General features: G+C 70.7%; 44 protein-coding genes and 1 pseudogene. 10 read left to right on the top strand and 35 right to left on the bottom strand.

Going from position 1 to position 57,671, the window contains the following annotated elements; translation table 11 throughout:
- Nucleotides 1–184: 184 nt before the first annotated feature.
- From infB to rimP, 4 genes are all read right to left on the bottom strand, one after another.
- Nucleotides 185–3,370 (bottom strand): translation initiation factor IF-2, encoded by a 3,186-nt coding sequence (infB, locus tag ACH4YP_RS45765; protein ID WP_361071254.1) that lies wholly within the window; start codon nt 3,368–3,370, stop codon nt 185–187.
- Nucleotides 3,371–3,532: 162 nt separating this feature from the next.
- Nucleotides 3,533–3,814: a YlxR family protein gene (locus ACH4YP_RS45760; protein WP_398497353.1), complete on the bottom strand. Its 282-nt coding sequence runs from the start codon at nt 3,812–3,814 to the stop codon at nt 3,533–3,535.
- Nucleotides 3,815–4,017: 203 nt separating this feature from the next.
- The gene (gene nusA / locus ACH4YP_RS45755) at nt 4,018–5,013 is read right to left on the bottom strand and encodes a transcription termination factor NusA (RefSeq protein ID WP_361071248.1); all 996 of its coding nucleotides are present in this window, start codon (nt 5,011–5,013) and stop codon (nt 4,018–4,020) included.
- Between the two features lie 2 nt (nt 5,014–5,015).
- Complete coding sequence (gene rimP, locus ACH4YP_RS45750; protein ID WP_361071245.1) at nt 5,016–5,546, bottom strand: ribosome maturation factor RimP; 531 nt, start codon at nt 5,544–5,546, stop codon at nt 5,016–5,018.
- 205 nt (nt 5,547–5,751) lie between these two features.
- Between rimP and ACH4YP_RS45745 the strand changes: the two genes are divergently transcribed.
- Genes ACH4YP_RS45745 through ACH4YP_RS45735 form a run of 3 tightly spaced genes read left to right on the top strand, consistent with a single transcriptional unit; the run spans nt 5,752 to nt 7,715 of the window.
- The gene (locus tag ACH4YP_RS45745; protein WP_398497351.1) at nt 5,752–6,300 is read left to right on the top strand and encodes a hypothetical protein; all 549 of its coding nucleotides are present in this window, start codon (nt 5,752–5,754) and stop codon (nt 6,298–6,300) included.
- Nucleotides 6,297–6,794: a ferritin-like domain-containing protein gene (locus ACH4YP_RS45740; protein ID WP_398497350.1), complete on the top strand. Its 498-nt coding sequence runs from the start codon at nt 6,297–6,299 to the stop codon at nt 6,792–6,794. Before ACH4YP_RS45745 ends, ACH4YP_RS45740 begins: the two co-directional genes overlap by 4 nt.
- Before the next feature lie 27 nt (nt 6,795–6,821).
- Nucleotides 6,822–7,715, top strand: a complete 894-nt coding sequence (locus ACH4YP_RS45735; RefSeq protein WP_398497349.1) for an aminoglycoside phosphotransferase family protein — start codon at nt 6,822–6,824, stop codon at nt 7,713–7,715.
- A 35-nt stretch (nt 7,716–7,750) separates the two neighbouring features.
- Here ACH4YP_RS45735 and ACH4YP_RS45730 read toward each other — a convergent pair whose 3' ends face one another.
- The 15 genes from ACH4YP_RS45730 to ACH4YP_RS45660 all read right to left on the bottom strand — a co-directional run bounded on the left by ACH4YP_RS45730 (nt 7,751) and on the right by ACH4YP_RS45660 (nt 25,673).
- The gene (locus ACH4YP_RS45730; protein ID WP_398497347.1) at nt 7,751–7,960 is read right to left on the bottom strand and encodes a ferredoxin; all 210 of its coding nucleotides are present in this window, start codon (nt 7,958–7,960) and stop codon (nt 7,751–7,753) included.
- A gap of 5 nt (nt 7,961–7,965) precedes the next feature.
- Entirely contained in the window at nt 7,966–9,183 is a 1,218-nt protein-coding gene (locus ACH4YP_RS45725) for an NADH-ubiquinone oxidoreductase-F iron-sulfur binding region domain-containing protein (protein WP_398497345.1), read from the bottom strand.
- A complete protein-coding gene (locus ACH4YP_RS45720; protein WP_398497344.1) occupies nt 9,180–9,761 on the bottom strand; it encodes a ferric reductase-like transmembrane domain-containing protein in 582 nt (193 codons plus the stop codon). The genes ACH4YP_RS45725 and ACH4YP_RS45720 overlap by 4 nt, the downstream gene beginning before the upstream one ends.
- Nucleotides 9,758–10,903 carry an FAD:protein FMN transferase gene (locus ACH4YP_RS45715; protein ID WP_398497342.1) on the bottom strand — a complete coding sequence of 382 codons (1,146 nt, stop codon included), beginning with the start codon at nt 10,901–10,903 and terminating at the stop codon, nt 9,758–9,760. The genes ACH4YP_RS45720 and ACH4YP_RS45715 overlap by 4 nt, the downstream gene beginning before the upstream one ends.
- Complete coding sequence (locus ACH4YP_RS45710) at nt 10,903–11,217, bottom strand: hypothetical protein (RefSeq protein WP_361071221.1); 315 nt, start codon at nt 11,215–11,217, stop codon at nt 10,903–10,905. Before ACH4YP_RS45710 ends, ACH4YP_RS45715 begins: the two co-directional genes overlap by 1 nt.
- A 176-nt stretch (nt 11,218–11,393) precedes the next feature.
- Nucleotides 11,394–13,088 (bottom strand): proline--tRNA ligase, encoded by a 1,695-nt coding sequence (locus ACH4YP_RS45705; RefSeq protein ID WP_398497340.1) that lies wholly within the window; start codon nt 13,086–13,088, stop codon nt 11,394–11,396.
- 323 nt (nt 13,089–13,411) lie between these two features.
- Nucleotides 13,412–13,981: a GNAT family N-acetyltransferase gene (locus ACH4YP_RS45700; RefSeq protein ID WP_398497338.1), complete on the bottom strand. Its 570-nt coding sequence runs from the start codon at nt 13,979–13,981 to the stop codon at nt 13,412–13,414.
- Between the two features lie 145 nt (nt 13,982–14,126).
- On the bottom strand, nt 14,127–14,975 hold the full coding sequence (locus ACH4YP_RS45695; protein WP_361071213.1) for a GNAT family N-acetyltransferase: 849 nt from the start codon (nt 14,973–14,975) through the stop codon (nt 14,127–14,129).
- A gap of 343 nt (nt 14,976–15,318) precedes the next feature.
- The gene (ispG, locus tag ACH4YP_RS45690; RefSeq protein WP_055616509.1) at nt 15,319–16,476 is read right to left on the bottom strand and encodes a flavodoxin-dependent (E)-4-hydroxy-3-methylbut-2-enyl-diphosphate synthase; all 1,158 of its coding nucleotides are present in this window, start codon (nt 16,474–16,476) and stop codon (nt 15,319–15,321) included.
- A gap of 165 nt (nt 16,477–16,641) precedes the next feature.
- Nucleotides 16,642–17,946, bottom strand: a complete 1,305-nt coding sequence (locus tag ACH4YP_RS45685) for a site-2 protease family protein (protein ID WP_361062380.1) — start codon at nt 17,944–17,946, stop codon at nt 16,642–16,644.
- Entirely contained in the window at nt 17,943–19,226 is a 1,284-nt protein-coding gene (dxr, locus tag ACH4YP_RS45680) for a 1-deoxy-D-xylulose-5-phosphate reductoisomerase (RefSeq protein ID WP_361062377.1), read from the bottom strand. Before dxr ends, ACH4YP_RS45685 begins: the two co-directional genes overlap by 4 nt.
- A gap of 145 nt (nt 19,227–19,371) precedes the next feature.
- Complete coding sequence (gene secA / locus ACH4YP_RS45675) at nt 19,372–22,098, bottom strand: preprotein translocase subunit SecA (protein ID WP_398497375.1); 2,727 nt, start codon at nt 22,096–22,098, stop codon at nt 19,372–19,374.
- Between the two features lie 159 nt (nt 22,099–22,257).
- Nucleotides 22,258–22,536: a hypothetical protein gene (locus ACH4YP_RS45670; protein WP_361062374.1), complete on the bottom strand. Its 279-nt coding sequence runs from the start codon at nt 22,534–22,536 to the stop codon at nt 22,258–22,260.
- A 102-nt stretch (nt 22,537–22,638) separates the two neighbouring features.
- Nucleotides 22,639–24,585: an acyl-CoA dehydrogenase family protein gene (locus tag ACH4YP_RS45665; RefSeq protein WP_398497335.1), complete on the bottom strand. Its 1,947-nt coding sequence runs from the start codon at nt 24,583–24,585 to the stop codon at nt 22,639–22,641.
- A 329-nt stretch (nt 24,586–24,914) separates the two neighbouring features.
- Nucleotides 24,915–25,673, bottom strand: coding sequence for an alpha/beta hydrolase (locus ACH4YP_RS45660; protein WP_398497333.1), 759 nt, complete (start codon nt 25,671–25,673; stop codon nt 24,915–24,917).
- Nucleotides 25,674–26,114: 441 nt separating this feature from the next.
- Here ACH4YP_RS45660 and ACH4YP_RS45655 point away from each other — a divergent pair, with 441 nt between their 5' ends.
- Both ACH4YP_RS45655 and ACH4YP_RS45650 read left to right on the top strand, forming a co-directional pair.
- Nucleotides 26,115–27,122: a LacI family DNA-binding transcriptional regulator gene (locus ACH4YP_RS45655; RefSeq protein ID WP_398497332.1), complete on the top strand. Its 1,008-nt coding sequence runs from the start codon at nt 26,115–26,117 to the stop codon at nt 27,120–27,122.
- Nucleotides 27,123–27,240: 118 nt separating this feature from the next.
- Nucleotides 27,241–29,337, top strand: coding sequence for a TIM-barrel domain-containing protein (locus ACH4YP_RS45650; protein WP_398497330.1), 2,097 nt, complete (start codon nt 27,241–27,243; stop codon nt 29,335–29,337).
- 34 nt (nt 29,338–29,371) lie between these two features.
- Here the strand turns inward: ACH4YP_RS45650 and ACH4YP_RS45645 are convergent, their stop codons facing one another.
- Complete coding sequence (locus tag ACH4YP_RS45645) at nt 29,372–30,298, bottom strand: LLM class F420-dependent oxidoreductase (protein ID WP_398497373.1); 927 nt, start codon at nt 30,296–30,298, stop codon at nt 29,372–29,374.
- A gap of 8 nt (nt 30,299–30,306) precedes the next feature.
- Complete coding sequence (locus ACH4YP_RS45640; RefSeq protein WP_398497328.1) at nt 30,307–31,092, bottom strand: ABC transporter ATP-binding protein; 786 nt, start codon at nt 31,090–31,092, stop codon at nt 30,307–30,309.
- A 149-nt stretch (nt 31,093–31,241) separates the two neighbouring features.
- Here ACH4YP_RS45640 and ACH4YP_RS45635 point away from each other — a divergent pair, with 149 nt between their 5' ends.
- Entirely contained in the window at nt 31,242–32,279 is a 1,038-nt protein-coding gene (locus ACH4YP_RS45635) for an ABC transporter substrate-binding protein (RefSeq protein ID WP_398497326.1), read from the top strand.
- Between the two features lies 1 nt (nt 32,280).
- Nucleotides 32,281–33,048, top strand: a complete 768-nt coding sequence (locus tag ACH4YP_RS45630) for an ABC transporter permease (protein WP_398497324.1) — start codon at nt 32,281–32,283, stop codon at nt 33,046–33,048.
- 104 nt (nt 33,049–33,152) lie between these two features.
- Here the strand turns inward: ACH4YP_RS45630 and ACH4YP_RS45625 are convergent, their stop codons facing one another.
- The 7 genes from ACH4YP_RS45625 to ACH4YP_RS45595 form a co-directional block, all read right to left on the bottom strand.
- Nucleotides 33,153–33,866, bottom strand: coding sequence for a hypothetical protein (locus tag ACH4YP_RS45625; RefSeq protein ID WP_143640731.1), 714 nt, complete (start codon nt 33,864–33,866; stop codon nt 33,153–33,155).
- Nucleotides 33,867–33,918: 52 nt separating this feature from the next.
- The gene (locus ACH4YP_RS45620; RefSeq protein WP_398497322.1) at nt 33,919–36,153 is read right to left on the bottom strand and encodes a glycosyl hydrolase family 95 catalytic domain-containing protein; all 2,235 of its coding nucleotides are present in this window, start codon (nt 36,151–36,153) and stop codon (nt 33,919–33,921) included.
- Nucleotides 36,150–38,144, bottom strand: a complete 1,995-nt coding sequence (locus tag ACH4YP_RS45615) for a beta-galactosidase (RefSeq protein WP_398497320.1) — start codon at nt 38,142–38,144, stop codon at nt 36,150–36,152. The genes ACH4YP_RS45620 and ACH4YP_RS45615 overlap by 4 nt, the downstream gene beginning before the upstream one ends.
- Entirely contained in the window at nt 38,141–40,369 is a 2,229-nt protein-coding gene (locus ACH4YP_RS45610) for a 1,4-beta-glucanase (RefSeq protein ID WP_398497319.1), read from the bottom strand. Before ACH4YP_RS45610 ends, ACH4YP_RS45615 begins: the two co-directional genes overlap by 4 nt.
- 177 nt (nt 40,370–40,546) lie before the next feature.
- Nucleotides 40,547–41,497, bottom strand: a complete 951-nt coding sequence (locus tag ACH4YP_RS45605) for a carbohydrate ABC transporter permease (protein ID WP_361062343.1) — start codon at nt 41,495–41,497, stop codon at nt 40,547–40,549.
- Entirely contained in the window at nt 41,494–42,588 is a 1,095-nt protein-coding gene (locus ACH4YP_RS45600) for an ABC transporter permease (RefSeq protein ID WP_398497317.1), read from the bottom strand. The genes ACH4YP_RS45605 and ACH4YP_RS45600 overlap by 4 nt, the downstream gene beginning before the upstream one ends.
- 4 nt (nt 42,589–42,592) lie before the next feature.
- Nucleotides 42,593–44,275: a Tat pathway signal sequence domain protein gene (locus ACH4YP_RS45595; RefSeq protein ID WP_398497316.1), complete on the bottom strand. Its 1,683-nt coding sequence runs from the start codon at nt 44,273–44,275 to the stop codon at nt 42,593–42,595.
- 381 nt (nt 44,276–44,656) lie between these two features.
- Here ACH4YP_RS45595 and ACH4YP_RS45590 point away from each other — a divergent pair, with 381 nt between their 5' ends.
- Nucleotides 44,657–47,530 (top strand): glycoside hydrolase family 3 C-terminal domain-containing protein, encoded by a 2,874-nt coding sequence (locus ACH4YP_RS45590; protein ID WP_398497315.1) that lies wholly within the window; start codon nt 44,657–44,659, stop codon nt 47,528–47,530.
- A gap of 87 nt (nt 47,531–47,617) precedes the next feature.
- Here ACH4YP_RS45590 and rpmF read toward each other — a convergent pair whose 3' ends face one another.
- The 4 genes from rpmF to ACH4YP_RS45570 form a co-directional block, all read right to left on the bottom strand.
- Nucleotides 47,618–47,788, bottom strand: coding sequence for a 50S ribosomal protein L32 (gene rpmF / locus ACH4YP_RS45585; protein ID WP_398497313.1), 171 nt, complete (start codon nt 47,786–47,788; stop codon nt 47,618–47,620).
- Nucleotides 47,789–47,850: 62 nt separating this feature from the next.
- The gene (locus ACH4YP_RS45580; protein WP_361062328.1) at nt 47,851–49,296 is read right to left on the bottom strand and encodes an aldehyde dehydrogenase family protein; all 1,446 of its coding nucleotides are present in this window, start codon (nt 49,294–49,296) and stop codon (nt 47,851–47,853) included.
- A gap of 154 nt (nt 49,297–49,450) precedes the next feature.
- A complete protein-coding gene (locus ACH4YP_RS45575; protein ID WP_398497311.1) occupies nt 49,451–51,163 on the bottom strand; it encodes a PucR family transcriptional regulator in 1,713 nt (570 codons plus the stop codon).
- A gap of 209 nt (nt 51,164–51,372) precedes the next feature.
- Nucleotides 51,373–53,511 carry an ATP-binding protein gene (locus tag ACH4YP_RS45570; protein WP_398497371.1) on the bottom strand — a complete coding sequence of 713 codons (2,139 nt, stop codon included), beginning with the start codon at nt 53,509–53,511 and terminating at the stop codon, nt 51,373–51,375.
- Nucleotides 53,512–53,812: 301 nt separating this feature from the next.
- On the opposite strand from ACH4YP_RS45570, the gene gabT reads away from it, so the two are divergent.
- Nucleotides 53,813–55,147, top strand: coding sequence for a 4-aminobutyrate--2-oxoglutarate transaminase (gabT, locus tag ACH4YP_RS45565; protein ID WP_398497309.1), 1,335 nt, complete (start codon nt 53,813–53,815; stop codon nt 55,145–55,147).
- A 612-nt stretch (nt 55,148–55,759) separates the two neighbouring features.
- On the top strand, nt 55,760–56,383 hold the full coding sequence (locus tag ACH4YP_RS45560) for a phosphatase PAP2 family protein (protein ID WP_361062319.1): 624 nt from the start codon (nt 55,760–55,762) through the stop codon (nt 56,381–56,383).
- Here the strand turns inward: ACH4YP_RS45560 and ACH4YP_RS45555 are convergent.
- The 3 genes and pseudogenes from ACH4YP_RS45555 to ACH4YP_RS45545 form a co-directional block, all read right to left on the bottom strand.
- A pseudogene (locus ACH4YP_RS45555) lies at nt 56,378–56,581 on the bottom strand (chitinase); the annotation flags it as partial. The gene ACH4YP_RS45560 and the pseudogene ACH4YP_RS45555 overlap by 6 nt on opposite strands.
- A gap of 125 nt (nt 56,582–56,706) precedes the next feature.
- Nucleotides 56,707–57,159 (bottom strand): hypothetical protein, encoded by a 453-nt coding sequence (locus ACH4YP_RS45550; protein ID WP_361062316.1) that lies wholly within the window; start codon nt 57,157–57,159, stop codon nt 56,707–56,709.
- 137 nt (nt 57,160–57,296) lie between these two features.
- The coding region (locus tag ACH4YP_RS45545) for a zinc ribbon domain-containing protein (protein ID WP_398497307.1) at nt 57,297–57,671 on the bottom strand (375 nt) is incomplete at its 5' end.

Below are 57,671 nucleotides of genomic sequence, written 5' to 3'. Positions count from 1 at the left end.
CTCGTCCTCAAACGCCGGACGGGCTGAAACTCAGCCCCTCCGGCGTTTGAGGAGCGGGGGTTCGGGGGCTGGCCCCCGAGACGGGACGGGAAGGAGCGGCGGGGGCGGAAAACCCCGCGGGGGCCGGTCGACGAGGACATGTCCTCGTCGGCCAACCCCACACGGTTCAAACCCGCCGCAGGCGTTACGACCGCGGCTTCTCGCGCATCTCGTACGTCGCGATGACGTCGTCGATCTTGATGTCGTTGAAGTTTCCGAGGTTGATACCGCCCTCGAAGCCTTCGCGGATCTCGGTGACGTCGTCCTTGAAGCGCCGCAGACCGGAGATGGTGAGGCTCTCCGCGATGACCTTGCCATCGCGCAGCAACCGCGCCTTGGTGTTGCGCTTGACCTCGCCGGAGCGGACCAGCACACCGGCGATGTTGCCCAGCTTGGACGAGCGGAAGACCTCGCGGATCTCCGCCGTACCGAGCTCGACCTCTTCGTACTCCGGCTTGAGCATGCCCTTGAGGGCTGCCTCGATCTCCTCGATGGCCTGGTAGATCACCGAGTAGTAGCGGACGTCGACGCCCTCGCGCTCCGCCATCTGCGCCGCGCGGCCCGCAGCGCGGACGTTGAAGCCGATGACGATCGCGTCGGAGCCGGTCGCCAGGTCGATGTCCGACTCGGTGACCGCACCCACGCCGCGGTGCAGGACGCGGATGTCGACCTCTTCGCCGACGTCGAGCTGGAGCAGCGAGGACTCGAGAGCCTCCACCGAACCGGACGCGTCGCCCTTGATGATGAGGTTGAGTTCCTGCACCAGACCGGCCTTGAGGGCCTCGTCCAGGTTCTCCAGGGAGAACCGGACTCCACGCCGGGCGAAGTTGGCGTTGCGCTCACGCGCCGCGCGCTTCTCGGCGATCTGACGGGCCGTACGGTCCTCGTCGACGACCAGGAAGTTGTCGCCGGCGCCCGGGACGTTGGTGAGACCCAGGACCAGGACGGGGGTCGACGGACCCGCTTCCTCGACGTTGTTGCCGTTGTCGTCGAGCATCGCCCGGACACGGCCGTACGCGTCGCCGACCACCATCGTGTCGCCGATGCGCAGCGTGCCGCGCTGGACCAGGACCGTCGAGACGGCACCGCGGCCACGGTCGAGGTGGGACTCGATCGCAATACCCTGCGCGTCCTGCTCCGGGTTGGCCCGCAGGTCGAGCGAGGCGTCCGCGGTGAGGACCACGGCCTCCAGCAGGCTCTCGATGTTGAGGCCCTGCTTGGCGGAGATGTCGACGAACATCGTGTCGCCGCCGTACTCCTCGGCCACCAGACCGAACTCGGTGAGCTGACCGCGCACCTTGGTCGGGTCGGCACCCTCGACGTCGATCTTGTTGACCGCGACCACGATCGGCACCTCGGCCGCCTTGGCGTGGTTCAGCGCCTCGATCGTCTGGGGCATCACACCGTCGTTGGCCGCCACCACGAGGATCGCGATGTCGGTCGACTTGGCACCACGGGCACGCATGGCGGTGAACGCCTCGTGACCCGGGGTGTCGATGAAGGTGATGCGACGCTCTTCGCCGTTGACCTCGGTCGCGACCTGGTAGGCACCGATGTGCTGGGTGATGCCACCGGCCTCGCCCGCGACGACGTTCGTCTTGCGGATGGTGTCGAGGAGGCGGGTCTTACCGTGGTCGACGTGACCCATGACGGTCACGACCGGCGGACGCGCGACGAGGAACTCCTCGCCACCCTCGTCCTCGCCGAACTCGATGTCGAAGGACTCGAGCAGCTCGCGGTCCTCCTCCTCGGGGCTGACGATCTCGAGGACGAAGTTCATCTCGTCCGCGAGGAGCTTCAGCGTCTCGTCGGAGACGGACTGCGTGGCAGTGACCATCTCGCCGAGGTTCATCATCACGCCGACGAGCGACGCCGGGTTGGCGTTGATCTTCTCGGCGAAGTCGGTGAGGGACGCACCGCGCGACAGACGGACGGACTGTCCGTTGCCACGAGGCAGCATCACACCGCCGACCGACGGGGCCTGCATGGCCTCGTACTCCTGGCGCCTCTGCCGCTTCGACTTGCGGCCACGACGCGCGGGACCGCCGGGACGGCCGAAGGCGCCCTGCGTGCCACCACGGCCACCCGGACCACCGGGACGACCACCGAAGCCGGGACGACCGCCGCCGCCACCGCCGGGACCACCCGGACGACCGGCGAAACCGCCGCCACCGCCACCGGGACCACCGGGACGACCGGCGAAACCGCCACCGCCGCCACCGGGACCGCCCGGACGGCCGGCGAAGCCGCCGCCACCGGGACGACCGCCGCCACCGCCACCGCCGGGACGACCGCCACCGCCGGGACCGCGGCCACCAGGACCACCGCCGCCGGGACGCGGGCTACCGGCAGCGGGACGCTGCGGCATCATGCCGGGGTTCGGACGGTTGCCGCCGGGGCCACCGCCGGGACGCGGAGCGCCACCGGGACCACCCTGCGGGCGAGGCATGCCGCCCGGGCTCGGACGGTTGCCGCCGGGGCCGCCACCGGGACGCGGAGCGCCACCGGGACCACCCTGCGGACGGGGACCACGGTCCTGGCCGGCGCCCTGGGGACGCGAGCCGCCCGGGGCGCCTGCACCGGCACCGGGACCACCGGGGCGCGGGGCGCCGCCCGGACGGGGCGCCTGCGGGCGCGCCATACCGGTGGAGCCACCAGAGGTGAACGGGTTGTTGCCCGGACGGGGACCGGCGGGACGACCACCGGGACGCGTGCCCTGGCCGCCGGGACGCGGGGCGCCCTGACGGTCGCCACGGTCACCGCCGCGCTCGCCGCGGCCCTGACCGGGACCACCCTGACCGCCCTGTGCGGGACCGGCCGGACGGACACCGGGCTTCGGGGCGCCGGGACGGGCACCGCTCGGACGGGCACCCGCGGCCGGAGCCGCGGGGGTCGTCGGAGCGGCGGGAGCCGCCGGGGGTGCCGTGAACTCGGGCGCGGCCGGAGCCGGAGACGCCGGAGCGGGCTTCGGCGCCGGCGCCGGGGGCTTGGGGCCCGGAGTCGGACGCGGACCCGCGGCGGGAGCCGCCGGGGACGCGGGCGTCTCCGCGGCGGCCGGCTTCGGGGCCGGCGGGCGCGGCGCTGCCGGACCCGGACGGGCGCCCTGCGCCGGAGAAGGCACGCCGGGCCTGGCGGGCGCGGCCTTGCGCGGGGCGGGCTTGCCGCCGCCGTTGCCCTGCTGCAGGGCGTCGGTCAGTTTGCGTACTACGGGCGCCTCGATCGTCGAGGACGCCGAACGGACAAATTCACCGAGTTCTTGGAGCTTGGCCATGACGACCTTGCTCTCCACCCCGAACTCCTTGGCGAGTTCGTATACCCGGACCTTAGCCACTTCGCTCCTTTTAGGTCCGGGTTGCGTCCGGACCGTCGCTACTTCATGGGCGTACTCATCGCGTGCTCATCGAGTGCTCATCGCAATCTCGACCTACTTCCAACTCGCGGGGTACCAGGGCCGCACGGGGTTCCGTGCGACACGTTTTACGGTGTTGCCTGCTCAGCAACTGTCTGTCCGCTCGACGTACAGGCGCAACGCCTTTGTTTCGAGCGGACCCGGGGCACGCAGCGCCCTCGTGAACGCCCGGCGGCGGACCGCCAGGTCGAGACAGACGAGGGCGGGGTGTACATACGCACCCCGGCCGGGCAGCGTACCGCGAGGATCGGGGACGCATTCGCCTCCGGCCGCCACGGTGCGCAGCAGATCGATCTTGGCCGCTCGCTCCCGGCACCCCACACAGGTGCGCTCAGGGCATGCGCGGGCATGCGTCCGGCCAGACACTCTTAAGTCTACCTCCCCGCACCGACCTCACCCCTTTGGGGCAAGAACCGAACGGTTGTTGTCGTAATCCAAGCGTCACGCGGCGTGATCTATTCCCGATCCTGCCGCTGACGCCCCCGGACCAGGCCCTCTTTCGGCCCGGTCCCGCCCAGGACCCGTCGCGGATTCGCTCCGGACCCGCCTCGGATCCGTCCGGTCCCGGCTCAGTCCTGCTTCTCGGCGGGCTGCTCGGTGTCCGGACGGATGTCGATGCGCCAGCCGGTCAGGCGGGCGGCGAGCCGGGCGTTCTGCCCTTCCTTGCCGATCGCCAGGGACAGCTGGTAGTCGGGGACCGTCACGCGCGCGGAGCGGGCCGCGAGGTCGACGACCTCGACCTTGGAGACCCGGGCCGGGGACAGCGCGTTCGCCACCATCTCGGCCGGGTCGTCCGACCAGTCGACGATGTCGATCTTCTCGCCGTTCAGCTCGGCCATGACGTTGCGCACTCGGCCGCCCATGGGGCCGATGCAGGCGCCCTTGGCGTTCAGTCCGGACCGGGTGGACCGGACGGCGATCTTCGTGCGGTGGCCGGCCTCGCGGGCGATCGCGGCGATCTCGACGGAGCCGTCGGCGATCTCCGGCACCTCCAGGGCGAAGAGCTTCTTCACCAGGTTGGGGTGCGTGCGCGAGAGGGTCACGGAGGGACCGCGTACGCCCTTCGCCACCCGCACGACGTACGACCGCAGCCGCAAGCCGTGCTGGTACGACTCGCCGGGGACCTGCTCCTGCACCGGCAGGATGGCCTCCAGCCTGCCGATGTCGACGAGCACGTTCTTCGGGTCGCGGCCCTGCTGGACGACACCGGTGACGATGTCGCCCTCGCGGCCCGCGTACTCGCCGAGCGTCGCGTCGTCCTCCGCGTCCCGCAGGCGCTGCAGGATGACCTGCTTGGCGGTGCTGGCGGCGATCCGGCCGAAGTCGGACGGGGTGTCGTCGAACTCGCGCGCCTCCTGCCCCTCCTCCAGGTCCTCGGGGTCCTCCTTCGCCCACACGGTCACATGGCCGGTCTCCCGGTCGAGCTTGACGCGCGCGTGGCGGCGGCTTCCCTCGGTGCGGTGGTAGGCGATGAGGAGGGCCGACTCGATCGCCTCGACCAGCAGGTCGAAGGAGATCTCCTTCTCCCGCACCAAGCCCCGCAGGGCACTCATGTCGATGTCCACGGCTACGCCTCCTCCTCTTCCTTCATGTCTGCGTCGTTCTCGTTGTCGTTCTCGTTGGTCTTGCGGTTGAACTCGACCTGGACGCGCGCCTTGTCGATGTCCGTGAAGGCGATCCTGCGGGCGGTGGCCTTGCGTCCCTTGACGCCGGGCACCTCAAGGTCGATCCCGTCCTCGTCCACCGTCAGGATCCGGGCGACCAGTTCGTCGCCGCTCGTCAGCTGGAATCTCACCAGGCGGTCCGTGGCGCGTACGTAGTGACGGTGTTCCCTGAGCTCGCGCTCGGCACCGGGGGTTCCCACTTCGAGGGTGTACTCGCCCTGGCCCATCGCGTCGGTCTCGTCGAGCTTCGCCGAGAGCGCGCGGCTCACATCGGCGATCGCGTCCAGATCGGCTCCTTCGTCGGAGTCGACCACGACACGCAGCACACGCTTGCGTCCTACCGAGTCCACCTCGATCTCCTCGAGATCGAGTCCCTGCGAGCTGACGAGCGGTTCCAGGAGCTCTCGAAGCCTCTCGCTCTGGGTGGTGCTCATCCGGGTGACTCCTCGGCCGCGTGTGCTGTTGTGGGTAGGTCGTGTGTCAGGTCAAAGGGTATCCGGTCCCAAGGGGTGTTGCCGTCCACCGCGGCCCGCGCGACGGCGGGACGGCGCCGCTGGTGGGTGCGGGGGCGGTACCCGGGTACCGTGATCACGGGCCTGCCGCCCTTCCGTTCGTACGAGCCCTCCGAGGACGTCTGCCGTGCCGTTCACCCTGCCGTCCCGCACCCCCTCGGGGCCGCGCCGAAGGAGCCTGCTCGCCGGGGCCGCCGGCGTCGGCGCCGCGCTGCTCGCGGGCTGCTCCTCCTCCGACTCCTCCTCCGAGACCACGAAGGGGAGCACGCCCGCCGCCGAGCGGGCACGCGCGCGCGGGGCCCTCGACAGCGAGCGGCTCGCGGAGCGGTACGGGGCCGTGCTCGCCGTGCATCCCGCGCTGGCCGAGCGCCTGTCACCGCTGCGGGCGGAGGTCGTACGGCACGCGGAGGCGTTCGGCGGAGGCGGGAAAGCCTCCGAGGGTGCGTCGGCGAGTGCTTCCGCGGATCCGTCCGCTGCGCCTTCCCCCTCCCCTTCCGCCGAGGTGCCGGCCGTGGAGAAGGACGCCCTCGCCGAACTCGCCGCGGCCGAGCGGACGCTGGCGGACCGGCGTACGAAGACGCTCCTCGACGTGCCGGGAGAGCTGGCGCGGCTGCTGGCCTCGGTGGCGGCGGCCGGTGCGGTGCACGCGTTTCTGCTGACGGAGGGCGAGAAGTGAGCGGTTCCGGAACGGCCGGAAGAGCGGAACGGAAGGCCGAGGCGCCGGCGAAGCTGACGGCCGTACAGGCCGCGCTCGCGGCCGAGCATGCCGCCGTGTACGGCTACGGGGTCGTGGGCGGGAAGATCGGCGAGGCCCGGCGCAGCGAGGCCCGGGCGGCGTACGACGCGCACCGGGCCCGGCGGGACGAGCTGGCGCGGGCGGTGCGTGACCTGCGCGGGAAGCCCCGCCCGGCGGCGGCCGCGTACGCGCTGCCGTTCCCGGTGACGGACGCGGAGTCGGCCGTGCGGCTCGCCGCCGAGCTGGAGGACCGGGTGGCCGGGGTGTACTCCGACCTGGTCCGTGCCGCGGAGGGCGACCGGCGCCGGGCTGCCGCCGAGGCGCTGCGGGACGCGGCGGTGCGGGCGGTGCGGTGGCGGGGCGAGAGCGTACCCTTCCCTGGGCTCGCGGAGCGGTCGGCCCGGTCCACCGCGTCGGCGGCACCGCCGTCGTAACGCGTACAGGAAGGAAACGACTCGCGCATGGCTTTCGAACCGCCGCGGCGTCTCGTCAAGGCGCTCGGCGAGGCGGCACCGAGCGGTGACGACTGGCTGGAGAAGCTGCCCGAGGCGGCTCAGCAGGCCGTCGCGCTACGCGAGTTGACCGTGGAGCGCGTTCAGGTGCCCGGTGGGCGCAGCAGTCTGGTGGTCCTGGTGCGGCTGCCGGACGACACCCCCGCCGTCCTGAAACTCGCGCCCGGCCGGGCCCGCCCGGAGAGCGAACGGGCCGCCCTCGCGCACTGGGACGGCCTGGGTGCGGTACGGCTCCTGGAGCCGGCCGGTGCCGAGGGTGTGCTGCTCCTTGAGCGGCTGCATCCCGATGTGTCGGTGCGTTCGCTGGCCGACGCCAAGTCGATGCTGGAGGCCGCCGGGGCTCTGCGTCGCCTGTGGGTCGAGCCACCCGCCGGCCCGGTCTTCGAGACGGTGGCCGAGCGGACCGGGCGGCAGGCCGAGGCGATGCGGGCGGGCGCCGACGCGGAGGCTGCGCCACTGGTCGACGCGGCCCTGGCGGTACGCGACGAACTGCTGGCCTCGGCGCCCGAGGCCCGCCTCCTGCACGGCACCTTCCGGCAGAGCAAGGTGCTGGCCGGCGAGCGCAGCCCCTGGCTGGCCGTGGGGCCCGACCCCGTCGTCGGCGAGTGCGCCTTCGACCTGGCCCGGCTGGTCCGTGACCGGGTCGAGGACCTGATCGCCTCCCCCTCAGGCTCCGCCATCACCCGCCGCCGAGTGAAGCGCCTCGCGGAGTCCCTGGACCTGGACCAGGAGCGGCTGCGGGGCTGGACCCTTTTCCGGGCCGTGGAGTCGGGCGTACGGGCCCGGCGGGTGGGCCGGTCCCAGGACGCGGAGCTGTTGCTGGAGTTCGCGAGCTGGCTGTAGGGGTCGACCGTCCTTCGTGGGTGGCGTGGGTGCCTTCATGCCGCCGCGAGTCTGAGTGCCAGGACCGGGCAGTCCGCCGCCGCTCTGCGGGCGCGTTTCAACGTGCGGGCGGGGACGGGGCGCGCGTCGAGGAGCGGGTAGCCCCACTCGTCGAGGGTGACGTGTTCGGGCAGGAGCTCGGCGCACAGGCCGTGGGCCCGGCAGGACGTCCAGTCGATGTCCAGGTGCTGGGGAAGCTGGTCCATGTCCGTCAGCTCCTGTGGTCGGGGACGGGCAGCAAGGGGGTGCGGTCGGTCGCGGTGCACGAGCCCCGGGCGTGGGCGTCGAGTTCGGCGGCGAAGGTGGTCAGGGCGCTGCGGACCAGACGGACCGTGCCGTCGGGGTGGTGGCAGGCGCCACGGCCCTCGACCAGTCCGGCCCAGCGGGCGACGTCGTCGCGGGCGGTGCCCTGGGGACCGGGGGCGGCCAGGGTGCGGAAGGCGGCGGCGATACGCGGCAGGCCGTTGAGGCAGGGGCCGCACTGACCGGCCGACTCCAGGGCCAGGTACCGCAGGACGCGGGCCGTTTCGGCGGGGCCGCAGTGGTCGGCGGGGAGGGCGGCGAGGACGCCCGCGCCCAAGGTGGCGGCGGACAGGCCGAGTCGAGCCGCCTCGGCGGTCGGGACCCAGGTGCCGTGGTAGCCGCCGAGCAGGATCGCGCCGGTGCCCTCCAGCGGGAGCAGTCGGTGCAGGGGCATGCCGAGGGGTGCTTCCACGACCTGCGGCTCGCGGCCCGGCACATGGACCGTGCACAGGGCGCTGCCCGGTTCCGACGGGGTGCCGGCCGAGCGGAACCAGTCCGCTCCGTGGCGGGCGATCAGTGCGAGGTGCGCGAGCGTCTCGACGTTCTGGACGAGGGTGGGTGCCCTGCGCACGCCCTGTTCGCGCACCGGAGGGTCCTGGTGGCGGGGCAGGGCCGCGTGGCCGGAGAGGTGCTGGGCGAGGGCCGATGACTCGCCCGACAGAAAGCGCCTGGGCACGCGTACGACGCGTACGGGGAAGGGGTCGTCGCGTTCGGCCAGGGCCGTTTCGAGGCGGGTGGCACCGTCCTCCACGGCCAGGTAGGCCTCCCCCGCTCCGGTCGCCCGGGCCGCCAACCGCAGCCCGTCCAGGACCAGATGGGGCGAGAGGCTCAGCAGGGTCTTGTCCTTGGCGCTCGCCGGTTCGCCCTCGGCGCCGTTCGCGACGACGACCGGGGCGCGGCCGGTACGGCGGGCCGCGTCGATGACCGACACGAACTTGCGGTACGTGGGGAACGCGGCGCCTCCCCTGCCGGTGAGCCCGGACTCCGCGAGGGTGCGCAGGAGGGCCGCCGGGTCGGCGTGGGTGAGGGGGCCGTAGCGGGTCTCGTGCGTGGCGCGGTCGGCGGGGGCGCCGCCGGGGGCGAGGAGGCGTGGGGGCATGAGGAGGTCCGTGAACGTGCTGGTCATGGTCGCGCCCCTTCGGCGGTGAGGAGGGTGGCGGGGGTGCGGCGGCCGGCCCGTGCGGCCTGGGTGACGCGGATCGTGAAGGCGGTGAGGACCGCTGCCACGCAGATGACGGTCAGCCAGAGCATCCAGTCGGTGCCCGTGTCCGTACCGATGCCGATGCCGTGGATCAGGGCCATCGGCCAGGACGCGTAGGCCAGCCGGTGGACGGCTCGCCAGGTGCGGTGGCCGAGCCTCTCGCGGAAGAGGCTGGTGACCAGGACGGCGAGCATCAGGTCCAGGGCGACCGTGCCGAGGCCCAGCCAGAGGGGCTGGTAGTCGGAGGCGAACGGGATCAGGACGTCGAGGGTGGTGATGTCGACGTAGCCGTCGATGACCGCTGTGGCGATGTGGATGGCCAGGAAGGCCGTCGCGGAGAGGGAGATGGTGCGGTGGAGGGAGACCGTGCCGAAGCGGGGGAGGCCGGGAAGGCGGGTCCTCAGGCGTACCGCCACACCCAGGAGCACCACGACGGTGAAGAGCACGAGGCATACGGCTCCGGTGGCGCGGTTGGCGTACCAGAGGATGGAGGCGTCGGTCATGGGGTCGTCTCCGTGGTGGCCCCCGCCGCGGATTCCTCGCCCCCGCCGCCCCTTCCCGTCCCAACCCTGGGGGCTGCGCCCCCAGCCCCCCACTCCTCAAACGCCGGACGGGCTGAAATGTCGGCCCTGGCCGCGAAGTCTCCAGCCCCTCCGGCGTTTGAGGAGTGGGGGTTCGGGGGCGAGAACTCGTTCCTGGGCCAGCCCGGTGTCGTCACCACCGTGCCGTCCCGGGCGACCAGTCGTGCCGGGAGGCCCAGACCGGACAGCCAGCGTTCCGCGCCCGTGCCCTTGATGAGGGCCGCCGTGGCGGCCGCGTTCGCGTCGGCGCAGGTGGTGGCGGCGACCGAGACCGTCCGCCAGGGGGAATCCGTCGGAAGGCCGGTGTTCGGGTCCAGGATGTGGTGGAGGGTGTGCGGGCCCGAGCGCCAGGAGCGGGCCGTCGTGCCGGAGGTGGCGAGCCCACCGCCGTGCAGGCCGACCGTCGCGTACGGGCCCTGCTGAGGCGTCTCCTCGACCGGGCCCGTGGCGTCCTGGACACGGATCCGCCAGCCGCCGGCCGGGGGTTCGCCCGCGACCGCCGTGTCGCCGCCGAGGCTCACCAGGACTCCGCAGCCCGCCGCCCGCGCGAGTGTCTCCGCGGCCTTGTCCGCCGCCCAGGCCTTGGCCGTGGCGCCGAGATCGAGGCGGACACCGGCCGGGACGGTGACCGTGCCGGTCGCGCGGTCCAGGCGTATCAGGCGCCGGCCCGGAACCGGCCGCACGGTGAGCTTCACCGGTCGCCCCTCCTCCTGGACGAGCCGGAAGTCGCGGTCGTACCCGATGGCGTTCATCGCCGAACCGACCGTCGGGTCGACGGCTCCGTCCGTCGCCGCGGCGGCCCGCAACGCGACCGCCAGCGCCTCCGCGAGCAGCGGGCTGACCCTCATAGGCCGCCCTTCGGCGCTGTCGAGCGCGACCAGCTCGGAGTCCTCCCGGAACCTGCTGCACGCCGCGTCGACCTCAGCCAGATGCCGGGCGAGGAGGAGGTTGCAGGAGTCCAGCAGGGCCGGGTCGGTCGTGACGAGCCGAACACTCGTACCGAGCGCACGCCAGTTCGCGGCGGCCGTGGGGCGGGCGGCCGTGCCGCTCGGGGTGGCGGTCATCACGACGCCCCCGAGGTGGAGTCGGCGGTCCCGCTGTCGTCGGCGGAAGTCAGGTCGTCGGACGAGCCCTGCAGCGACGAGGACGAGGAGTCCGCCGCCGATGAGTCCGAGGAAGGAGACGAGTCGTCCGACTGGGACGTCGACGACGAGTCCGTGCTTCCGTTCGCCGCCGTCGTCGTCGCGGCCGACTCCATCGTGCCGATGAGCGCGAAGACGCCCGCCGCGGCCGCCAGTGTCACCGCCGCTGCCGCGGCGGCCGTACGCCGTGCGCCTCTGCGGACCGCCGCGGCGGCCCCCCGTTCGCTGCCTGACATGACTGCTCCCCTCCCGAATGACGCTGTGTCACGTCCTACGGTCGGGGAGCAGCCTGAGAGAAAACTGTGTGCCACCCATACGCCCGGCAAGAAGTCTCTGAGAGCCTTCTTAATCGCGCGGGGTCAGTTGCTCGGCGGCATCGGTCGCTCGGGCGGGGTGAGTTGCTCGCGCGGGATCAGTTGCTGAGGCGGGCGATCGCCTCGTCCACCGTCAGTTCCTCGCGCTCGCCGGTGCGGCGGTCCTTCAGTTCGAGGACGCCCTCGGCGGAGCGTCGGCCGGCCACCAGGATCTTCGGTACGCCGATGAGCTCGGCGTCCGTGAACTTCACGCCCGGCGAGACACCCGCCCGGTCGTCCACGAGCACGCGGACGCCCGCCGCGCCCAGCTTCTCCGAGACGTCGAGCGCCAGCTCGGTCTGCAGTGCCTTGCCCGCGGCGACCACGTGGACGTCGGCCGGGGCGATCTCGGCGGGCCAGACCAGGCCCTGCTCGTCGGCGTGCTGCTCGGCGATCGCCGCGACGGCACGCGAGACACCGATGCCGTACGAACCCATGGTGACGCGGACCGGCTTGCCCTGCTGGCCGAGCACGTCGAGCTGGAGGGCGTCGGCGTACTTGCGGCCGAGCTGGAAGACGTGGCCGATCTCGATGGCGCGGTCCAGCGTGAGGCCGGTGCCGCAGGAGGGGCAGGGGTCGCCCTCGCGCACGACGACCGCGTCCACGTACTCGTCGACCTCGAAGTCACGGCCCGCGACGACGTTCTTCGCGTGCACGCCCTCCTTGTTGGCGCCGGTGATCCAGGCGGTGCCGGGGGCGACGCGGGGGTCGGCGAGGTAGCGGACCTTCTCCAGGCCCTGCGGGCCGACGTAACCGCGTACGAGGTCGTCGCGGCCCGTGAAGTCCTCGGCCGTGACAAGTTCGACGGCGGCGGGGGTGAAGTGCGCCTCGACCTTGTCCATGTCGACCTCGCGGTCGCCGGGTACACCGATGGCCACGATCTCGCCGTCCACCTTGACCAGCAGGTTCTTGAGGGTGGCGGAGGCGGGGACCTCCAGGTACGCGGCGAGCGTCTCGATGGTCGGGGTGTCGGGCGTCGAGATCTCTTCGAGAGCGGGGACGGCCGTCCCGTCCACCGGCTTCAGCGCGTACGTGATCGCCTCGGTGTTGGCCGCGTAGTCGCAGTTCGGGCAGTCGGCGAAGGTGTCCTCACCGGCCGCGGCCGGGGCGAGGAACTCCTCGGACTTGGAGCCGCCCATGGCGCCCGCGGTGGCCGCGCAGATGCGGTAGTCCAGGCCGAGACGCGTGAAGATCTTCTGGTACGCCTCGCGGTGCAGGGCGTACGACTTGGCCAGGCCCTCGTCCTCCGTGTCGAAGGAGTACGAGTCCTTCATCAGGAACTCGCGGCCGCGCAGGATGCCGGCGCGCGGGCGGGCCTCGTCGCGGTACTTGTTCTGGATCTGGTAGAGGATCACGGGCAGGTCCTTGTAGGACGAGCACTGGTCCTTGACCAGCAGGGTGAAGATCTCCTCGTGGGTCGGGCCGAGGAGGTAGTCGCCGCCCTTGCGGTCGTTCAGGCGGAACAGCTCGGGGCCGTACTCCTCCCAGCGGCCGGTCGCCTCGTAGGGCTCCTTCGGCAGCAGGGCGGGCAGCGTGACCTCCTGGGCGCCGATGGCGTCCATCTCCTCGCGGACGACCCGCTCCACGTTGTTCAGGACCTTCTTGCCCAGCGGCAGCCAGGACCACAGGCCGGCGGCGGTACGGCGTACGTAGCCGGCGCGGACCAGCAGCTTGTGGCTGAGTACCTCGGCGTCCGCCGGGTCGTCACGCAGTGTCTTGACCATCAAACGGGACATGCGCTGGACCTGGGCCATGGTTCTCGACTCCTGCTGCGTAAGGGTGATGGCTGAGCGGTCTCGGGGAAGTGGGGTGCGTTCCCGCGTCGTCCGGTGCGGTGCATCGGCGTGCTGCCGCATCGCCCTCGTACTGGACGTACTTGGGTGATGCGGCAGTGCGTCGAGGTGCCGTGCCGGGCGGCGTGGGGGCGTGCCCCACTTCCCCGAGACCGCTTAGGAGGTTAGCCGGGGGGCCGCCGTCGCCGGAAATCCGTTTACGGCGCCGGAGGGATCCGTCGGCGGTGCCGGAAAGGTCGGTCGGTGGTGCCGGAGGGGTCGGTCCGTGGCGCGGGGAGGGCGGGTCAGCGGCGGCGGAGCGGGAGCGGGGCGCCCATCACCGCGTACGGCTTCGGGGCGCTGGGGAACAGGACCTGCCTGGCCAGGTCCTCGTACCCGAGCGAGCGGTACAGGCCGCGGGCCGGGCTCTCCGTGTCGATGGCGGAGAGGATCGAGCGGGGCTGGGCGGCGCTGTCCGTGATGGTGGTGATCAGGGCGCGGCCGGCGCCCTGGTTCTGGAAGCCCGGGTGGACGTGCAGTTCGGTGATCACGAAGGAGCCGTCCAGCCATCCGTCGGAACCCTGGCTGCGCAGATAGGGCTCGACGACGGTGGACCACCAGTGCGTCCTGTCGTTCGGCATGCCGTAGACGAAGCCGACGAGGCGTCCGTCCGCGGTGGTCGCGCCGAGCGCGCGGGCGCCGGGGTACGCGAGGTGCCGCAGCACGATCTGTCGTCGTACGGCGATCTCGTCCGAGCCGAGTCCGAACGCCAGGGCCTGGACGGCCAGCGCCTCGTCGATCCTGGCGGCCAGGTCCAGGGGGCCGATGACGATGTCGTCGGGCGTGACGGGGCCCTGACCGGGGAAGCGGAGCATGCCCGGAGACTACCCGGGCGATTCGTCGGAGTGCGCTGGGGACGGCGGGGTTGTCTTGTTGGTGCGGGCCGGAGGTGGCTGGTCGCGCCCACGCGGCAGAGCCGCACATGTCACGGCCCCGCACCCCTGAAGGGGCGCGGCCCCCTCAGAACAGGATGCTCATAAAGGCGCCGACCTCTTGGAAGCCCACTCTGCGGTAGGTGGCCCGGGCGGCTGTGTTGTAGTCGTTGACGTAGAGGCTGACGAGCGGGGCCACGTCCGCGAGGGCGTAGCGGAGGACCGCTGCCATGCCGGGGGCCGCGAAGCCCTGGCCCCGGTATTCGGGGGCCACCCAGACGCCCTGGATCTGGCAGGCCTGGGTGGTGGCCGCGCCGATCTCCGCCTTGAAGACGACCCTGCCGTTGTGGTCGAGGCGGGCGAACGAGCGGCCGGAGCCGACGAGTTCGGCGACCCGGGCCTGGTAGAGGAGTCCGCCGTCGCCCGCGAGCGGGGAGACGCCGACCTCCTCGGTGAACATCGCCACGCACGCCGGCATGATCGTCTCCATCTCGTCCTTGCGGATGCGACGGACGTACGGGTCCGGGGCCATGTCGGCGGGGAGCCGGTCGGTGACCATCAGGGGCTGGTGCGGGCGGACCTCACGGGCCGGGCCCCAGTTCGGTTCCAGGAGGCGCCAGAGCTGGGAGGTGGCGTCGGACGGGCCGACGATGGAGGAGCAGCGGCGGCCTGCCCTGCGGGCGCGGTCCGCGAAGGCGCGTACGGCTCTGGGGGTGGCGCAGATCGGGACCAGGTTGGCGCCCGCGTAGCAGAGGGACGTCAGCATGCCGTCCTCGTACCAGCCCCACATCTCGCCGCCGAGGCGCCAGGGGTCGAGGCCGGCTACCTGTACGCGGGAGGTCACGAAGGCGTTCGCCACCGGCTCGCGGTCGAGGACGGCGAGCGCGGCGTCCAGGTCGCTCGGTTCGAGGACCCTGGTGGTCGTCTGCGTCAACACGTGCGGGGCCTTCACCATCAGGTCTGCTGATCTCCGCACTGTACCTGGCGAAAATGTGCCGCGCCGCCTGATGGGTTCGGGGAGGGTTTCCTCGCCCCCGCCGCCCCTTCCCGTCCCGACCCTGGGGGCTGCGCCCCCAGACCCCCGCTATCGGCCTGAACGGCCTCGTCCTCAAACTCCCCCACTCTCGGCTTCGCTCGAGCGGGGGGACCCCCACGACGGGCTGAATGTGTCGGCCCGGGCCGCGAAGCATTCAGCCCCTCCGGCGTTTGAGGAGCGGGGGTTCGGGGGCCGGCCCCCGAGACGGGACGGGAAGGGGCGGCGGGGGCGAAAAACGCTCGGGTCAGCCCGCCACCGACACCGAAGGTTCGCCGGAGGGGATTCCGTCCGCCTCCATCTGTTCGGCGATCTTCAGCGCCTCCTCGATCAACGTCTCGACGATCTTCGACTCGGGGACGGTCTTGATGACCTCGCCCTTGACGAAGATCTGGCCCTTGCCGTTGCCGGAGGCGACGCCGAGGTCGGCCTCGCGGGCCTCGCCGGGGCCGTTGACGACGCAGCCCATGACGGCGACGCGGAGCGGCACCTCCATGCCCTCGAGGCCGGCGGTGACCTCCTCCGCCAGCTTGTACACGTCGACCTGGGCGCGCCCGCAGGACGGGCAGGAGACGATCTCAAGACGGCGCTGCTTGAGGTTCAGCGACTCCAGGATCTGCATGCCGACCTTGATCTCCTCGACCGGCGGGGCCGAGAGGGAGACGCGGATCGTGTCGCCGATGCCCTCGGCGAGCAGCGCGCCGAAGGCGACCGCGGACTTGATCGTGCCCTGGAAGGCGGGGCCGGCCTCGGTGACACCCAGGTGCAGCGGGTAGTCGCAGGCGGCCGCGAGCTGCCGGTAGGCGTTGACCATGACCACCGGGTCGTTGTGCTTGACCGAGATCTTGATGTCCCGGAAGTCGTGCTCCTCGAAGAGCGAGGCCTCCCAGAGCGCGGACTCGACGAGCGCCTCGGGGGTGGCCTTGCCGTACTTCTGGAGGAGCCGCTTGTCGAGCGAGCCGGCGTTGACCCCGATCCGGATCGGCGTGCCGGTGTCCTTGGCGGCCCGCGCGATCTCCTTGACCTGGTCGTCGAACTGCTTGATGTTGCCGGGGTTCACGCGGACCGCCGCGCAGCCGGCCTTGATCGCGGCGAACACGTACTTCGGCTGGAAATGGATGTCGGCGATCACCGGGAGCTGCGACTTGCGGGCGATGGTCGCGAGCGCGTCGGCGTCGTCCTGCGTGGGGCACGCGACGCGGACGATCTGGCAGCCGGAGGCGGTGAGTTCGGCGATCTGCTGGAGGGTGGCGCCGATGTCGGACGTACGCGTCGTCGTCATCGACTGCACCGAGACGGGTGCGTCTCCGCCCACCGCCACGGTTCCGACCTGGATCTGCCGGCTCTTCCGGCGCTCGGCGAGCTTGGTCGGAACGGACGGCATGCCGAGTGAAATCGCAGTCATCTGCTGTGCAACCCCAAGGTAAGGACGGTCGGTCCCGAAAGCTGACGGGCTCCAGCCATCGAGATTACGGCACCCCCGCAGACGGGAGCACATCCGCTGCACAGGTCCACTCAATGGAGGGCGGCCGGACACAAATCATGTCCGGCCGCCACAAACTCCGTATGACTAGGAGATTCTCACTGGGTTAACCACGTCCGCGATCAGTACCAGGATCGTGAAACAGATGAAGATCCCGGCCACCACGTACGCGACGGGCATGAGCTTCGCCACGTCGAACGGACCGGGGTCCGGCCGCCGCAGCACCTTGGCCAGGTTGCGGCGCAGGGCCTCCCACAGGGCGCCCGCGATGTGCCCGCCATCGAGCGGCAGCAGCGGGAGCATGTTGAACAGGAACAGGGAGAGGTTGAAGCCCGCGACGAGGAACAGCATCATCGCGATCTGGTTCTCCGGCGGGATGTCCAGCGTGAAGACCTCGCCGCCGACCCGGGCCGCACCGACCACGCCCATCGGGGAGTCCGCCTCGCGCGGGCCGTCGCCGAAGGCCGCGTCCCACAGGGCGGGGACCTTGGACGGCAGGGCGATGAGCGACTCGACGCCGTTCTGCATCATGTCGCCCATGCGGTCCACGGACTGCCCGAACGACTGCTGAACGATGCCGGAGGCGGGCGTAAAGCCGAGGAAGCCGGCGTACACGTACTTGCCCTCGACGTAGCCGCCGTCGCCGTCGGTCTTGCTGACCTGGTTGCGGATCAGGTGGGCGCTCAGGTCGAGCTGCTTGCCGTCGCGCTCGACGGTGAGGGTGACGTCCTTGCCGGGGTTGGCGCGGATGTCGGCCTGGAGGGCGGACCAGTCGGTGATCTTCTGGCCGTTGAAGGCCAGGATCTTGTCGCCGCCCTGGAGCCCGGCGGCCTTGGCGGGCGCGGCCGTGTCGCTCTTCTGGCACTCGGAGCGGTTCTCGCTCTGCTCGATGACACAGTCGGAGACCTTGCCGACCGTGGTCGTCTGGGTCTGGATACCGAAGGTCATCATCACGCCGAGGAAGATCGCGACGGCCAGGATCAGGTTCATGAAGGGGCCGGCGAACATCACGATGACGCGCTTCCACGGCTTGCGCGTGTAGAAGAGGCGTTTCTCGTCGCCGGGCAGGAGCTCCTCGAAGGACTGTGCTCTCGCGTCCTCGATCATGCCGCGCCAGGGCGAGGTGGAGCGGGCCTCGATACGGCCGTCGGGGCCGGGCGGGAACATCCCGATCATGCGGATGTAGCCGCCGAGCGGAATCGCCTTGACCCCGTACTCCGTGTCGCCCTTCTTGCGCGACCAGATGGTCGGGCCGAAGCCGACCATGTACTGCGGCACGCGGATGCCGAACAGCTTGGCCGTGGAGAGATGCCCCAGCTCGTGCCAGGCGATCGAGATGAGCAGGCCGATCGCGAAGACGACTATGCCGAGGATCATCATCAGGGTCGTCATGCACGAGCCTCCGCCGTTGTCGTAACTGTCGCTGTAGCCGTAGCTGTGGTCTGGGCTGTCAGTTCACGGGCCCGGGCGCGCGCCCAGGTCTCCGCATCGAGGACGTCCGGGACGGTGAGCGAGGTTCCCGTACGGGGTGTGCCGTGCTCGGCGACGACCTTCGTGACGGTCTCCATGATCCCGAGATACGGCAGGGAGCCCTTCAGGAACGCGTCCACGCACTCCTCGTTGGCCGCATTGAACACCGCCGGGGCCGTGCCCGCGAGCTGCCCGACGTGCCGGGCCAGCCCCACCGACGGAAACGCGTCGGTGTCGAGCGGGAAGAACTCCCAGCTCGACGCCTTCGACCAGTCGAAGGCGGGCGCGGCGTCGGGGACCCGCTGGGGCCAGCCGAGGCCGATGGCGATCGGTCCGCGCATGTCGGGGGGCGTCGCCTGGGCCATTGTCGATCCGTCCGTGAACTCCACCATCGAGTGGACATACGACTGCGGATGCACGACCACCTCAATCCGTTCGAAGGGAATGTCGTAGAGGAGGTGCGCCTCGATGACTTCCAGGCCCTTGTTGACCAGGGTCGCGGAGTTGATCGTGATGACGGGGCCCATGGCCCAGGTGGGGTGCGCGAGGGCGTCCTCGGGGGTGACGTCGGCCAGCTCGGCCTTCGTACGTCCTCTGAAGGGGCCGCCGGACGCGGTGACGACGAGCTTGCGTACGTCGGCCCTGGTGCCGGAGGCGAGCGCCTGGAAGAGGGCGGCGTGCTCGGAGTCGACCGGGATGATCTGGCCCGGCCTGGCCAGCGCCTTCACCAGCGGGCCGCCGACGATGAGCGACTCCTTGTTGGCGAGCGCGAGGGTGCGGCCCGCCTCCAGGGCGGCGAGGGTGGGGGCGAGGCCGATCGAGCCGGTGATGCCGTTCAGGACGGTGTGGCACTCGGAGGCGGCGAGGTGGGTGGCGGCGTCCGCTCCCGCGAGGATCTCGGGGAGGGTCTCCCCCGCTCCGTACCGCGCGGACAGGGCCTCGCGCAGCGCCGGTACGACGTCCTCGCGCGCGACGGCGACGGTCCGGACGCGGAGCCGGTGCGCCTGCTCGGCGAGCAGTCCGACCCTCCCGCCGGCGGCGGAGAGCCCGGTGACCCGGAACCTGTCGGGATTGCGCAGCACGAGATCGATGGCCTGGGTCCCGATCGACCCGGTGGATCCGAGGATCACCACATCCCGGACTCCGTCCACGGGATCGAAGACTAGATGCGGATCGGCGAGGGGGGCTGGACTGTCGGTCATCCCTCCATTGTTGCCGCAATGCCGCTCCAGCAGGACAGCGGACTCCCACCTGTGCCCCGTTAGGGGCGCGGGGAACTGCGCGACCAGCCCCATCCGACCCGCAGCCGCCACCGACCCACGCGGCCCCCACCTCACGCGCCCCCGACTACCCCTTGCGCTTCCGACGGTTCCTGGACCTGGCCGCACGCCTCTGCTGCCTGGGCTTCGCATCGACCACGCTCTCCGCCGGAGGCACCGGTTCGAAGTCCCCTTCGACAACCCCCTCCGCCGTGTCCAGCGTGGGCGCACTGAAGTGCAGGCCGTCGGTACGCCGACCGGACTCCAGCCCCTCCTGGCCACCGGCGGCCCTCCCGGCCGCGTCCAGGTTGAACACGTACCCGACCGACTCCTCCTTGATCGCCTCGGTCATCGCGGTGAACATGTCGTATCCCTCGCGTTCGTACTCGACGATCGGCTCCCGGCCGAGTGTCCACCGCAGGCCGATGCCGTCGCGGAGGTAGTCCATCTCGTACAGGTGCTCGCGCCATTTGCGGTCGAGGACCGAGAGCACGACGAGCCGCTCCAGGTCGCGCAGCGCGTCCGTGCCGAGTTCGGTCTCGCGTTCCTCGTAGCGGGCGTGGACGTCGTCGGTGACGGCCCCGACGAGTTCGTCGGCGGTGAGTTCGGCGCGCTGGCCGGCCGCGTCCTCCAGGTCCTCGATGGTGACCCGGACCGGGTAGAGCTGCCTGAAGGCGCCCCACAGCCGCTCCAGGTTCCACTCCTCGGGGAAGCCCTCGGCGGTCTCCTCGGTGATGTACGCGCGGATGGTGTCGTCCATGAAGTGGAGGATCTGTTCGCTCAGGTTCTCCCCGTCGAGGACGCGGCGGCGTTCGGCGTAGATGAGGGTGCGCTGCCGGTTGAGCACCTCGTCGAACTTCAGGACGTCCTTGCGGGACTCGAAGTGCTGCTGCTCAAGCTGGGACTGGGCGGAGGCGATGGCGCGGGTGACCATCTTGTTCTCGATCGGGACGTCGTCGGGGACGTTCGCCATCGACATCACGCGCTCCACGACCTGGGCCCGGAACAGCCGCATCAGGTCGTCCCCGAGGGAGAGGTAGAAGCGGGAGGCCCCGGGGTCGCCCTGGCGGCCGGAGCGGCCGCGCAGCTGGTTGTCGATGCGGCGGGACTCGTGGCGCTCGGTGCCCAGCACGTAGAGCCCGCCGAGGTCCTTCACCTCGTCGTGCTCGGCCGCGACCGACTCCTTGATCCGGTCGAGGGCCGCCCGGTGTTCGTCGGGGTTCTCCTCGGGGGTGAGGCCGCGCCGGTCGAGGTCGGCGAGGGCCATCGCCTCGGGGTTGCCGCCGAGCATGATGTCGGTGCCGCGGCCGGCCATGTTGGTGGCCACGGTGACCGCGCCCCTGCGGCCGGCCTGCGCCACGATGTGGGCCTCGCGCTCGTGGTTCTTCGCGTTGAGCACCTCGTGGCGTATGCCCCGCTGCTTCAGCCGGGCGGCGAGGGTCTCGGACTTCTCGACGGAGGTGGTCCCGACGAGGACGGGCTGGCCCTTCTCGTGCTTGTCGGCGATGTCGTCGAGGATCGCCGTGTACTTGGCCTCCACGGTCCGGTAGATCTGGTCGGGGTCGTCCGCGCGGGCGTTGGGCTGGTTGGTGGGGATCGGCACCACGTGGAGCTTGTAGATCTGGTGGAACTCGGCGGCCTCCGTCATGGCGGTGCCGGTCATCCCGCCGAGCTTCTCGTACAGGCGGAAGAAGTTCTGGAGGGTGATCGTGGCGAGGGTCTGGTTCTCGTCCTTGACCGTCACCGCCTCCTTGGCCTCGATGGCCTGGTGCAGGCCCTCGTTGTAGCGGCGGCCGGCGAGGATGCGGCCGGTGTGCTCGTCGACGATGAGGACCTCGCCGTTCACGACGACGTAGTCCTTGTCCTTCTTGAAGTGCTCCTTGGCCTTGAGGGCGTTGTTCAGATGCCCGATGAGGGGCGTGTGGTCGGACTCGTAGAGGCTCTCGATGCCGAGCTGGTCCTGGAGGAACTCCACTCCGCTGTCCAGGATCGCGACCGTGCGTTTCTTCGGGTCGTACTCGTAGTCGTGGGTGGCCCGCAGTTCCGCGAGGCGCTCCTTGTCCAGCGGCGAGGTGAAGTTCTCGTCCTGGACGGCGACGCCCCGCATCCGCGTGACCATCCTGGAGAACGCCTCGTACCAGTGCGTGGGCTGGTCGGCCGGGCCGGAGATGATCAGCGGAGTGCGGGCCTCGTCGATGAGGATCGAGTCGGCCTCGTCGACGATCGCGAAGTGGTGGCCCCGCTGCACGAGTTCGTCCTTCGACCAGGCCATGTTGTCGCGCAGGTAGTCGAAGCCGAACTCGGTGTTGGTGCCGTAGGTGATGTCGCAGGCGTACTGCGTGCGCCGCTCGGCCGGGGTCGACTGCGTCTTGATGACACCGACGGTCAGGCCCAGGAAGCGGTAGGCGCGGCCCATCCAGTCGGCGTCGCGCTGGGCGAGGTAGTCGTTGACCGTGACGAGGTGAACTCCCTTGCCGGTAAGGGCGTTCAGGTAGACGGGCAGGGTGGCGACCAGGGTCTTGCCCTCGCCGGTCTGCATCTCGGCGATGTTGCCGAGGTGGAGGGCCGCGCCGCCCATGATCTGTACGTCGAAGTGGCGCATCCCGAGTGTGCGGCGGGCGGCCTCGCGCATGGCGGCGAAGGCCTCCGGCAGCAGGTCGTCGAGGCTCTCACCGGCCTCGTACCGCTCCTGGAACTCCGGGGTGAGCGCCTGGAGTTCCTCGTCGGTGAGCTGCTCGAAGTCCTCCTCCAGGGAGCCCACCTGTTCCGCGATGCGTTGCAGCTTTCGGAGGATTCTTCCCTCGCCCGCCCGCATGATCCTGCCGGTGATGTTGTCGAGACCTAGAGCCGGCACTGGAATTACCCCCACTGAGCGCTCCGCTGGAAATACGTTGCTTCATCCACTGGTCCGTCGTGGCTGGTCGCGCAGTTCTCCGCACCCCTTCGGGGCCCTGCCGAACCACACAAAACTCACTCAGACCGTGTCCACCAGCAGCTGTATGCGGCGATTGGCGCGCTGCGGAATGTGGACGCCTTGTTGGTTCGCTTTGCTCACCTCGCGCAGTACGGGGTCCTTCGCATATCCCACCGCATCGCGGAAAAGCTGCTGGATCACAGGTCTCTCGCCCGGTCGCCCCGCGTCGAGCACTGCTACGAGTTCCGTGTCGTTCAGCTGTTCTCGCGCTTCCCCGCGCGCTCGCGTCAGCTGGACAGAAAATCCCTGACTGTATTCTTCCCCCACACCGTGGCGCATGTTTCATCCCCGTTCGCCATTCTGTTCATTGTTGACGCACAACTTCCGTGCGGCAAGCGGCAGAATGACGACGGGGACGGCAGCGCATTCCTGGGGAAAAGGTCAACGGATGGGACGGTGGACGTTCTCCTTTTCGGACGGGCCGGGTGTCGCGTCGGCGATCCAGGGGCCTTCGCCGGACGGGTCGACGACTCCCTCCTCCAGCCAGGTGTAGGCGCCGCCGAGGACGCCCTTGACGACCTTGCGGTCGAGGTCGTCGGTGTTGGACCACAGCCGGCCGAAGAGCTCCTCGACACGGACCCGGGACTGGCTGCAGAAGGCGTCGGCCAGCTGGTACGCCTCGCGGCCGTGGTCCCCGGTGGTGCGCAGGAGTTCGGCGCGGACGCAGGCCGCGCTCATCGCGAAGAGCTCGGCGCCGATGTCGACGATCCGGCCGAGGAAGCCCTGCTTGGTCTCCATGCGGCCCTGCCAGCGGGACATGGCGTAGAAGGTGGACCGGGCGAGCTTGCGCGCCGACCGCTCCACGTAACGGAGGTGCCCGGAGAGGTCGACATGACCGGCCGGGTGGAAGTCCCCGTACGAGCGCGGGAGTTGGCCGGGGCCCGCGACCAGCTTCGGGAGCCACTTGGCGTAGAAGACTCCGGCGTTGGCGCCCGCCTTCGCCTTGTCCGAGAGGGACTTGTCCGGGTCGATGAGGTCACCGGCGACGGACAGGTGGGCGTCGACCGCCTCGCGGGCGATCAGCAGGTGCATGATCTCGGTCGAGCCCTCGAAGATGCGGTTGATGCGCAGGTCGCGCAGCACCTGCTCGGCGGGGACGGCCCGTTCGCCGCGGGCGGCCAGCGAGTCGGCGGTCTCGAAGCCTCGGCCGCCGCGGATCTGGACCAGCTCGTCGGCCATCAGCCAGGCCATCTCGGAGCCGTAGAGCTTGGCGAGGGCGGCCTCGATGCGGATGTCGTTGCGGTTCTCGTCGGCCATCTGCGACGACAGGTCGAGAACGGCCTCCAGTGCGAAGGTCGTCGCCGCGATGAAGGAGATCTTCGCGCCCACGGCCTCGTGGAAGGCCACCGGCTTGCCCCACTGCTCGCGCACGGACGACCACTCACGGGCGATCTTCAGACACCACTTGCCGGCGCCGACGCACATGGCGGGCAGCGAGAGCCGCCCGGTGTTGAGCGTGGTCAGGGCGATCTTGAGGCCCGCGCCCTCCGGACCGATCCGGTTCGCGGCGGGCACCCGCACCTGGTGGAGGCGGGTGACACCGTTCTCCAGGCCGCGCAGCCCCATGAAGGCGTTGCGGTTCTCGACGGTGACGCCCTCCGAGGCGGTCTCCACGACGAACGCCGTGATGCCGCCCTTGTGGCCCTCGGACTTCGGTACGCGCGCCATCACGACGAGCAGGTCGGCGACGACGCCGTTGGTCGTCCAGAGCTTCACCCCGTCGAGGACGTAGTCGTCGCCGTCCGGCACCGCGGTGGTGGCGAGGCGTGCCGGGTCGGAGCCCACGTCCGGCTCGGTGAGCAGGAAGGCGGAGATGTCGGTACGGGCGCAGCGCGGCAGGAAGATGTCCCGCTGCTCCTGCGTGCCGAAGAGCTTGAGCGGCTGCGGTACGCCGATCGACTGGTGCGCGGAGAGCAGCGCGCCGAGCGCCGGGTTCGCCGAGCCGACCAGGGCGAGCGCCTTGTTGTAGTACACCTGCGTCAGACCGAGGCCGCCGTACTTGGTGTCGATCTTCATGCCGAGGGCGCCGAGCTCCTTGAGCCCGTTGATCGTCTCGTCCGGGATCCGCGCCTCCCGCTCGATGAGGGCCGAGTCGACCTTCGTCTCGCAGAAGTCGCGCAGCTTGGTGAGGAACTCCTCGCCGCGCTGCACGTCCTCGTCGGGCGGCATCGGGTGCGGATGGATCAGGTCCAGCCGGAAGCGGCCGAGGAACAGCTCCTTGGCGAAGCTGGGTTTGCGCCAGTCCTGCTCCCGCGCCGCCTCGGCGACCTGCCGGGCTTCACGTTCGGTGACAGCGGGCTGGTGGGGTGTTGCGGACAAGAGGCTCACCTCGCCGCGAATAGGGATCTTGGTCCGGTACGGTTACCGACCGGTTCTACTCGATCGTATTTACCCGATTCCAGGCGCCCCCACCAGCCCTCGCGCGCCGTTCGGCCCAACCCTTTCCGCCCTCCCCGCTGCGCCGGTCGGCTGACGCCTCCCACTCGGGCCCATGGGTGGACAGCGGGGGCGGAGCCTCCCACCAGGGCCGTGTCCCACATGGTGAGGCGGCCGTGTGTCTGCAGGCCGCCGTCATCGGGGAGGGCCGGGGCCTGTCCTCGATGACGGCGGCCCGGCCGACAGCGCCTACCGGCTGCCGCCCGCCGGTCGGCCCGGTCTCACTTCAGGTGTCGGTCCAGGAACCGGCACCCGTCCTCCAGCTCGAACGACGGGGTGCCGGTGTGCCCGCCCGGATTGGCATGCAGGGTCTTCTCCTTGCTGCCGAAGGCGTCGAACAGGTCCAGGGCCCGCTGCCGGGGGTTCCCCTCGTCGTCCCACTGCAGCAGGAAGAACAGCGGAATGGTGACCCGCCGGGCCTCCTCACGCTGGGCGCGGGGCACGTATCCCCCGGCGAAGAAGCCCGCGGCCGCGATGCGCGGTTCGGCCACCACCAGCCGAATGCCGAGGGCGGCCCATCCCCCGGAGTACCCGACCGGGCCGCCGATCCCCGGCAGATCGAGGAGGGCGTCCAAGGTGGTCCGCCAGTCCGGGACCGCCTTCTCGACCAGCGGGCCGATGAAGGACTCGAAGATCTCGTCGACCGGCTCGCCGGCTCGCATGGCCCGCCGGAGTTCGGCGCGGGTCTGCTCGTCGGCGGCGGAACGGGGGCGGTCACCGCACCCGGCGGCATCGATGCTGGCCACCGCGTAGCCGCGTGCCGCGGTGTACCGGGCCCGGGCCACCAGCCGGGGTTCCGCCTTGGGCAGGCCGTTGTTGTGGGCCATCAGGACCAGCGGAGCCGGTGCGGCCTGTGCGGCCTGTGCGGCCCCAGAGGATCCGGCGGAGCCAGGCGTCCACAGGGTGCCGGGGATCTCGCCGAGGGTGAATTCGCGTTCCAGGACGCCGTCGTCGAGGTGCTGTTCGGAAGTGAACTGCATGGTCGTGCCTTTCGGGAGAGCTCAGAACGGCGCTCCCGGACGACCTATCGCCCGACCGCGACCCCGGAGGGGAGCACCCATGTCGATACAGCGTTCACAGGTACCACCTCCTCGTTCTCCGGCACGGCCTCCAGGAAACTAGCAGTGGTCGCCGCGGTCCGCCAACGGGTTTTATGGAGGCTCCGTGGCCGGATGCCGCCTCACCGCGCAGGACACGGTCCGAGGGGTATGGGGACTGCGCGACAAGCCCTCACCACCCGCACCCGCGCCCACCACCGGAACCCCGCGCCCCAAGAGCCGCCCCGGAAACCGACAGAGTCGAAGCGCTTCGACAACCTATGGACACCCACCCGCCGTCAAGCTACTGTCGAGCCACCCTCACTCGCCCCTTATCCGCAACGCGCACTGTCGAAGCGCTTCACACAATGCTTGGAGAGCTGGATGGTCACCCTCGCCGAGGTCGCCCAGCACGCCGGAGTCTCGGCGAGCACGGTGAGCTATGTCCTCAGCGGCAAGCGGTCCATCTCCGCGGGTACCCGCGAGCGGGTCGAGCAGAGCATCCAGCAGCTCGGGTACCACCCCAACGCGGGAGCCCGGGCGCTGGCAAGCAGCCGGTCCAACATCATCGCGCTGATGGTCCCGCTCCGTACGGACATGTACGTACCCGTGATGATGGAGATCGCCATCGCCGTGGCGACCTCGGCCCGCACCCACGGGTACGACGTGCTGCTGCTGACCGGCGAGGAGGGCCCCGACGCCGTGCGCCGGGTCACCGGCAGCGGGCTCGCCGACGCGATGATCCTGATGGACGTCGAGCTCGACGACGAGCGGCTGCCGCTGCTGCGCGGCACGGAGCAGCCGTCCGTCCTCATCGGTCTGCCCGCCGACACCAGTGGTCTCACCTGCGTCGATCTCGACTTCGGTGCGACGGGCGCGCTGTGCGCCGAGCAGCTGGCGATGCTCGGTCACCGTGACATCGCTGTCATCGGCGAGGCGCCCGCGGTCTACGAACGGCACACGGGCTTCGCCGAGCGCACGCTCGACGGACTCCGGTCCCGGTCACGGGAGTTGGGCCTGCGCGTACTGCACCGCCCGTGCGAGGGCGGCTACGACGCGATGTCGCTGACCCTGTCCCGGATCTTCGACGAACGTCCGGGCACCACGGGCTTCGTCGTGCAGAACGAGTCCGCGGTCGAGCCACTGCTCGCCCTGCTGCGCCGGCAGGGCCGGGCGGTGCCCGAGGACGTGTCGGTGATCGCGATCTGCCCGGACCAGGTCGCCACCCAGGCCTCGGTGCGGCTGACCTCGGTCGCCATCCCCGCGCAGGAGATGGGCCGGCACGCCGTGGAGCGTCTGATCGCCAAGCTCGAAGGACACGGCAAGGACGAAGTCGTGCTTCTCGCACCCGAGTTGACGGTACGGGCGAGCACGGGCCCGGCCGCTTCCTGAACCACCCCGCCCCAACCACCCCGCGCCTCACGGGCGTCGGGGCATCCCAACCTGTCCCGGTCCGCCGGAACCGCGTCACCGGGTCCTGTCGCCACTCCTTCCTTCAGGAGCACCCAACGTGAATCAGCCTGCCGAAATCCAGCCCGGACAGCAGGGTCCGTCCGGTAACCCGGGACAGCCCGGCCGGCCCGGCCATGGGTCCGCGAGCCTCGCCCAGTCCTCCCCCACCGTCGGCACGTTCCGCGAACGCGACGGTGCCCTGGAGTGGAGCGGCCGCCAGGAGACCGTACGCATCGAGCCGTGGGGCCCCGACGCGGTCCGGGTCCGGGCCAGGCTCGGCGGGCCGGTCCTGGAGGGCCTGCCGGGCGCGCTGCTCGACGAGGCGCCCGCGACCGAGGCCTCTGTCAAGATCGAGGACGGGCACGGGCAGTTGACCGTCGGCGCGCTGACCGTCGAGGTCGACGCCGAGGGCCTCGTCCGCTTCCTCCGCTCCGACGACTCCGCGGAACTCCTCACCGAGGAGCGCGCCCACTTCTGGTGGCCGGGACCGCGCCTCTACACCCCTGTCGGCAACGGCCACCACCGGCTGGAGCAGCGCTTCGCCGCGTACGAGGGCGAGAAGCTGTACGGCCTGGGCCAGCACCAGCACGGGCTGCTCGACCAGAAGGGCGCCGTCCTCGACCTGGTCCAGCGCAACGCCGAGGTGACCATCCCGGTGCTCACCTCCAGCCGCGGCTACACCCTGCTGTGGAACAGCCCGGCCATCGGCCGCGTCGAGCTCGCGGGCAACGGCACGCGCTGGGTGGCGGACTCGGCCCGGCAGATCGACTACTGGATCACCGCGGGCCGGCCTGCCGACGCGCAGCGCCGCTACAGCGCGGTGACCGGCCGTACGCCGATGCTGCCCGAGTGGGCGGCCGGCTTCTGGCAGTGCAAGCTGCGCTACCGCACCCAGGACGAACTCCTCGGCGTGGCAAGGGAGTACAAGCGCCGGGGCCTGCCCATCGACGCGATCGTCTGCGACTTCTTCCACTGGACGCACCTGGGCGACTGGAAGTTCGACCTGGCGGAGTGGCCCGACCCGGCGGCGATGCGACAGGAGCTGGAGGAGCTCGGCATCAAGCTCGTCGTGTCGGTCTGGCCGTCCGTCTCCCCGCTCTCCGAGAACCATCAACTCATGGAGCAGCGCGGTTACTTCATCGGCACGCAGTACGGCCCGATGGCGCACGCCGACTGGCCGGACAAGGAGGTCGCCTCCACGGTCCAGGTCGCCTTCTACGACGCGACGAACCCCGAGGCGCGCGATTTCATGTGGTCGCGGATCAAGGAGAACTACCTTGATCCGTACGGCATCACGGCGTTCTGGCTCGACGCCTGCGAGCCGGAGCTGAAGCCGGGCTTCCAGGAGAACCTGCGCTACTGGGCGGGCCCGGGCCTCGAAGTCGGCAACATGTACCCGAGCGACAACGCCCGCACCTTCTACGAGGGCATGATCGCGGCCGGCGAGACCGAGATCGTCACCCTCAACCGCTCGGCGTGGGCGGGCAGTCAGCGCTACGGCGCCGCCCTGTGGTCCGGTGACATCGGCACGGACTTCGCGACCCTGCGCCGCCAGATCGCGGCGGGCCTCAACACGTCGCTGTCCGGCATCCCCTGGTGGAACACCGACATCGGCGGCTTCCACGGCGGCGACCCGGACGACCCGGCGTACCGCGAGGTGATGATCCGCTGGTTCCAGTTCGGCGCGCTCTCCCCGCTGATGCGGCTGCACGGCTTCCGGGACCCGGGCATGCCGCTCGGCCCGGACATGACCGGCGGCCCGAACGAGGTCTGGTCGTACGGCGAGGAGGCCGGCACGATCATGGAGAAGTATCTCCGACTGCGCGAGCGCCTGAAGCCGTACGTCCTCGACGTGATGCGGGCCGCGCACGAGGAGGGGCTGCCGGTGATGCGGCCGCTGTTCCTGGAGTTCCCGGACGACCAGGCGACCTGGTCGGTGGCGGACTCCTATCTCTTCGGCCCGGATCTGCTGGTCGCGCCCGTCCTGACGGCGGGGGCGAGCGTGCGTACCGCCTATCTCCCGGCCGGGGCGCGGTGGACGGACGCCTGGACGGGAACCTCGTACGAGGGCGGTACGAGCGTCACGGTCGACGCACCGCTGGACCGGATCCCGCTCTTCTTGAAGGACGGGGCGGCTCTCCCGATCACCGGGTAACAGCCTTTCCCCTCAAGGACGTTGAGGAGCGATCTCAAGGGAGTTGAGGCGCGACCTCGGCCGCCAGCAGGTCCAGGTGGTCGAGGTCGGAGAGGTCGCGCAGGCGTACGTACACGCGCGAGGCTCCGAGGTCGGCGTACTGGCCGAGCACGTCGACGATCTTCCCCGGCGGGCCGTGCAGCGGTTCCTCCGAGGGGAGGCGGGACGGCTCGTGCAGCAGGGCGAGTCGGGTGCCGATCTCGGATTCGGTGCGGCCGGAGGCGATGCCGAGGCACACCGAGAGGATCAGGGGCGGTCCGCCGATCGCTTCCCTGGCGGACCGCGCGCCCGCGAACAGGCCGGCGCTCTGCTTGGGCGAGGTGAAGGGCAGGTTGAACTCGTCGGCGTACCGGGCGGCCAGCCTCGGTGTGCGGCGGGGGCCCCGGCCGCCCACGATGATCGGCACCCGCGGCCGTTGGACGGGCTTCGGCAGGGCCGGCGAGTCGGTCAGGCGGTAGTGGCGGCCCTCGTACGAGAAGCGTTCGCCGGGCGGGGTGGCCCAGAGGCCGGTGACGATCCGGAGCTGTTCCTCCATCCGCTCGAAGCGCTCGCCCGGTGGCGGGAACGGGATGCCGTACGCGCTGTGGTCGAGGGCGAACCAACCGGCGCCCAGGCCGAGTTCGACCCTTCCGCCACTCATCGCGTCGACCTGCGCGGCGATGACCGCGAGCGGGCCGGGGTGCCGGAAGGTGGCCGAGGTCATGAGGGTGCCGAGCCGGATGTGTGAGGTCTCGCGGGCCAGACCGGCGAGGGTGGTCCAGGCGTCGGTGGGTCCCGGCAGGGCGTCGGTGTAGTGCATCGGGTGGTAGTGGTCGGCGACGAAGAATCCCTCGAAGCCGCACTCCTCCGCATGCCGGGCGGCGCGCGCCAGTTCGTCGTAGGTGGCCCCGTGGTACGGCTCGGTGAACAGGCGCAGCTCCATCTCCCCGCTCACACTCCCGTCCTGTGGCTGGCCAGCAGCAGGTCGTGCAACTCGACTCGGCAGCGGGCGAGTTCGGTGGCGTGGGTGGCGTGGCCCAGGGATCGGGGCCTGGGTACGGGGACGTCGAGGACCGTACGGACCTGGCCGGGGCGTGGGCTGAGCACGACCACCCGGTCGGCGAGCAGGACCGCCTCCTCGGTGGAGTGGGTGACGAGGACGACCGTGGTGGCGTACTCCATGTGCACGCGCTGCAGCACCTCGCACAACTCCTCGCGGGTCAGGGCGTCCAGGGCCGAGAAGGGCTCGTCCATCAGCATCACGCGAGGCCGCTGGATCAGTGAGCGGCACAGGGCCACGCGTTGCTGCATGCCGCCGGACAGCTCGTGCGGCAGGCGTTTGTGGAAGGGGACGTCCAGGCCGACGGTGGACAGCAACTGCCGTGCGGAATCGCGGTGTTCGGGGCGTGGTCGGCCGTGCACCTGGATGGGCAGCAGGACGTTGTCGAGCACGGACCGCCAGGGGAGCAGGGCCGGGCGCTGGAAGAGGATGGCGACGTCCCGGCGCGGTTCCCGCACGAGCTCGTCCGCGATCCGCACCTCGCCCGCGGAGGCCGGGAGCAGTCCGGCGATCACTCTCAGCAAGGTGGACTTGCCGCAGCCGGAGCGGCCCAGGACCGCCACGAACTCACCGTCCCCGACGTCCAGTTCGATGCCTCGTAGGGCCTCCACGGTCCCTCTGCGGCCGTTGAAGGTCTTCGACACGCCGCGCACTCGGATCACGGGCCGTCCCCCCATCACCGGTTCACCTTGAGTGGTAGCGGTAGCGGTACGGCCGAGGATAGGGCGGCGGAATCCGTGATCAACCACCCTGGTCGATGTTTGTTACATGACAACCAGGTCTTCGCTATCGACAACTTCCGGCTCAACAGCTCCACTTGAGAGCCATGAGACGGAATACGCGGCTACCCGCCGCGCTCCTGGCCGTCCTGCTGACGGCGGCACTCTCCACGGCCTGCGGATCCGACGACAACGATGGCAAGGGCGCGTCCTCCTCCGGCGGTTCCTCGCCCGACAAGGTCACCTACATCACCGGCTTCGGCACCTTCGGACGCGAGGCGTACGCCTATGTCGCCCAGGACAAGGGCTACTTCAGCGACGCGGGCGTCTCGGTCACCATCCAGCCGGGGCAGGGCAGCGCGATCAGCCTGGCCGCGCTGGCCGGCGGGCGGGCGCAGTTCGCGCCCGTCGACCTCAGCAGCACGATCATGCAGGTCGGCGGCGGCAAGGTGTCCGGTGTGACGGCGGTCGCGGCCGTCCACCAGACCACGGACGCCGCCGTGATGGCGCTGGCCGACAGCGGCATCACCAAGCCCGCGGACCTGGAAGGCAAGAAGATCGCGGACCCGGCCGGGTCGGTCATCGGGGCCCTCTTCCCGGCGTACGCGAAGCTCGCCGGATTCGACGCCGACAAGGTCGACTTCGTCAACCTCGAACCCCAGCAGCTCGGGGTCAACCTCGCGGCCGGCAAGGTCGACGCGGTCGGCCAGTACCGGGTGGGCCGCCCCAACATCGAGAACGCCGTCAAGGGCAAAGAGGTCGTGGTCCTGCCGTTCGGCAAGTTCCTGACCGAGAGCTACGGCTCGGCCGTCACGACCACCACGAAGATCGCCGAGGAGGACCCCGACCTGGTCAGACGCTTCACATCGGCGCTGCTCAAGGGCATGCGCTACGCGATCGACCACCCGGAGGAAGCGGCTGCGGTGCTGGCGAAGAAGTACCCGACGGTCAACGAGAAGGCCGCCGCCGCGGAGATCGAGCTGCTCGGCGAGGCGGTACGGCCCAAGGAGGACGGGGCGCCGATCGGCACGATGGACCGGGACCGGGTTGCCGGGGCGATCAAGGCGCTGGTGGACGCCGGAGCGGTCAAGTCCGGTGTGACGCCCGAGCAGTTGGTCTCCTTCGATCTGGTGCCGAAGCCCTGAAGTGCTCAGGCGGGTGATGGAGTTCGGCTGGCCCGCGCTCGGGCTGGCCGCCGCGATCGGCACCTGGGCACTCGCCGTGGCCGTGTTCGACGTACCGGAGATCATCCTGCCGTCACCGGCCGACGTGCTGGACGCCTTCCTCCGCGTGCCCGGTTATCTGCTGGGCGAGGCGGTCACCACGCTCGTCGTCATCGTGCTGGGTTTCGCGCTGGCCGTGGCGGCGGGGCTGGTGATCGGGGTGGCGATCGCGGCGTCGCGGATCGTGGAGCTGATGTTCTCGCCGCTCCTGGTGGCGTTCAACGCGGTGCCCAAGGTGGCGCTGGCCCCGCTGCTGGTGGTGTGGATGGGGTTCGGGCAGCAGCCGAAGGTCGTCATGGCACTGCTCGTCTGCTTCTTCCCCGTCGTGCTGTCGGTCGCGGGCGGGCTCACCTCGACACCGGTCGAACTCGTCGAGCTGGCACGGTCGTTGCGCGCCTCTCGCACCCAGACGTTCCTCAGGTTCCGCTTCCCGAGCGCGCTGCCGCAGATCTTCGTCGGACTGAAGGTCGCCATGCCGCTGTCGGCCGTCGGCGCGGTCATCGGCGAGTTCAGCGCGGGCGACGAAGGGCTCGGCTTCGTCGTCGTGCAGTCCGGGGCGAACTCCGACACCGCGCTGGCGTTCGCCGCGATCGCCCTGCTCGGCGTGATGAGCGTGGCGCTGTTCTACGCGCTGGTGCTCGCGGAGCGGACGCTGCTGCCGTGGGTGAGGGAGACGACGTCGCAGCGGTAGGCGTAGCGATGGACGCAGCCCGGGCCGGCCCCGCGTGGGGAGCGCGCCGACCCGGGCGTACGGTCACCCGCCGGTGACGGTGGCGGTCCCGATGACGGCTGGGCTCAACTGCTGGAGACCGTCAGGTTGTTGGTGGTGAAGTCCAGGCCGCCGGACGACGAGGTGATCTCGAAGCCGAACTGCACGTCTCCGATGGTCTCGTTGCCCATCCAGCCCTTGGTGTCCTTGATCCACTTGAGGATCGGCAGGACGTTGACGGTCCCGGAGTTCGAGTCCGAGGTGCGCAGGAACGAGAAGACCTCGTTGGCGCCGTTGTTGCCCTTGTAGACGGTCCAGGTGTGGCCGCCGAGGGTGACGTTGCCCTGGGAGGTGCCGAGCGGACCGACGGCTCCGTTGTAGTTGACCCAGAGCATGATCTCGTAGTCGTAGTCGGTGTCCCAGATGTCGTACGAGGTGTTGTACGCGCCCGAGGACGGGACGGTGACGTTGTAGCTGCTGCTGAGCGAACCGAGCGAGGTGATCGTCTTGTTGACCACCTTCTTCGAGTTCGGGTACGACTTGATGCCGCCGGTGTTGGGGTGGTTGGCCCAGACACCCCAGTTGGTACCGGAGTTGGCCCAGACGCACTGGCTGCCGGCGCCGGAGCCCCAGATGTTGTTGTAGAGCGTGTAGCCGTTGAGGCTGGTGTTGCCCCACTGGTCGCAGGAGTTCCAGACGGCCGCCGAGGCGGGCGCGGAGGCGAGGCCGATGGTGGCGCCGAGCGCGAGCGCGGGGGCCAGGAGTGCTTTGGTGATCCGGGTCAGCGTGCGTGTTGCCATGGTGTCCCTTCCATGGGTGGGGGGATGTGGGGATGGTCGTTCTGCTGTGGATCTACCGCGGCCCCAGGGTGAGGACGCGGTCTTCTCCGGCTCGCAGGTGGAGCGGTCGCGCTCCGGAGGAAGTCCTGAGGTCGACGCGGTGGGTCCGGGTGGGCCGTACCACCGCGCGGGCGCCCGCCGGGCTCCAGCTGAGGTCGACCTCGGCGCCGAACCCCGTGCGTACGCCCCGGAGTTCGCCCTCCGGGAACGCGGCGGGCAGGGCTGGCAGGAGGACCAGCCGGTCGGGGGTCGACTGGATCAGCGTCTCGATGATCACGGCGGGGAGGGTGTGGGCGGCGTCCGCGTTGTAGACGTCGCGGCGGGGATAGTGCGCGCTCATGAGGGAGGCGTGGAAGAAGTCGCCCCCCAGCACCTGGCCGAGCGCGTGCGCGACCCGTTCGCCGTCGCGCAGCCGGGCCGCGACCAGCGCGTGGTGCAGATGCCCGTGCGCGGAGTCGTTCTCGGCGCCCCTCAGTTCCAGCGCCCGGTGCGCGGCGGCCGCGAGCTCCGGGGTGTCGTACGGGTTGATCTCGTCGAGCGGCCACATGCCGTACAGATGGCTGAGGTGCCGGTGGTCGTACGTGTCGTCGAGGCCGGGCCACGCCCACTCGGCGAGCGCTCCGTCGTCGTTGACGCGGTGCGGGGGCAGCCTTTCGGCGAGCGCGCGCCAGCGGTCGGCGTCAGGGCCCTGGTGGTACGCGGCCGCCGTGAGCAGGGCGTGCCGGGCCGCCGAGAGGTCCATGGCGGCGTTGATCGCGCCCCAACTCCCGTTCGCCGGGCGGTTCTCGGGTGAGTAGGAGGGGACGACGACGAGTTGGCCGTGTTCGTCGGTCCGGGTGAGGAAGTCCTCGTAGAACAGGGCGAGTTCGGCGAGTGCCGCCTTCAGCCGGGGGTCGTGCTCGCCGCGTGCCTCGTCATGGTCGACGAGCGGTTTGAGCAGCCAGTCGGCGCCCGCCGTCCACAGGTGCAGGGGGTATTCGCGGCTGAAGTGGTACGTGTACCCCGACTCGCCGTCCGTGTGCGGTGGGGCGACGATGCCTCGGGCGCCGAAGACCGCTCGGGCGTTGTCCCGCCAATGTGGCAACTGGCCGTGGATCAGGGCCGCGTGGGCCTCGACGACCTCGGGCAGCGCGCCCGCGACGGCCGACGCGGGCTGCAGGTTGAGGTTGGCGTCCGTGGTGAACGCCCCGGACCACGCCGTGTCCCAGTCGCCGGTCCACAGCCCCGTGAGCCTCGGCGGCAGCATCCCGGCGGCGGACAGCAGGTGGTATCGGCCGGCCGCGAAGAGCCGTTCGAGCAGGGCGGGGCTCTTGGGCCGCTTGAGCAACTCCGAGCCGGGGAGGGCACGTTCGGTGCCGTCGGCGTCCAGAGTGAGGGAGACGCGGGTGTACGCGGTGCGATGGAGGTCCAGATGACGCTCCAGGAGGCTGCCGTACGGCTCCTCGCCGCAGTCGTCCGGCAACAGCTCGCGCAGAGCCTGTGCCTCCGCCACCGTGTCCAGTTCCTCGGTGTGCCGCCGCACCCGGGTGAGCAGCAGGACCGACTCGGCCCCGGCCACGCGGACGCCGGGCGGGGTCAGCGTCGTACGGCCGCCGGTGACCACCGCCAGCGTCACTCCGGTGTACGCGCGGTCGCTGCCGGGATAGCGGGCGCTCAGGGTGAGCACGGCGCCCTCGGGCGTGAGGATCACCCCGTCACTGACCCTCAGCCCCTCGGGGGCGCCGGGAAGCCGGTGGTCCAGCGCGATGTCGGCGGTGAGGCCGGGAGAGGTCACATGCTGGACGATCACGTCGTCCGCGCGTGAGACGAAGACGCGGCTGCGCCGGCCCGTGCAGGCCGATTCGACGACGCCCGTGGTGAAGTCGACCGAGCGGCGGTAACCGCGCTCACCCTCGCCGGGCCGCCGCAGCCGCACCTGGAAGGCGGGATGGAAGGGCTGCACCCACTGCAGCGGACGCCCGTCGGTGAACTCCTCGGCCGCGGTCAGCTCCCCGGCGAGCAACCGGTCCTGGAGCGTGGCGAGTTGGTCCGCCAGGCCCGGGGGTCTGGCGTGCTCGCCGCCGTTGGGGCGGACGAGGGTGTGGTGCGTGACGATGACACGGTCGTCGTTCGGATCGCCGAACACCATGGCGCCGTGACGGCCGTTGCCGCTGAGGAAGGCGTCCTCCCAGCGGGCGGCCGGGCGCGGCTCCCAGGTGCCGTGCGGCGAGGGCGACGGTGAGGGTGAGGGCGATGTGTCGGCGCTCATGGTGAGAGCACCGCCGCTCCGAGGCGCGCCAACTCCAATGATCCCGAGACCTGTTGACCGGTGAGCAGGTCCCGATACGTCGTCCCCGGTACCTGCACGGTGACCGCCTCGCGCCCGTGGTTGAGCACGAAGAGCAGGTCTCCCCGGCGGACGGCCTCGACCTGCGGGGGCAGCCCGTCGAGCACGGGCCGCACGCCCGCGCCGGAGGCCATGCCCGCCAACAGCTCCTGCAGCGCGCCGGGTTCGGGCAGCGTGGAGACGTACCAGGCACGCTCCTTGCGCAACACCGCCGGGAGGCCGTCGAGTTCGCCGCCCTTGTAGCGGGCTTCCACGACCGCGTCCTCCTCGGCCTCGATCTCCTCGGACCACAACGTGCCCCGGAATCCGTCGCATTCGGCGGTCTCCCGCGCGTCCAGCGGCCACCACTCGTGCAGGGTGCGGATGCCGAAGAGCTTCCGCAGCCGCTCGTCCATGCCGCCGGGCCGTACCCGGTCGTCCTCGTCGGCGACACCGGTGAGGAAGCCGCTGATGAGGGTGCCGCCGCCTCGTACGTACGCGACGAGGTTGTCGATCGCCTCGTCGGTGAGCAGGTAGAGCTGCGGCACGACGACCAGCCGGTACGCGGACAGGTCGTGCTCCGGGTGGGCGAAGTCCGTGGTGAAGTGGGCCTCCCACAGGGCGCGGTGCCAGGCGCGCACGACCTGCGGATGGTCGACCTCGGAGGAGAGACGGCCCTCCTGCGCACCGGCCCACCAGGCGTTCCATTCGTGGAGGATCGCGACGTCCGACGTCGAGTGACTACCCGTCACCTCTGGGCTGATCCGGGCTAGTTCGGCGCCGAGGTGCTTGACCTCCTGGTAGGTGCGGCCCTGCTCCCCCGCATGACTGACCATTCCGGAGTGGAACTTCTCCGCGCCCTGGCGGGACTGCCGCCACTGGAAGTAGCAGACGGCGTCGGCGCCCCGGGCGACGGCCTGGAGGGACCACAGGCGGTTGAGGCCGCGCGGCTTGGGGTGGTTGACGCCCCGCCAGTTCACGGGCCCGGCGGCCTGCTCCATCAGCATCCACGGTCCGCGGGCCTGGGAGCGGGTCATGTCCTGGATGAGCGCGCCGTTCTGGGCGCCGAAGGGGTCGCGTGGGTCGGGATAGATGTCGACGGAGACGACGTCCTCCTCCCCCGCCCACCTCCAGGCATCCTGGCCGACCCACATCGGCATGAAGTTGGTGGTCACCGGGAGGTGCGGGGAGTACCGGCGGACGATGTCGCGCTCGGCGACGTAACACTCCAGCAGCATGTCGGAGGTGTAGCGCTTGAAGTCCAGCACCTGGGTGGGGTTCTTCATGTAGTGGGCGTGCCGCGGCGGCAGAACCTCGTCCCAGTCGCCGTAGCCCTGGCTCCAGAAGGCCGTTCCCCAGGCGGTGTTGAGGGCGTCGAGCGTGCCGTACCTGTCCCGGAGCCAGCGGCGGAACGTGACGGCGGCCTCGTCGCCCCAGTCGTAGGTGCAGTACTCGTTGTTGATGTGCCACATCGTGAGCGCGGAATGACTGCCGTAGCGGGCTGCCAGGTCCTCGGTGATGGCTGCCGCGTAGCGGCGGTAGGTGGCGCTGGAGTGCGAGAAGTGCTGGCGGCCGCCCCACCACTCGGTGCGGCCGTCCTCGTCGCGGGGCAGGGTGTCCGGGTGGAGGCGGCCCATCCAGGGTGGGGGCGAGGTGGTGGGCGTGGCGAGGACGACCCCGATGCCGTTCTCGTGCATGAGGTCCATCAGCCGGTCCAGCCAGCCGAACTCCCTTGCCCCCGGCCGGGGTTCGAGCTTCGCCCACGAGAAGACGCCGAGCGTGACGGAGTTGACGCCGGCCGCCTTCATCAGGCGTACGTCCTCGTGCCAGGTCTCCTCGGGCCACTGCTCGGGGTTGTAGTCGCCGCCGAAGAGGATGCGGCCGCGGGTGGCGTCGGCGAGGCCGGGGCGTGCGCGCCCTTCGCCGGCGGTCATCGGACGGGCTCCCCGTACTGGATGCCGCGCCCGTTGGTCGCCAGGTACACCCGGCCGTACACGCGCGGGTCGCCCACGATGACCTCGCCGGTCCAGCCCCACTGGTGGGCGTCGTCGTTGATCCGCGTCCAGGTCTTCGCCTCGTCGTCGGAGCGGTGGACGGCGGTGATGGTGTCCGTCGAGCCGACCTGGTAGATCGCGGGGTAGTCGGCGCCGTCGGCGGCCTTGCCGAACCCGAGGGTGTACGAGGCCCAGCAGCTGGCCACCTTCGAGAAGCTCGCGCCGCCGTCAGTGGACCGGTAGAGCCCGTTCCACTTCACGGAGAGCCACAGGTCACCGCTCCTTCCGGGCGCTGCGACGAGCTTGAACTGGGCGTCCCCCGAGGGCAGTCCGCCCGCACGGGCCGTGAACGAACGGCCACTGTCAGTGCTGGCGAGTAGCGTTCCTGTGTCGGTGTCGTATGCGTAGAAGAGCGTCGGGTCGGCCGGGTCGGCGACCGGCGTGGCGCCCTTCGGGAAGGAGGAGATCTCGGACCAGGTCGTGCCGTTGTCGGTGGACCGGTGGGCTGCGTACTTCGTGCCGTCCCAGTGCACGAAGGACCACAGCAGCGCGCTGCCGTCGGCGTTGGTGGCGATCGGCCCCGGTGCGTCCTTGGCGATGTCGGGCTGGGCCTCGAAGGGCGCCCAGGTCTGCCCGCCGTCGTTCGAGTAGGCACCGTTGCCGTTGTCGCCCCAGCCCGCCCGGACCACGTACGACGGCCTGGCCGCGGCCTGCGCGAGTCCCGTCGCCGACCCGGACACGGGGTTCGCCGCCATGCCGCGCGTCGGCGACACCGTGAGCCGCTCGTGGTACATGACGCCGATGTCCCCGAGTCCGCTGATCAGGTGCGCCTCCCCGACCGGGGGCGAGATCAGCCGGCGCACGGCCGTCTCCTCCAGGCCCCGGATCTGCGGCGCCCAGCGCTTCAGATCACGGGTGCAGTAGAGGGTCGCCCCGGTCCCGTACACGATGTGCTTCGAGTCGTACGGGTCCACGGCGAGCGCCTGGATCCACCAGCCGAACTTCGGCTTGTCTTCGCCCCACTTGAGGAAAGGAGTCTCGGACACGTCGAACACAGCAGCGTCCTTGAGGGACGTCCAGGTACGGCCGCCGTTCGTGGTGCGGTAGACGGTGTCGACGTCGGCCCAGCGGTTGTTGGTGGAGACGGCGAGGGTGCCCGGGTGGCGGGCGTCCACGGCGACTCCGCCGTAGCCGAAGGTGTCGGCGGACCCGTCATCCGTCGTACCGCCGGGCTTCACCGGGGTCACGTCGGTCCACCTGCCGGTCGCGGTGCGCAGTTTGTGCACGCTGCCGTCGGACTGGCCGTTGGGTCCGGGCGCGTTGGCGTAGGTCACGTACAGCTCGCGGGTGTGCGTGTCGTACGCGGCACGGATCGGCACCTTGGCAGCGGTACCGGACGGCTGCCCGGGCACGGCCTCCCATGCCGTCCCGTCGACCGTGCGGTACAGGTTCACCGTGCCCGAGGTGCCGTCGCCGTCACCCCAGCCGGCGTAGACGGCCCGCCCGACGGCGACGAGGAACACGACGCCCTGCCCGGAGGCGCTCGGCTGCGCCGGAAAGCCGCCCGCCGCTGCCCAAGTGGCCCCGCGGTCGGTGGACTTCAGCAACCCGTCGTGCCGCGTCCCCAGCCACAGGGTGTCGCTGTCCCGCGGGTCGACCAGCAGCCGCTCCCCCGCTCCCCGCCCGTCCTCGTTGGCCCCGAGTTTCACGTCGAGATCGGTCCGGCTCCAGGTCGCGCCCCGGTCCTCGGACCGCAGCACCGCGCCGTTGCCGGCCCACGACTGCGCGTACGTACCGAGGGCGAGGTAGACGCGGCCGGGATGCGCGGGGTCGACGGCGATCGCCTCGACGCCGAGCAGGTTCCAGTCGTCCCACCCGAGGTGGTCGGTGAGCGGGGTCCAACGGGAGGCGCGGTCGTCCCAGCGGTAGGCGCCGCCGATGTCGGTACGGGCGTAGGCGAGACCACGTACGGAGGGGTGGAACAGCACGCCGGTGACGAATCCGGTCCCGCCGATGACGACGTTGCGCCACCGGTAGGCGGGCCCGTCCGTCTCCGGGGCGGCCGCCGCCGCTGGGCTGACGGTCGCCCCGGAGACAGCGGTGACGGCCACGGTGGCAGCGGTCCCGGCAAGGACGGCGCGTCTGCTCAGGCGGGGCGTGCGCATGACATACCTCGTTCCAAGAATGGGGGAACTACGAAAGGAGGAGCGGACGAGCGTCCCTCAAGGGGCGCGGGGCTGTGGAATTCTGCGGCTCCGCCGCGTGGGCGCGATCAGCCACAACCGACCCGCAGCCGACAAACAACCCAACAGTTCCAAGCCAAGCCAGAAGGGGGACGCAAGTCACCCCTTGACCGCGCCGGTGAGCATGCCCTTCTTGAAGTGCTTCTGGACGAAGGGCGAGAGGAACGCGACCGGCAGCAGGGCCAGCACCATGACCGCCATCTGGACGGCGAGCGCGGAGAGCTGGCCCGTCTTGATGGCCTGGCTCATACCGACCGGAGGCTCTTGCTTCTGGACGAGCTGGATCATGACGTTCTGCAGCGGCATCATTTCCTGGTCGCTCAGGTAGATCGACGCGTTGAACCAGGCGCTCCAGTAGCCGACGGCGTAGAACAGTGTGATCACCGCGACGACGGCACGGGAGAGCGGGAGCACGATCTGCCAGAGGATCCGCCAGTCCCCCGCCCCGTCGATCCGCGCGCTGTCGGTGAGCTCCGGCGAGATGCTCATGAAGAACGCCCGCAGGACCAGGATGTTGAAGACACTGATCGCGCTCGGCAGGATCAGCGCCAGGTACGTGTCCGTCAGCCCCAGGGACTGCACGAGCAGATACGTGGGGATGAGGCCGGCGCCGAAGAACATCGTCGCGAGCAGGATCATCAGGAACCAGCGGTGCCCGACGGACCCGATGCGGGAGAGCCCGTACGCGGAGAGGACGGACACCGTCATCGAGAACACCGTGCCGACGAGCGTGACGCCCAGGCTGACGACGGTGGCGCGGGTGACCTGGCCGCCGCTCAGCAGCTCCTGGTAGGCGATGAAGGTGATGCCCTTGGGGATCACCACCAGGCCGCCGGCCTCACTGATGTCCTGCTTCGAGGACAGGCTGGTGACGACGACGATCCACAGCGGGAACAGGACGGCGAAGCAGGCGATGGCCAGGACGAGGCCCTTGCTCGCGAGCCCCGCCTTGTTGGGCTCCTCCTCCCAGACGGGCCGCGGCGGTGCGGCCCAGCGTCCGGAAGCCTTCGAGCCGGGGGCCTTCGGCCGTTCCTCGGTGACAGCGCTCACTTCTTGTACACCCCCTGCTCGCCCATGAGATGGGCGACCTTGTTCGCGGCGAGGACGAGGCCGAGACTGACCACACCCTTGATCAGGCCCGCCGCCGCCGCGTAACTGAAGTCCTGGTTGCGGACGCCGTTCCACCACACGAAGGTGTCGAGGACCTCCGCCGCGCCCGGCCCCACCGCGTCGCGCTGCAGCAGGATCTGCTCGAAGCCGACCGTGAGCGCGTCACCGACCCGCAGCACCAGGAGCAGGGCGATCACCGGCCGCAGCGCGGGCAGCGTGACGTGCCACATCCGGCGCCACCGGCCGGCCCCGTCCATCGCCGAGGCCTCGTACAGGTCGGGACTTACGGAGGCCAGCGCCGCGAGGAAGACGATGATTCCCCAGCCGGCGTCCTTCCAGACGCCCTCCGCCGTCACCAGGAACTTGAAGATCCCCGGGTCGGTCATGAGGTCGAAGCCCTCGTAGCCGTGCTGTCGCAGGGTCTGCGCGATGATGCCGGCGCCGCCGAAGATCTGCTGGAAGACGGTGATGACCAGCACCCAGGAGAAGAAGTGCGGGAGGTAGAGGATCGCCTGCGACACCGCCCGCACCCGTGGCCTGATCACGCTGTTGATGAGCAGCGCGAGCACGATCGGGATCGGGAAGAAGAGCAGCAGTTGGAGGGAGAACAGGACGAAGGTGTTCTGGACGGCGTCCCAGAACGCCGAGTCCTCGAAGATCCGCGAGAACTGCTCGAAGCCGACCCAGGGGCTGTGGAAGATGGCGACGAAGCCGTTGTCGCTGATGTACGGGTCGTACTCCTGGAAGGCGACGACGTTGCCCAGGATCGGTATGTAGTTGAAGACCAGGACCAGCAGGACGGCCGGCAGGGTCATCAGGATCAGCGTGCGGTCCCGCTTGAGGCGGGTCCTGAGGGTGCCGCCGTTCGCGGCCTTCCTGAGGGCCTTCTTCTCGGCTCTGGAGACCCCGGGGGGCTTCGCGGGCTTGGCGGCCCTGCTGGATCCGCCCTCTCCGGCGGAGGGTTCGGCGGTGTCGTCCGTCGTCGACGGCGCGGTGCGCGCGGCGGCGCCCGGAGTGGTGCTGTGTGCCACCTCGTCACCCCTGCGCGGAGCCGCTGTCGTCCAGCAGCTTCTTGTACCAGTCCCGCAGCTTGTCGCCGCCCTGGCTCTTCCACTCCGACACCGCCTGCTGCATGTCGCTGACCTTCTTGCGGCCGCGGACGACGCTGTCCTCCAGGTCCTCGAAGTCGTTGGAGAGGCTGGTGTAGCGGGCCGGTTCGGTGACCTGGAGCCCGTAGAAGGAGGACTTCTTGGTGAAGGCGCCCATCCGCTGCTGCCACTCCACCTGTTCCTTCGCGATGTCCGGGAAGTCGGGGTGCGCGATGGTCGAGGCGGGGCTCGCCAGCATGACGAAGGCGTTCAGGACCTCCTGGTTGCCCTTGTCGTTCTTGGTGGGAACGCCGTCCTTGACCGTGTAGTGCGTGCCCTCCACCCCGTAGTTGGTGAGCATGTACTCCTTGGTGCCGTACGGGGCGGCAGTGACGTTCGCGGCGGCCAGCACGTCGTGGATCACGGCCTTGGACGCCTTCTTGTTGATGAAGGCGAAGATGCCCGCAGGCGATGCGGCCCACAGCTGGGGGTCGCCCCCGTCATGGCCGAAGATGTCCATGCCGGCGATGCGGAAGTCCTTGTTCTGGGTGGCCTGTTCGGCCATCTTGCCCCACCAGTCCGTGATGTTCTGGTTGTACATCATGACCTGGCCGTCGGTGAAACGCTGCCCCGCGTTGCCCTGGTTCGCCGCCCTGGCGTCGGGGTGGACGACGCCCGCCGCGTACAGCTTGCGCGTCCACTCGAGCGATTCGAGGTACTCGTCGGTCTCGACCCGGTAGATCAGCTTGCCGTCGACGAGGTTCCAGCCGAGCGACTTCTCGCTTCCGGACAGCACGCCGAAGAAATTGAAGGCGCTCCACTTCATGTCGTCGCAGGCCCACACCTTCGCCTTGGCGTTGGTGATCTCCTTGGCGAGGGTCAGGAACTCGTCGGCGGTCGTGGGGAGTTCGTACCCCTCCTTGTCGAAGACGTCCTTGCGGTAGAAGGGCACGATGCCCACGACGGTGGGGGCGGGCTGGGGCAGGCCGCGCAGCTTGCCGCCGAAGATGGAGTACTGCCAGGCGTCGGTCGGGATGGCCGCGAGGTTCGGGTACTCCTTGACCTTGTCGCCCGACAGGTACGGGCCGAGGTCCGCCATCTTGCTGATGATGGCGCTGGGTATCTTGCCGCCCATGTTCCAGCTGGGGATCACCACGACGTCCGGCATGTCACTGGAGGCGAGAACCGCGCCCAGCTTCTCGTCGTACGTGTTGCCGTCCTGGTTCTGCCAGACGACGTCGGCGCCGATCGTCGTGTTCATCGTCGAGTAGTAGGGATTGCCGCCCTTCGGCGGTGAGCCCCAGAACGGCGACATGATCTTGATGGTGCTGCCCTTGCCGAGCTTCCGCGGCACCGAGGTCTTGAGGTCACCCAGGACGAGCTTGCTGGTGAAACCGACGGAGGAGCCGTTCTTCGACGCGATGTCCGGCGTCACCACGTTCTGCGCCACGAAGGCAGGGAGGATCTTCCGCGCGTCCTTGCCCGAGGTCGTGCCGTCCTTGGAGCCGCCGCCGGACCCGCCGCACGCGGCGAGAAGCGGCATCCCGCCGGCCACCGCGGCGGCAGCGACCGCCGTGGAGCCGAGGAAACTTCTCCGACTGGGAGCGGAAGTGGCGGAGTTCGGCGTCATTGCGTCAACCCTTCATGGCGCACAGCAGGACACCCGGCGGTGGAGCCGTCGGCTGCGGTGTCTGAGTGGAACTGGCTGAGCTGAAGCGGACCTCGGAGGTCTGCGCCCTCCGGGGGCGACATCTTCGACTATCGACAAGAGTCGAAGCGCTTCGATGTTGCTGCGAGGTTAAGTGAACACCTGGGGGTGCACAAGAGCCGATTCCAACATTCCTCGGAGGTGTAAAGGTCTGAACCGGTCTCTTCCGGCCCTTGGGATGGCGGTGAGGATTCGGAGTTGTTGCGCCGGGGTGTCTTGACACCCGCCCCGGAGTCGAATGAGCATCGAAGCGCTTCGAAAGACCTTCGTCGTTCTCCCCGCCTTCCACAGAGGGATCCTCGCGTGACCGCTCAAACGCCGCCTTTCCGCGACTCGCAGCTGCCGTTCGCGAAGCGCATCGACGATCTTCTGTCGCGGCTCACCCTGGAGGAACGGGTCGCGATGCTGCACCAGTTCGGGCCCGCGGTGGAGCGGCTCGGAGTCGCCGCGTTCCGCACCGGCCAGGAGGCACTGCACGGGGTGGCCTGGATGGGCCCGGCGACGGTGTTCCCACAGGCGGTCGGCCTCGGCGCGACCTGGAACGACGAGCTCGTACGCCGGGTCGGCGAGGCGGTCTCCACCGAGACCCGCGCGATGCGCTCGCGCGACGACCGCGTCGGCCTCAACGTCTGGGCACCCACGGTCAACCTCCTGCGTCACCCCCTGTGGGGCCGCAACGAGGAGGGCTACTCCGAGGACCCGAAGCTCACCTCGGCCATCGCCACCGCGTACACCCGGGGCCTGCGCGGCGACCACCCGGCGTACTGGCGGACGGCTCCGGTCCTCAAGCACTGGCTCGCGCACAACAACGAGACGGACCGGGCGACCGCGTCGAGCTCCGTCCGTCCGCGCGTGCTGCACGAGTACGACCTGCGCGCCTTCCGCGCGACGGTCGAGGCGGGCACGGTGGCCGGCGTGATGCCCGCGTACAACCTGGTCAACGGCCGCCCCAACCATGTGTCGCCGTATCTGCGCGAGCAGTTGCGCACCTGGACGGAGCAGGATCTCCTGGTCTGCTCGGACGCGGGCGCGCCCTCGAACCTGGTCGACTCCGAGCACTACTTCGACACGCACGAGGAGGCCACGGCCGCTTCCCTGATCTCCGGCGTCGACAGTTTCACCGACCACGGCACGGACAGCTCGCAGATCGTCGAACGCGTCCAAGGGGCGCTGGACCAGGGCCTGTTGACCGAGGCCGACATCGACGCGGCGGTCCGCCGCCAGCTCGCGGTCCGCTTCCGCCTCGGCGAGTTCGACCCGCGCCTGGACCCGTACGCGGACACGAAGGACTTCGACACCCCGGCGCACCGGTCCCTCGCGCGGGAGGCCGCGGAACAGGCGATCGTCCTCCTCAAGAACGACGGTCTGCTCCCCCTCACCGACCTCCCCGGTCAGGACACCCGCATCGCGGTGGTGGGCCTCCTCGCCGACGAGTGCAAGCTCGACTGGTACAGCGGCACCCTCATCCACCGCTCCACCCCGCTCGAAGGCCTCTACGAACGCTTCGGCGCCGACCGCGTGGACTTCGCCGAGGGCGTGGACCGCGTACGCCTGAAGACCTCCGCCGGTACGTATCTGAGCGTGCCGGCGGCGGACGACATGACCGACGAGGTCCGCGGCGCGGAGGGCGCGCTGGACCCGGCCCTCCTCGCGGGCCGCACGGACCTGCCCCCGCTCACCACCGACACCACGGGCACCGAACTCGCGCTGATCGACTGGGGCGGGGGCGTCCTCACCCTGCGCGCCCCCGACGGCCGCTACCTCTCGGTCGCCGACGACGGCTTCGTACGCGCGTCCGCCGACCAGCCCGGTGGCTGGATCGTCCAGGAGACCTTCCGCCTGGAACCCCACACGTCGCACGGGAACGGTCACCTCCTGAAGCATGTCGGTACGGGTCGCTACGTCTCTGTCACCGCCGACGGCGTGAAGGTTGCCTCCGAGAACCCGGAAATCCTCGAACCGGAGATCACGGAACGCGGCGAGGACACGGTGGCCCGCACGGCCGCCGCGGCCGACGTGGTCCTCGTGGTCGCGGGCAACGACCCGCACATCAACGGCCGCGAGACGGAGGACCGTACGACCCTCGCCCTCCCCGCCCACCAGCGGCGCCTCCTGGAGGCGGCCCGCGCCGCGAACCCCCGCACGGCCCTGGTGATCGTCTCCTCCTACCCGTACGCGACCGACCCCGCCGACCTCCCCGCCGTCCTCTGGACGGCCCACGGCGGCCAGGCGGCCGGCACGGCCCTGGCCCGCGTCCTGGCGGGCGACGTCTCCCCGGCGGGCCGGCTCCCCCAGACCTGGTACGCCTCGGACGCGGACCTTCCCGACCTGCTCGACTACGACGTGATCGGCAGCCGCCAGACGTACCTGTACTTCGAGGGCACCCCGCTCTTCCCCTTCGGCCACGGCCTGTCGTACGCGACCTTCGAGTACGGGAAACTCGTGGCCCACGTGGGCGAGAACCGCGTGCACGCCACCTTCACGGTCACCAACACGAGCGTCACACCCGCCGACGAGGTGGCCCAGCTCTACTCCCGTGCCGTGACCCCGTCGGTCTCCCGCCCCCGCCGCGAACTGCTCGCCCACCGCCGAGTCCACCTGCTCCCCGGCGTCTCCACCGAGCTGACCTTCGAACTCCCGCTGTCCGCCTTCGAGTTCTGGGACGTGGCCCACGGCGTCCGACGCGTGGAGCCGGGCCCGTACGAACTCCTCGTGGGCGCGTCCAGCGAGGACATCCGGCTGCGCACGACGGTCGAACTGGACGGCACACCCGCCACCCCACGCCCGATCCTCGAACTCGGCCTGAACGCGGCCGACTTCGACGAGCAGCGGGGCGCGGAGATCATCGACCGTACGAAACTGTCGGGCGACGCGGTGACACCCGCGCACGGGAACCACGGGAACCACGGGAACCACGGGAAAACCGCCGAACTGGTCTACCGCGGCTGCGACTTCGGCCCGGCGACCACGACCGTCACCGTCGAGGTGTCCGGCGAGGGCTCACTCGAACTGGCCCTGGACGGCGGCCCGGTGATCGCCCGGTTCGACATCCCGGCCACGCCGGGACCGTACGACTACACCACCGTCGTCACCCCGTTCGGCGCCGCCGGGGTCCACGACCTGCACATCGGGCTGCGCGGCCCGGTGCGGCTCGCGCACGTCGGCTTCTCCGGCTGAGGGTCCGGACCGGGCCGACGGCACAAGGAAGGGGCCCGGCACCGGAAGGCAGCGGTGCCGGGCCCCTTCGTCCGGGGGCGGGTGGGGTCACCCCTCGGGCTTGATGAGCCCGCGCTCGTAGGCGCGGACGAGCCGCCGGGGTACGGCGTACTCGCGCCCGTCCGCGAAGAACGGGACGAGATCGGGCGTCGCCGCCTTCCACTGGGACCTGCGGTGACGGGTGTTGGAGCGGGACATCTTGCGCTTCGGGACGGCCATGGCCAGGACTCTACATGAAAACGATTGTCACTAGCTATAGAGGTTGCGGCATGCGGCCCGGGTCACAGAGCGAGTCCCGTGAGCACGAGGACGCGCTCGTAGGTGTAGTCGTCCATCGCGAACCTCACGCCTTCACGCCCGACCCCGGACTGCTTCACGCCGCCGTAGGGCATCTGGTCGGCGCGGTAGGACGGCACGTCACCGACCACGACGCCGCCCACCTCCAGCGCGCGGTGGGCGCGGAAGGCGGTCTGCAGGTCGTGGGTGAACACCCCTGCCTGCAGCCCGTACTTGGACTCGTTGACGGCGGCGAAGGCGGCCGCCTCCCCCTCCACCTTCTGCACGGTGAGAACGGGCCCGAAGACCTCCTCGCAGGAGAGGGTCACGTCGGCCGGTACACCGGCCAGCACGGTCGGCGCGTACGAGGCACCGTCGCGCTTGCCGCCCGCGAGCAGCGTGGCGCCGGCGTTCACGGCCTCGTCCACCCACGTCTCGACGCGCTTGGCGGCGTCCTCGCTCACCAGCGGCCCGACATCGGTGGCGTCGTCGGCCGGATCGCCGGTGACCTGCGCCTCGACGGCGGCCACCACGCGGGGCAGCAGCCGGTCGTACACGGACGCGTCCGCGATCACCCGCTGGACGGAGATGCAGGACTGCCCGCCCTGGTAGTTGGAGAAGGTGGCGATCCGCGAGGCCGCCCAGTCGAGGTCCGCGTCGCTCGCCCAGTCGGCGAGCACGACGGCCGCGCCGTTGCCGCCCAGTTCGAGGGTGAGGTGCTTGCGCGGTACGGAGTCCATGATCGCGTAGCCGACCTTGTCGGACCCCGTGAACGAGATGACGGGCAGCCGCTCGTCCTGCACGAGGGCGGGCATCCTGTCGTTGGCGACGGGCAGCACGGACCACGACCCGGCCGGCAGGTCGGTCTCGGCCAGCAGCTCGCCGATGAGCAGCCCGGAGAGGGGGGTCGCGGGGGCCGGCTTGAGAATGATCGGGGCGCCGGCCGCGATCGCGGGGGCGATCTTGTGGGCGCAGAGGTTCAGCGGGAAGTTGAAGGGTGCGATGCCGAGGACGACGCCCTTCGGAAAGCGGCGGGTGAGGGCGAGGCGTCCCTGGCCGCCGGCGTCGGTGTCGAGCCGCTGGGCCTCGCCGCCGTTGAACCGACGGGCCTCCTCGGCCGCGAACCGGAACACGGACACGGCCCGTCCGACCTCGCCGCGGGCCCACTTGACCGGCTTGCCGTTCTCGGCGGAGATGAGCCGGGCGATCTCCTCGGTCCGCTCCACCAGGCGGCGGCTGACGTGGTCGAGGGCGGCGGCGCGTACGTGGGCGGGGGTGGCTGCGAACTCGTCCCGTACGGCGTGTGCGGCGGCCACGGCCTCCTCGACCTGGGCGTCGGTCGGTACGGAGACCTGGCCGACGAGGTGGCCGTCCCACGGGGAGGTGACGTCGAAGGTGGACTCGCCTGTGGCCTGGCGGCCGGCGAGCCAGAAGGCGTGGGTGGAGGTCATGTGCGAGTCCGGGCCCTTCTGCGTTCGGGGGTGTTCCTGGTCTTTCCCGACCACGGTATGACCGCGATGCCCCGGCGGCGCCTGTCCGAGTCGTAGCACTCCCCTGCCGGGGTGCGCCGGTTTGGCCTAGTCGCCGGGTTTTCCTCGCCCCCGCCTACTCCGCCGACGCCGTCGTCTTAAGCGCCAGCCACAACTCCATCCGCACATCCGGATCGTCCAAAGACCGCCCGAGGATCTCCTCGACCCTCCGCATGCGGTACCGCAACGTATGCCGATGCACCCCAAGATCCGCCGCGGCCGCGTCCCACTGCCCATGCCGCGACAACCACGCCCGCAACGAGGCGACAAGATCCCCCCGCCCGGTGGCGTCATGCTCGAACAGGGGCCTGAGCAGCCCGTCCGCGAACGCCCGCACCGCGTCGTCCGCGAGCAACGGCACCACGGACCCCGCGGCCAGATCCTCGTGCTCGACGAGCACCCGCCCCCGCCGCCGGGCGACGGAGAGGGCCTGCTCGGCCTGCTTGTAGGCGGCCCCGGCGGCGATGGGCCCGGCGGGAGCGGAGATCCCGACCACCAACTCGTCCTCGTCGCCCGCCTGTTCACCGCCGGACCGGGCGCCCCCGACGGCCTCGGCGTACTGGGCGCAGGCGGAGACGACCGCACCCCGATCCGCGGCGAGCACCACGAGCCGCTCCCCGTCGGGCACGACGAGCACGGCCTCGCCGGACCGGGCGGCGGCGGACTCCACGACCTCACCGAGCCCGCCCACGAGATCACCGCCGGCGTCGGCGAGGGCGGCGGCGGCCTCGGCGCTGACCGCGGCCCCGCCACCATCCGTATCCGCGTCCGCGTCCCCGGCCCGAGCCCGGGCCCGCCCCGCGGAGGCCGACGCGGCCTCGGCCAGGATCATCCGGTAGGGCGCGTCCAGCAGTCCCCCGTACAAGTCCCCGGCGACCCCTCGCGCATGATCCGGCTGCCCCGCCAGCAGCATCCGCAGCACGGCCGCCCCGATCCGCTGCTCGGCGGCGTACAGCGACCGGGACCGCTCTGTGGTCAGCGTCAGCAGGGCGATGGCCGAGTGCACGGCGTACCGCTCGGCCGTACCGAGCGCGGCCGCGGTCCCCACGGCCAGCGCGGCCCGGGCCCGCCGGCCCGTCCCGAGCGAGTGCAGCTCGACCCGGTCCTCGCCGCTCCCGTCCCCGCCGTCACCACCCTCACCGTCACCCGCGCCGCCGCCGACGACGGAACTCGCGGGCGCGGCCCGCTCCCGCAGCCGCTCCACGTCACCGGTGATCCGGGCGGCCCGCCGCCCCGCCCACTCGGGCGCGGTGGCGACGACGGCACCGGACGCGTCGTACAGGGCGGCCCATCCGTCCACCTGCGAGGCGAGCGCGGTCAGCAGCCCTTCGGGCCCGTCGCTCAGCGCCTGCTTGGTCAGCTCCCGCTGTGCCGCGAAGCCCGCCGTCACCGCCCGGTACTGATCGGCCGCGATGGCGGCGGACACGGCCTTGCTGATGGCGAGGAAGGGCGTGCGCCGCGGTACTTCCAGCAGGGGCAGCCCCTCGCCCTCCGCCGCGTCGACGAGCGCCTTGGGCGTCTCTTCGTAGTGCACCCCGACGGCGAAGCCGAGCCCGGCCACCCCCGCCCCCACCAGCCGCTTCACATACCGCCGCATGGCGTCGGCGTCCTCCGCGTCCAGCTTGAGCGCGGTGATGAGGAGCAGTTCCCCGCCCTCCATGTACGGCACGGGGTCGGTGAGCTCGCTGGCGTGCACCCAGCGAACGGGGGTGTCCAGCCGTTCCCCGCCCGCGCGCACGGTGAGCTTGAGCGCCGAGTGATGGACGAGCGAGGCAAGCGTGGGGGGCATGAGGCCTTCAGGTCTTCAGGTCTTCGGAGCTTCACAGGTTCTTCGACGGTCGCGGGCGATGTGATCCTTGCGATCTTTTGGCCGCAGCGTATGAACGACCTATGCCGATTCTGCCTCACCGTACGGTCGGCCCGTGACCATATGTCCGGACGTCGTGCTCAGCACACCCGTCAAATGTCCCTCAGGAGCCCTCAGCTCCCGCAGCCGCCTCAGCTCCGCAGATCCACCAGCAGCGGAGGCGCGTGCTCCCCGCGCACACTGGTGAGCGAGAGCACCGCGTGCCCCGGCGGCACCCCGTGCGCCAACTCGGACGCGGACCACCGCTCGCGCTCGACCTGCCGCACGGTCACGGCCCGGGCGGTGGGCGCATTGCCGGTGATCACCCGCCGCAGCATGTGTACGGCCTTGCCGGCCGGTGTCTCCGCGATGATCTGCCGGTCGGTGACGTCCCGCGCCTCGATCCACTCCTTGCCCCACACCTCGGCGAAGTCCTGCCCGTCCCACGGCGTGAGCCCGGACAGCGCCATCCGGCACCCGATCGCACCGAGCAGCGGCGACCGCAGCGGCCGGGGTACGTCGTCGAGCGTGCGCAGCGTCATCACGACCCCGGCGTTGGCGGACCGCAGCCGCTGAATGCCCCGTACGGCCTCGGGTGTGATGACTCCCGTGGCGTCGTCGAGCACGAGACAGGCGAACAGCGACCGGTCCTCCCGTACGGCGACGCTCGCCGCGAACTGGGCGAGCACGAGCCGCGCGAGCATCCGGGAGGCGTCGGCGTGCCCTCGCTCGGGCAGGTCGATCCGCACCCGCACGGGGTGGTCGAGGGCGCGCAGGGAGAAGGGGCGGGACTGCCCGGACGTGTCGAAGAACCCGGCGAACGCGGGGCGGTCGAGGAGCGCCACCCGATCGGCGAGCACACTCCCCGTATCCCCCGGCTGCCCCAACTGGCGCTCCCGCGCGTCGAGTTCGCGCAGCAGGGACTCCTGCCCGCCCTCGGTGAGCGCCTTGCGCAGCGCGCCGAGCGGTCCGGGCGTGCCATCGAGCAGCTGCCTCAGTTCGGGCACGGAAGGGAAACGGCCGTGCACACCCCGGAACGGCCCGAGCAGCTGGGCCAGCACGGTGGTGGACCGCCTGCTGTCCGCGCCGGGATGCGGATCGGCGAGGTCCCCGACGAGCGCCTCGGCGAGCACGGCCGCCGCCTCGTCGGGGTCGGTGGTCCCGCCGTACAGATCGAGGTCGTACACGGACTCGGGATTGCCCACCCGCACCACGACGTCGTACGCGTCCACCGGCCCGAGCCCCGCCCCCGCGGCCCCCACGACGACGACGGCTGCCCGCCCCGCGAGCGCGTGCAGGCACAGCGACTCGGCGAGCGGCCAGACGACCCCGCCCGTCTTGCCGGACCCGGCGGGCCCGACGGCGAGGAGTGAGGTGCCCAGCAGGTCCGGTCCGAGCGCGAGGCCGGTCCCTCGGTAGGAGTACGGATTCCGCGGGTCGTCGGCGGTCGTGCCGAGCCGCACCTGCCCGGTGACGAGGTCGTGCTTCGCGAGCCGTCCTGGCAGGTCCCGCTCCCCGGAGGGGTGCAGACAGGCGGCGGCTCCGTCCTTCAGGACGGCCCCGCTGAAGGTGGCGAGACTGTGCCGTCCGCTCCGTACGCCCTGCCAGGCGCGGGCGATCCTGGCCTGGTCGACATCGCGCATACGCCCGGCCCGGGCCTCGCCGCCGAGCCTCTCGGCGGCGTCGGCGGCACCGGCGGCGCGGAGCTGGTTCCACTGGGCGGGGTCTTCCTCGGGGGCGGGCGGCGCCTGCTGGGGCACGGCCCGTCGCAGGCGGGGGGCCACGAAACGGCGCCAGACCTCGCTCCAGCGGCCGAGACGTCCCACGCCGATCATGATCGCGAACGCGACGAGGACGGTGTACCCGTCCCATACGAGGAGATTGACGAACTGGCTGTCGCTGGTCCGCCAGGAATCCGGGGTGAACAGTTCGAGCGGCAGGATCCACCAACCGCCGAGATAGCCGTTGGACAGCAAAGACCAGATCAGCCACCCCACAAGAAAGGCGATCAGCGCCCCACTCAGCAGCTGCCGGGCCGGAATCTGTTCGGGCTCCTCGTCCGGCCGCGGCAGGTGCCCGAAGCGCCACACGCCCGGCGCGGCCTCGGGCCGCGGGGTCCGCAGCCAGGCGAGAAAGGTGGACCCGTCCGCGGCCGTCACCGCGGCCGCGTCCGGCGCCGGCGGCATCCCGGGCGCCTGCGCGGGCCGTGGCGGCACCTGGGGCGGTCCCGCCGGCCGCGGCACACGATCGGCGTGCGTGCCCCGTGCGTCCTGCGTGCCGTCGCTGTCCATCGCCTCTGCCACCCCTGACCAGCCGCTCCATACGTGGTTTGCGAGTCAATCTAACGCCCTCACAAAGGGAGTTCACCGCTTACCGGGCCGGGTACGCGGCGATACGGACACGCCGGCCCCTCGCCGCTCCCCGCCCACGCTATGTCCATGGCGGACAACCGAATCTCCCGACACCGCCCAGATGGAGCATGCCCACCCCCCGTTCCCGGCTCTAGCCTGCGAAGAAGGAAGCCGGGCGCCATCGACGTCCTTCCCAAAGACCTTCCCCAAGCCGTTCGCAAGACCCCCCAGGGAGCCCCTCATGAGCACACTTCCGCAGGAGCGCCGCGTCGTCACCGCCATTCCCGGTCCGAAGTCGCAGGAACTGCAGGCCCGCCGTCTCGCCGCGGTCGCGGCCGGAGTGGGGTCCGTGCTGCCCGTCTTCACCGCGCGCGCGAGCGGCGGGATCATCGAGGACGTCGACGGGAACCGGCTGATCGACTTCGGTTCCGGCATCGCCGTGACGTCCGTCGGCGCGTCCGCCGAAGCCGTCGTACGCCGGGCCTCCGCCCAGCTCCAGGACTTCACCCACACCTGTTTCATGGTCACGCCGTACGAGGGTTACGTGGCCGTCGCCGAGGCGCTGGCCGAGCTGACCCCGGGCGACCACGCCAAGAAGAGTGCCCTCTTCAACTCCGGCGCCGAGGCCGTCGAGAACGCCGTCAAGATCGCGCGGGCGTACACCAAGCGGCAGGCCGTCGTCGTCTTCGACCACGGCTACCACGGGCGTACGAACCTGACGATGGCGCTGACCTCGAAGAACATGCCGTACAAGCACGGCTTCGGGCCGTTCGCGCCCGAGGTCTACCGGGTGCCGGTGGCGTACGGCTACCGCTGGCCGACCGGTGCCGAGAACGCGGGCCCCGAGGCCGCCGCGCAGGCCATCGACCAGATCAGCAAGCAGGTGGGCGCGGAGAACGTGGCCGCGATCGTCATCGAGCCGCTGCTCGGCGAGGGCGGCTTCATCGAGCCCGCCAAGGGCTTCCTGCCGGCCCTCAGCAGGTTCGCCACCGACAACGGCATCGTCTTCGTCGCGGACGAGATCCAGTCCGGCTTCTGCCGTACGGGCCAGTGGTTCGCGTGCGAGGACGAGGGCGTCGTCCCGGACCTGATCACCACCGCCAAGGGCATCGCGGGCGGTCTGCCGCTCGCCGCCGTCACCGGCCGCGCCGAGATCATGGACGCCGCGCACGCGGGCGGCCTGGGCGGCACCTACGGCGGCAACCCGGTGGCCTGCGCGGGTGCGCTCGGCTCGATCGAGACGATGAAGGAGCTCGACCTCAACGCAAGGGCGAAGAACATCGAGTCCGTCATGAAGGCCCGCCTGGGCGCGATGGCCGAGAAGTTCGACATCATCGGCGACGTCCGGGGCCGCGGCGCGATGATCGCCATCGAGCTGGTCAAGGACCGTACGACGAAGGAGCCGAACGCGGAGGCGACCGCCGCGCTGGCCAAGGCGTGCCACCAGGAGGGCCTGTTGGTCCTTACCTGTGGCACCTATGGAAACGTGCTGCGCTTCCTGCCGCCGCTGGTCATCGGCGAGGACCTGCTGAACGAGGGTCTCGACATCATCGAGCAGGCTTTTGCCCGCATCTGAGCGGAGTCTGTCTCATCGGTTCCGGTGTCGCGGCGGTGAGGAGCGGGGCGTGTGAAGAACGTGTGCGAGGTGCATGGCGGGACGCGAATCCACCTGTCGGAGCCCTCACCCCTGACGTAGGTTCTACCCAGATGAGAGATACACCCCGGCCACAGGGGACTGTGGACGGTACCGGGACGGGGCCTCCCCAGCTTCGCCCTGGGCGTGCCTCGCGCACACAACCGGAGCTTCCGGCTTCGGGTCTCCTCACCGATCGGACAGTCGCCCGCCCCAAACCCCCCGGGGCGAGCGACAACCCGATCTGATCGGTTCCACCGAAGGGCTTGCACCTACCCCCCTGGTGCAAGCCTTTCGGCGTTTTTACGGGTGGGCGTCTGCGGGGCTTGTGCTGTGGGGTGGGTCTTGTGTTGTGGGGTGAGTGCGGGTTGGTGGGGGCTTGTCGCGCCCCGCGGCGGGACCGCAGATGTCACAGCCCCGCGTCCCCTGAAGGCGCTGGCGTGCCCCCTGTCACCCGGGGCGATCATGCCTGGCAGGGTGTGTGACATGACCAGCGTTCCGGATCGGTGTTCATCGCGGCAGGCGCCTGCCCCTGAGGACGGTGAGCGTCGTGTCGTGGGGCGGCCGGTCTGGGTTCTGGGATTGCTTGCGGCCCTCTTCGCCTTCCTGACCTGGCAGGCCGCCGTCGACAACCCCTTGCGTCGGGCGGACGAACGGCTGGCCGGGGAGGTCAGGGGAAGCCGTCTGCCGAGCGGTGCCGCCGAGTTGCTCGCGGATCTCGGCAACCTCGCGGTGGCCGTTCCGGTGCTGCTCGCGGTCGTCGCCTACGTGTCCTGGCGGGCCCGGCGCGCGAACCTGCCCCGCTGGTGGCTCCCGTCGCTCGCGGCTCTGGTCACGATGGCGGCCGTACCGGCACTGGTCGTACCTCTGAAGGAAGCCGTCGGCCGGACCGGCCCGCCCGGCATGGCGGGCGACGGCTACTACCCCTCGGGCCACACGGCCACCGCCGCGGTCGCCTACGGCGCGGCCGTCCTCCTCCTGCTCCCCTGGCTCCACAGCCGCTACCGCCGCCGCGAACTGGTCATCGGCTGCCTCGTACTGGTGGCGGCCGTGGGCTTCGGCCTGGTCCGGCGCGGCTACCACTGGCCGCTGGACGTGGCGGGGAGCTGGTGTCTGTCGCTGGTGCTCCTTCAACTGATGGCCCTGGCCGTCGCGCGATACGGTCGAGGGTCGGCGTAGGGCCGAACCGTCGCTCCGCATGGGTGTGGTGACCGCGCTGCCCGCCGTGCAGGTCCAGCCGTCGAGGCCCGCCTCGAACCCGCCGTTCCTGGCGAGGTCCGCGTCGGCCGCACGGGCGGCCGACGAGAGTGCGGTGATGCCGGGTACGGCCAGAACGGTGGCCGCACAGAGGGCTGGGACAGATCTGACGCGATCCACAAGTACCTCTTGGCGTGGGGGAATTGGAGGGTGGAGCGCGCCCGACTTGATCCAGACCAATCCGGGTTGTCAAGACCTCCAGCGACTGGCGGCGGTCAACTCCGGCTGGCCGCGGTCATCGGCGGCTAGCTCGGGTCATCTGTCGCCAGACCCGCCGCCGCCTCGTGCATCGCCAGTTCCAGCAGCGTCGGGTCGGTGAGCGTGCCGGAGCCGTCCGGTGGGACGAGCCAGCGGACACCGCCGGTCGACCTCCCCGGATACGGAACCACGATCCACGTACCGTGCCCCGCCGTTCGCACCCCCGTGCCGAGCCACCGGGCCGCCGTACCCGGGGGCACGAAGAACCCCATCCGGGCGTCGCCGAAGTCGACGAGCACCGGGCCCGGCTGATCGAGCACCCGGGTCAGCACGTCGAGCGTCGGATAGCCGAGTTCGCCCCGCAGGATGAGTACGTCCCAGGCCCTGCCCGCCGGCAGCAGCGCGACCCCCAAGGGGTTGCGCTCCCATTCCCAGCGGCAGGCTTCTGGATCCGGTGCGACGGATGCCAGCCACTCGACCGCCGTCTTGGCCCCTGTCATGGCGGAACCTCCCTTTTTCTCGTGTCGACGCTGGTCGCGTCACAGGAGAGAGGGAGGTTCGGGCCTGGCATTACGCGGGTTCTGACAACTTGTTGAGATTGAATCCTCCCCTCCCTGAATGGGAAGGGATTCCTGGCTCAGGCCGCCTCCTGGAGCAGCGCTCCAGGAGGTCTTGCGCCATCGGCACCAGCCGGGTTGAGACCAGCCCGGACGAGCATGACGCGTGCGGAGTTCTTGTCCCGTGGGGACACGGCTCCGCACGCGGTGCAGGTGTAGGTGCGCTCACCCAGCGGCAGGCGATGCTTGGCTCTCGCATCACACTGCGCGCAGTCCATCGTGGTGTGCGCGGGGTGTACCAGGCGGATGTCCCGCCCGTGCTTGCGGCCCATCTCGATCAGAGCGGCCTTGCGGGCCATGGTGGTCCTGGCCAGGAACTTCGGACGGAAGTCCTCGACCGCGACGGCATCGTGGTCGCGGACCACCTTCTTGGCCCACTTACGGCCGGTGTCCTC

The sequence above is a fragment of the Streptomyces sp. NPDC020747 genome, from assembly GCF_044334695.1.
Classification (GTDB): Bacteria; Actinomycetota; Actinomycetes; order Streptomycetales; family Streptomycetaceae; genus Streptomyces.
The sequence above is the reverse complement of the archived record's forward strand: the minus strand, read 5'-3'. Positions and strand labels throughout refer to the sequence as shown.

Bases quoted from the DNA above. Each gene is read 5' to 3' on its own strand.
- ACH4YP_RS45655 (WP_398497332.1), top strand. From the start codon at position 26,115: ATGGTCACCCTCGCCGAGGTCGCCCAGCACGCCGGAGTCTCGGCGAGC.
- ACH4YP_RS45725 (WP_398497345.1), bottom strand. From the start codon at position 9,183: ATGACCAGCACGTTCACGGACCTCCTCATGCCCCCACGCCTCCTCGCC.
- ACH4YP_RS45685 (WP_361062380.1), bottom strand. From the start codon at position 17,946: ATGACGACCCTGATGATGATCCTCGGCATAGTCGTCTTCGCGATCGGC.
- dxr (WP_361062377.1), bottom strand. From the start codon at position 19,226: ATGACCGACAGTCCAGCCCCCCTCGCCGATCCGCATCTAGTCTTCGAT.
- ACH4YP_RS45570 (WP_398497371.1), bottom strand. From the start codon at position 53,511: ATGGACAGCGACGGCACGCAGGACGCACGGGGCACGCACGCCGATCGT.
- ACH4YP_RS45575 (WP_398497311.1), bottom strand. From the start codon at position 51,163: ATGCCCCCCACGCTTGCCTCGCTCGTCCATCACTCGGCGCTCAAGCTC.
- rimP (WP_361071245.1), bottom strand. From the start codon at position 5,546: ATGAGCACCACCCAGAGCGAGAGGCTTCGAGAGCTCCTGGAACCGCTC.
- ACH4YP_RS45620 (WP_398497322.1), bottom strand. From the start codon at position 36,153: ATGAGCGCCGACACATCGCCCTCACCCTCACCGTCGCCCTCGCCGCAC.
- ACH4YP_RS45640 (WP_398497328.1), bottom strand. From the start codon at position 31,092: ATGGGGGGACGGCCCGTGATCCGAGTGCGCGGCGTGTCGAAGACCTTC.
- ACH4YP_RS45645 (WP_398497373.1), bottom strand. From the start codon at position 30,298: ATGGAGCTGCGCCTGTTCACCGAGCCGTACCACGGGGCCACCTACGAC.
- ACH4YP_RS45700 (WP_398497338.1), bottom strand. From the start codon at position 13,981: ATGCTCCGCTTCCCCGGTCAGGGCCCCGTCACGCCCGACGACATCGTC.
- ACH4YP_RS45710 (WP_361071221.1), bottom strand. From the start codon at position 11,217: ATGTCAGGCAGCGAACGGGGGGCCGCCGCGGCGGTCCGCAGAGGCGCA.
- ACH4YP_RS45660 (WP_398497333.1), bottom strand. From the start codon at position 25,673: ATGCAGTTCACTTCCGAACAGCACCTCGACGACGGCGTCCTGGAACGC.
- ACH4YP_RS45550 (WP_361062316.1), bottom strand. From the start codon at position 57,159: ATGACAGGGGCCAAGACGGCGGTCGAGTGGCTGGCATCCGTCGCACCG.
- gabT (WP_398497309.1), top strand. From the start codon at position 53,813: ATGAGCACACTTCCGCAGGAGCGCCGCGTCGTCACCGCCATTCCCGGT.
- ACH4YP_RS45670 (WP_361062374.1), bottom strand. From the start codon at position 22,536: ATGCGCCACGGTGTGGGGGAAGAATACAGTCAGGGATTTTCTGTCCAG.
- ACH4YP_RS45735 (WP_398497349.1), top strand. From the start codon at position 6,822: ATGGCTTTCGAACCGCCGCGGCGTCTCGTCAAGGCGCTCGGCGAGGCG.
- ACH4YP_RS45635 (WP_398497326.1), top strand. From the start codon at position 31,242: ATGAGACGGAATACGCGGCTACCCGCCGCGCTCCTGGCCGTCCTGCTG.
- ispG (WP_055616509.1), bottom strand. From the start codon at position 16,476: ATGACTGCGATTTCACTCGGCATGCCGTCCGTTCCGACCAAGCTCGCC.
- secA (WP_398497375.1), bottom strand. From the start codon at position 22,098: ATGCGGGCGGGCGAGGGAAGAATCCTCCGAAAGCTGCAACGCATCGCG.
- ACH4YP_RS45705 (WP_398497340.1), bottom strand. From the start codon at position 13,088: ATGGCCCAGGTCCAGCGCATGTCCCGTTTGATGGTCAAGACACTGCGT.
- ACH4YP_RS45595 (WP_398497316.1), bottom strand. From the start codon at position 44,275: ATGACGCCGAACTCCGCCACTTCCGCTCCCAGTCGGAGAAGTTTCCTC.
- ACH4YP_RS45730 (WP_398497347.1), bottom strand. From the start codon at position 7,960: ATGGACCAGCTTCCCCAGCACCTGGACATCGACTGGACGTCCTGCCGG.
- ACH4YP_RS45610 (WP_398497319.1), bottom strand. From the start codon at position 40,369: ATGCGCACGCCCCGCCTGAGCAGACGCGCCGTCCTTGCCGGGACCGCT.
- ACH4YP_RS45580 (WP_361062328.1), bottom strand. From the start codon at position 49,296: ATGACCTCCACCCACGCCTTCTGGCTCGCCGGCCGCCAGGCCACAGGC.
- ACH4YP_RS45615 (WP_398497320.1), bottom strand. From the start codon at position 38,144: ATGACCGCCGGCGAAGGGCGCGCACGCCCCGGCCTCGCCGACGCCACC.
- ACH4YP_RS45625 (WP_143640731.1), bottom strand. From the start codon at position 33,866: ATGGCAACACGCACGCTGACCCGGATCACCAAAGCACTCCTGGCCCCC.
- ACH4YP_RS45715 (WP_398497342.1), bottom strand. From the start codon at position 10,903: ATGACCGCCACCCCGAGCGGCACGGCCGCCCGCCCCACGGCCGCCGCG.
- rpmF (WP_398497313.1), bottom strand. From the start codon at position 47,788: ATGGCCGTCCCGAAGCGCAAGATGTCCCGCTCCAACACCCGTCACCGC.
- ACH4YP_RS45720 (WP_398497344.1), bottom strand. From the start codon at position 9,761: ATGACCGACGCCTCCATCCTCTGGTACGCCAACCGCGCCACCGGAGCC.